Raw genomic sequence first — 56,286 nt, forward strand, 5'->3', positions numbered from 1 at the left:
GCCGGGCGCGCCGGGCAGCTCGGCCGGGCCGCCGATCGGCAGGCCCTGACGGCGCTGCACCTCGGCGAAGTTGACGCCGATCGCTTCGACCCGGATGAGGACGTCACGCGGGCCGGGCGCCGGCTTCGGCGCCTCCTCGACGCGCAGCACGGACGGGTCGCCGTGGTTGTAGTGACGAACGATTCGCATCAGTCTGCTCCAGATGGGAGTGAGATCGAGTCCAGAGCACACTCATGGACCCCGCCGGGGACGCCCCGGTTCCGAATACATGCACACTATCACACAACTGCGTGACTACAAGCATTTACGGTGCGGACCAGCTCACCGGGATCTCGGCATAGCCGCTCAGCAGCCGGTTCGGCAGCCACACCAGCTCGGTGGCGGGCACCGCGAGCCGCAGCTGCGGCAGCCGCCGGAGCAGCGTGCCCACCGCGATCTCCAGCTCCAGCCGGCCCAGTGACGCGCCCAGGCAGTAGTGCATGCCCTGCCCGAGCGTCAGGTGCGCGAGGTTCCTGCGCCGGATGTCGAGCGCCGCCGGGTCGGTGAACTCCCGCTCGTCCCGGTTGGCCGCCCCGATCGCGGCCAGCACCCCGCTGTTCGCCGGGATGACCGTGTCCCCGATCCGCACCTCCTCCAGGGTCACCCGGTACGCGGCGCCGTCGCCCGGGCCCTGGAAGCGCATCAGCTCCTCCATGGCCGGCCCGAGCAGGCTCTCGTCCCGGCGCAGCGCGGCCAACTGCTCCGGGTGCTCCAGGAGCATCACGACGCAGCTGCCGATCTGGTGGATGGTGGTCTCGTACCCGGCGATCAGCAGCAGCGTGGCCATCGAGACCAGCTCCGACTCGCTCAGCCGGTCACCGCCGTCGTGCGCCTGCACGAGGGCGCTGAGCAGGTCGTCACCCGGGTTCGCCCGCTTCGCCTTGGTCAGGTCGGTGAGGTAGCCGCGCAGCGACATGTAGGCCGCCACGATCGTGTCGACCGGCACCTCGGCCAGCGCCACCAGCGTGCCGGCCCAGCCGACGAAGGCGTCCCGGTCGGACAGCGGCACGCCGAGCAGCTCACAGATCACCGTGATCGGCAGCGGGTGCGCGAACGCCGCGTTCAGGTCGGCCGGCTCACCGGCCAGCACCATCCGGTCGATCAGCTCGTCGGCGAGCTGCTGGATCCGCGGCCGCATCTGCTCGACCCGGCGCGGGGTGAACCCGGCCGACACCAGCCGGCGCAGCCGGGTGTGCTCGGGCGCGTCGGTGTGGTGCATGCTGTCGTCCGGCGGGAACGGCGACGGCTGCGGCACGCCGGGCCGGTGCAGGTCGCTGCTGAACCGCGGGTCGGTGAGCACCATCCGGACGTCCTCGTAACGCCCCACCAGGTAGGCCGGTGCGCCGGTGGACATCCGGACCTGGACCACCCGGGCGTCCCGCAGCCGCTGGTAGTCGTCCGGTGGCTCGATCGGGGACTGCCGGATGAACGGGAACGCCACTGCCACGTCGTCGGTCATGCGATTTCCTTCTCAGGAGGTGCGGTCAGGGGTGGCGCCCCGGCCGCGACCCCCGTCGCGGCCGGGGCGGCGGCGATCAGCTCTTGCCGAACCAGGTGCGCAGCGCGGCGCCGAGCCCGTCCCGGACCCGCTGCGGCTCGGTGTCCCGGGCGGCCGCCCAGGCGACGTAACCGTCCGGGCGGACCAGCAGCCCGGCCAGGTCGGACTCGTCCTTGCCGGTGGCCGCGACCGAGGTGACCCGGGAGGCGTCGGCGACGCTCGCCGACCAGTCCCGGTGGGCTGCCGCGATCTCGGCGCTGCCACCCAGGTCGAGCAGCACGGCTGTGCCGCCGCGCAGCAGCTCGGCCAGCCGGGTCCCGCCGTCCGCGGTCTCCAGCGGCAGGTCCGGCGCGAACCTGCCGACCAGCGGGTGCACCTCGGCGCCGCCGGACAGGTCGTAGTGGACGTTGACACCGGAGAGCATCTCGGCGATGTGCCGGTTGGCCGCGTCGATCCGCATCAGCGACTCGAGCAGCTCGCGCAGCGGGGTGACGTCCGGGTCCGGGTTCATCAGGGCGATCTGCGCCCGGGTGTTCTCCAGCACCCGGCGGGCCGGCGGCTGCCGCTCGGCGTCGTAGGTGTCCAGCAGCCCGGCCGGGGCCCAGCCGTGGATCTGCGCGGCCAGCTTCCACCCGAGGTTCAGCGCGTCCTGCAGGCCCAGGTTGAGGCCCTGGCCGCCGACCGGGAAGTGGATGTGCGCGGCGTCGCCGGCCAGCAGGATCCGGCCGGACCGGTACCGGTCGGCCTGGCGGGCCGAGTCGGTGAACCAGGACAGCCACCGGGCGTCGTGCGCGCCGTGGTCGGTGCCCCAGATCTCGCGCATGCTGGCGGTCAGCTCGTCGAGGGTGAGGCTCTCCTCCGGGTTCTTCTTGTCCGGTCCGAAGTCGAAGGTCGCCACCCGGTGGTAGCGGTCGTCCAGCGGCACGCAGAAGAGCAGGCCGCGCTCGGTGCGCTCCATGCCCATCGGGGCGTTGTCCCGGTCGGCGAGCACCACGTCGCCGAGGCGGGCGGTCACCCGGCCGCCGGTGCCCGGGAAGCCGATGCCGGCCGCCTTGCGCACGATGCTGCGCGCGCCGTCGCAGCCGACCACGTACGCGGCGCGCAGCTCGTAGGCGCCGTCCGGCCCGGTGGCGGCGACCGTGACCCCGTCGGCGTCCTGGTCGATCGCGGTGACCGTGTGCCGGCGGCGGATGTCCGCGCCGGACTCGATCGCGTGCGCCTCCAGCAGTTCCTCGGTCCGCGCCTGCTCGCTGAGCAGCGCGTAGCCGTGGCTGCTGTCCAGCAGGCTGAAGTCGACCCAGACGTCCAGGCCGGCGAAGTGACCGTTGTTCCAGGAGCGGGCGCCGTCCCGGAAGCGGTCCACCAGGCCGCGCCGGTCCAGCGACTCCAGGGACCGGGCGTGCAGGCCGAACGCCTTGGAATGCGGCGATCGCTCCGGCAGCTGTTCGAGCAGTACCACGCTGGTGCCGGCGAGTCGCAGCTCGGCGGCGAGCAGCATGCCGACCGGGCCGCCCCCGACGATGACGACGTCCGTCCGGTTGTTCTGGGTCATCACTTGTGCCCTCTCGAAGCTGATTGCGTGTTCTCATGCAAGTACATGCGACCATACATATGATTGCGGCGAGGAAGCAACGCACTACCATGACCGGCATGACAACCACGGACGGCGACGCGATGCTCGACGCGGTGGGCGCGGCGTTCTCCCGGCTGCGCCGCGGCGCGCTGCTCCGGGTGGAGAACCCGGTGCCGCGCAAGGACATGACCCGCACCCTGGTGCTCAACCTGATCGAGGAGGGCCCGGAGTCGCAGCGGCGGGAGGTCACCGTCGGCGTGGTGGCCGAGCGGCTCGGCGTCGACCCGTCGGTGGCCAGCCGGATGGTCTCCGACTGCATCGCCAGCGGGTACCTGGTCCGGGCCGCGTCCCAGCGGGACGGCCGGCGCACCGTCCTGGAGCTGACCGCGGCCGGCCGGGCCATGCTGGACCGGTTCCGCGCGCACCAGCGGCAGGCCTTCGAGTTCATCACCCGGGACTGGTCCCGGGGCGAGCGGATGGAGTTCGCCCGGCTGCTGCTCAAGTACGTGGACGCGCTCGCCGAGCTGCGGCCGGACGACGCGGACCCCGGTGACGACGCCCGGCCGGCCGGTGCCGGGCCGGGCGTCGCCGGCCGTCAGAGCGGGATGCCCGCGGCCGCGAAACTGGAGTAGTCCACCACCTCCCAGTGCTCGGCCACCTTGCCGTCGGCGCCGAAGCGGTACTGGTCCGAGGTGTGCATCACGAGCAGCTGGCCGGTCGGCGGGACACCGTGGAAGTCGCCGGTGAAGTGACCGCTCCAGGTGGCCGAGACGGAGACCCGGTCGCCCTGGGCGAGCACGTGGTCGATGCGTACCGAAAGATCGGGGAAGGTGACGAAGTTGCTCGCGAAGAACTGCCGGAACGCCTCCAGCCCGCCGTCCACCGCCGGGCGCTGGAAGTTGTGGTGCTGGTAATCCTGCTGGTAATAGCGGTCGGCCAGGTCCAGCCGGTGCTGGGTCATCACCACGTCGGCGGCCTCGATGATCCGCGCGGCGTTGGCCTTCTCCGTGTCGGTGTGACAGCCGCTCAGCTCCGGCTCACGCGGCTGGGTCTCCAGCTGCGGCGCCACACCGAACGGCTTGAGCACCGAGTAGTCCACCGTGTCCCAGTGCTCGGCGACCTTCTGCCCGCGGAACTCGAACAGCTCGCTGGTGACCAGCGTCAGCTCCTTGCCGCTGGCCGGCTGACCGGCGAACGGCCCGGTCTGGTGCCCGTGCCAGGACACGAAGACCATCGCCCGGTCGTTGTCGACGTGCGACACCAGCACCGTCGCGGTCAGGTCCGGGAAGCCGGTGAACAGATCCCGCAGGTAGCCGCGCAGGCCGGTCAGCCCGGGCGCGATCCGCGCGTCGTGCTCGACGTAGTCCGCGGTGAAGTAGCTCGCCACCCGGTTCACCCGGTGCTCGTTGTAGACGTCTTCGAGCAGGCCGTCCAGGGCCCGCTCGATGCCCGCGGCGGCGGGCTGGGCCGCTGCCGGGCTCGGGGCCGCGAGCGCGGCCAACCCCAGGATCAACGCCCCTACGGTACGGGCGAAGCGCTGCTTTCTCGACATGAACTGTCCCTCCGTGATGAGTGCGGTCCCCGGCTCAGACGTCGAACCGGTAGGTCAGCCACCGCTGGTCGACGGTGAAGCCGATCCGGCGGTTGAGCGCGACGACGGCGGCGTTGCGCTCGTCGTTCCACGCCTGCAGTGCGCTCAGGTGCGGGTGCTCGGCGGCGGTCCAGCCGATCAGCTCCGTCTTGAGCAGCAGCCCGATCCCCTGGCGGCGGCGCTCCGGCAGCACCAGGGTCTCGCCGGTGTCGGCCATCGGGCTGTTCCGGACAAACAGCGTGCTGTACCCGACCACCTCGCCGTCGCCGGCCCGGACCGCGGCGACGGCCGCCTGACGGTTCCCGCTGCGCGCCGCCTCCGCCTCGCGCAACCGGACCCCGCGGACCCCGCCGCCACCCGGGCGGGCCTGCCCGTTCACCGCGACGTCCAGCCGGTCCCAGGCCCGGGCATACGACTCCACCAGGTCGTCCGGGCACGCGTCGGTCCACCGCACCAGGCGCAGCCCGGCCCGCCGGCCGGTCACCGCGGGCGCGGTCCAGGCGCGCAGGTCGAGGCGGTGCCGCAGGTTCGCCCCGGACCGGCGGCCGCCGAGCGCCGCGCCGAACGCCGCCGCCCCCGCCGACTCCGGCGCGTCCAGCAGCAGCGTCTCGTGCCCGGTGCCGCGCAGCTCGTCGCGGGCCGCGGCGAGCAGGGCCCGGCCGGCGCCGCGCCGGCGCTCGGCCGGGAAGACCCACAGCGAGCCGTGCGCCACCGCCGGATCGGTCCGCACGTCGGTGCCGAGCTTGGCGAAGCCCAGCGGCCGTTCGCCGTCGAAGGCGGCCAGCACCAGCCGCTCGGTGCCCCACCGGCGTTGCAGCAGCCGGGCCAGCAGGGCGGCCGGCGCCGGTGGGTCGGCGGGTGCGGCCGCCGCCATCGTGGCGCGGAATCCGGGGAGCAGAAGGTCGACCGTGGCTTCGTCATCGCCGTCCAGACTGCGAATCTGCATGGCAGCCATTGAGGCACAGGGCGCTGACCGGGGCACCGTCCGTTCAGCGGTCCTCCAGGCCGCCTCCAGCGCCCGGGAGCCCGGGCCGGCGGTCACCGCGGGACCGGCTGCCGGACCGGCACGCCGACATCCTCCAGGCCGCTGTAGTCGACCACCTCCCAGTGCTCCGCCACCCGCCCGTCGACCAGCCGGAACAGGTCCGAGGTGCGCAGCGTCAGCGCCCGCCCGGTCGGCTTGCGGCCGCGCGACTCACCGGTGAACCGGCCCCGCCAGGTGGCGAAGACCATCACCCGGTCGCGGTCCGCGACCAGGTGATCGACCGTCGCGGTGAGGTCCGGGTACGCCGCGAAGTTCCCGGCGAAGTACGCCTTGAACGCCTCCACGCCGTTCGGCACGGCCGGCATCTGCATGTTGTGGTGCACGTAGTCGCGCTCGTAGTAGACCTCGGCGCGGTCCAGGCGATGCTCGGTCAGCACCTCCCGGTACGACCCGAGCACCGCCTCGGCGTTGGCCCGCTCGGCCGCCGTGTGCACCCCGACCAGGTCCGGGCGGCGCAGGTCGGTGCGCTGCCGGGGCAGGAAGCCGAGCGGCCGCAGCACGGAGTAGTCGACCACCGCCCAGTGCTCGGCGATCTGCCCGTCGGCCACCTCGAAGATCTCGCTGGTGTGCAGCTCGAAGTCGCGTTCGCCCGGGGTGCCCGGCCGGAACGTGCCCCGCCAGCGCAGGAACATCATCATCCGGTCGCCGTCGGCGAGCGCGACGCCCGGCTCGACCCGCAGATCCGGTACGGCGTCCAGCAGCTCGGCCCAGAACGCCTCGAGCCCGGCCACACCCGAGCCGGGCGCCACCCGTGGGTCGTACTCCAGGTGGTCGGGCGCGTAGTGGGCGCGCAGGCGTTCCGGCCGGTGGCCGTTGTGCACCTCGGCCAGCAGCCGGCGGACGATCAGCTCGCAGGGGGAGATAGACATGGCGCAGTCATCTCATCCCCCGCTGGAGAACCTCTGCAGCGGCGGTGGAGGCGCCGGGCGGTCAGTCCCAGGCGACCGTCTCCACCCCGGGCAGCTCGGGCACAGCACTGCGGTCCTCCCGGGCCAGCAGCTCCAGCAGGGAGCTGGCCTCCTGCACGGTGACCAGGCGGCCCAGCGAGCGCTGGGTGGCCGGGTCCGGGGTCTCCAGCCAGAGCCCACCGTCCTCGGTGCACTCCACCTGGATCACCGCGTCCGAGCGGGAGGTGAAGACCGCCCAGTTGCCCGGCGTCCGCAGGATCTGGTGGTCCAGGCGGGCCACGCAGCTATCCAGCGTGTCCATCCGGGGCAGCGACGCCCAGCCGTGGTCCTCGGTCTGGTAGCGCATCTCCAGCACGTCCACCTCCGGCGTCCCCGGGGCGACGGTGACCAGGCCGGTCCGGTCGTCGCCGCCGTCACCCAGGAAGATCGGGCCGAGCCGGGCCCACAGCTCGTGCCGCGGCAGGTCGACCGGTGTCGCGGTGCCGTCCGGGAAGGTCAGGGTGCCGACGCCGCGGTCCCACTCGCGGCGCAGGACCACGACGTGACCGGCCATGCTGCGGACCTCGACGCGGACCCCGGACGGGCCGTCCGGGGCGACCCGGGTCAGCATCCGCTCGGCGTGCCACGGGTGGAACCGCTCCGAACGGCGCATCACGCCGCCCGGCCAGTCGTCGAGCAGGCGGGCGTCGGCGCGGGGCACCGGCTGGCGGTTCCAGTCGTCGAGGTGATGGGCCAGGCCGGTGCCGCGGGACGAGCTGGCCGTCGCGAAGGCCTCCGGGGACTCGCCGGGGAGGATCTCGCTGTGGTGCACGGCCACCACGGTGACGGCCCGCGCCTCCCACTCGTCGTTGCGACCCCGTTCCTGCCCGCCCTTGTCCTGGCCGTCCTTCTCCCTGTCCTTGTCCCGCCCGCCCTCGTCCTGCCCGCCCTCGTCCTGCTCGCCGACGGGTCCCAGCACGAGCGCCCGGTCGAGGCGCAGGCCAGGGACGTCGATGGGAACCGGCTGCACCGTCGCGGCCGGGACCGCGGGCACATCCAGCAGGGCCCGAGCCACGTCCTCGCGGAACGAGCCGGCCCCCGCCTGCAGCACCGTGACCTGCCCGTCGCGCACCCGGTGCACCGTCGTCAGCACCCCGCCCGGCAGCCGCACCGTGTCGACGAGCACGGTGTGCTCCCCGATCCGCTCCTGCCGCGGCTCGCGCCGCCGCGCCTTCCGGATCCGCTCGACGATCTCCTCATCGGTCATCCGCCTATTTGATCAACTCGCTCCACCCGGCCCGGCACAAGCCCCGCCATGTCCTGCTGCCGCCCCGCCGTGTCCTACTGCTGCACCGCCGCGTCCTACTGCTGCGCCGCGAGCCGGAGACCCAGCGCGATCAGCAGGCCGCCGGTCGCGGTGTCGATCCGCCGCCGCAGGTTCCGCCGGTGCCGCAGCCATCCGCCGAGGCGACCGGCGAACACGCCCACTCCCCCGTCGATCAGGAACTCCAGCACGATCAGGATCGCGCCGAGCGCGACGAATTGCACCCACACGGCGCCCAGCGCCGGATCGACGAACTGCGGCAGGAACGCCACCGAGAAGGCGATCATCTTCGGGTTCGACAGATTGGTCAGGACCCCATTGAGGTACGCCCGGCGCCCGTCTCCCCCGCCCGCCATGATCAGGTCGCCGCGCCGCCGGATCATCTGCACGCCCAGGAAGGCGAGGTAGACCGCACCCGCCTGCCGCAGCGCGGTGAACGCCCCGGGCACCGCGGTGAACAGCGCGCTCAGCCCGGCCGCGGCGACCAGCACGTGGATCGCCTCGCTGGTGGCGATCCCGGCGGTGGCGAGCAGACCGGCGCGCGGGCCGCCGCGCATCCCGCAACCGAGGACGAACAGCATGTCCGGCCCGGGCGCGAGAGTCGCGACGATCGTGGTGACGGTGAAGGCGGCGAGCAGATGCGGATCGAGAGGCACCCGGCCAACCTGCCACGCCCGGGAGCCCTGGCGGAATGCATGCTCGCATCGCTCAGCATAGGGTTCCCTTATGCTCGACCCCCGCCGTCTCAGCCTGCTGCGTGACGTCGCCGCCACCGGGACCATCGCCGGCGCCGCCACCCGGGCCGGCTGCACCGCGGCGGCCGCCTCCCAGCAGCTGTCCGCTCTGGAGCGCGACGTCGGCGTCCCGCTGCTGGAGCGCTCGGCGCGCAGCGTCCGGCTCACCGAGGCCGGCCGGGTCCTCGCCGAGCAGGCCGAGCCGGTGCTGGCCTCGCTCGCCGAGGCGGAGCGGGCGGTGCGCCAGGTGGCCGGCCTGCGCGGCGGCACGATCCGGGTGGCCGCGTTCGCCACCGCGGCGATCAGCTTCACCGTCCCGGCACTGACCGCGTTCCGCCGGTGCCACCCGGAGGTCGAAGTGCGATTCACCGAACTGGAGTCGGACGAGGCGCTGCCGCGGGTCCGCTCCGGCGACATCGACCTGGCAGTCACCCACGACTACGCCCCGCTGACCCGTCCCGACCTGCGCGGGCTCAGCCAGCGCCCCCTCTACCGCGAGCCGATGCTGCTCGCCGTCCCCCGCACCTCGCTACCCGCCACATCCCAGGCCGGCCCAACCGCCGAGCCCCGCACCCCGCTGGCCGCCGAACCGCAGGCCGGGCTGCGCGCTGGGCCGCCGCCGGTGTCGCTGGCCGACTTCGCCGGCGCCGACTGGGTGGCCGCGCTGACCAGCACCGGTTTCCAGGCCGCCACCGAGATGGCCTGCCGGGCCGCCGGGTTCGAGCCGCGGATCAACGTGCGGGTGCACAGCTATCCGATGGTGCTGGCCATGGTCGCCGCCGGATTCGGCGTCTCGCTGGTGCCCCAGCTCGCCGCCACACCCCAGCGCGGCGTCATCTACCTGCCGATCAGCCACCCGGAGGGCCTGGCCCGGCAGATCCACGCCACCACCCGGACCGGCGGCCGCTCCGCCGCCGTCCAGCACCTCCTGCGCTGCCTGACCGAGGCCCTCGGCAAACGAGCCGGCCGATAGCAGCCCTATTCGCTCCGCACGCGGAAGTCCCCGCCGCGCATCGAGCCCGGTCAGCGCGGCTGTTCGGGCGGGCGCAGGTCGAGTGACATGCGCAGGCCCGTGCCGAGTGCGGTGCGGGTTCGAGCGACCTCGACGAAGCCGGCGGCGTGGTAGAACGCCAGGGCGTGCGAGTTGCCGGTCACCCACATGCGCCGGTGACCGGTTTCGCGGGCGGTGCCGGCGAGCCGCTCGACCAGGAGGCGGGCGATGCCGCGGCGACGCTGGTCCGGATCGACGAACAGATCCTCCAACTCCGGGCCGTCGTCCTCGCCGGGCGCGACGGTGGCGAACCCGACCACCTTGCCGTCGAGCACCGCGACCAGCGTGCGTCCGTCGGCGACGCCGTCACCGGCGAAGACCAGGAACTCCGGGCGGGCCAGCAGCAACGGGGCGTCGCCGGCGTTGGACAGCGACGCCGCGCGGTACACCTCCCGCAGCGCCGGAAGGTCAGCCGCCACCGCGGTGCGAATCGCCGGAACCACCTTGCCGGGGTCGCTCATCCGCCCACTCCAACAGCACCCGTGGTGACCGTCAAACCTTTTTGCTCCACCTGTCGCTGCCGTTGAGCCGCCTCCTGGCCGTCTCCACACTGGGACCGTGAGCGTCAGAGAGGTCTACCTGGAGTCGGCCGCGATCACCGCGACCCTGCTGGCCCATCCGACCGTGGTGGCGCGATGGGAAGCGCCGAGTTCGCTGGCCAGACTCCGGGTCGGCGGCCTCACCGCCCACCTGGCCGGCCAGATCACCCAGGTGCCACCGGTCCTCGACGCGCCGGCCGTCGACGAACGGCTCTCGCTGACGGAGCACTTCGCCAGGTCGACGTGGCTCGATGGCGACCTGGACAGCGAGGTCAACAACTACATCCGCCGGGCCGCCGAGGAACAGGCGGCCGCCGGTGCCGCTCCCCTGCTCGACGCGGTTGCCGTCGCCCTCGCCGACCTGCGCAAGCGGCTACCCGCCGAACCGCCCGACCGGGTGATCCAACTCCCTTGGGGCCCGTGGTCCCTGTCGCTGGACGACTACCTGGTCACCCGTTTGCTGGAGTTGGCCGTGCACTGCGACGACCTGGCCACCAGTCTCGGAGTCCCCACCCCGGCCTTTCCCCGGACCTGGTTCGACACGGTGATCAGCGTGCTCTGCGGGCTGGCCACCGAACGGCACGGCCAGACCGCCCTCCTCCGCGCCCTCAGCCGAGCGGAACGAGCCCCGCGAACCATCACCGCTCTCTGAGCGACTGCGCATCCCTCTCCCGCCGTGGCTCACCCGGGACGACTTCGGCCGTCGGCGGGCGGTAGGCCCGGGTCTGCCGAAATGGTCATCCGGGCGCGCTCGTCGGCGGGCAGTAGCATCGCGGCCATGACGAACGAGAAAGGCGCTCGGCGCCTGAACCGGTGAGCGCGCGGCTACCCGGGGAGTGGGCCTGGCTGGACGCTGCGCTCACCTCCGGGACGGCGGGCGTCCCGGGTGACCCGGTTCGGTCACGGATCTTCGACGAGGTCCGGGCCGAGCGGGACGGGGCGACGGCGGGGCGGGTGCTGTGGTGGACGGGCACGGGGCTTCCCGGCGTACGCGAAACTGTTTTTGATCTTCTTGATGGGCTGGTGTCGGCGCATCGTGAGTGGCCGGCCGCAGCGGAGGTTGCCGAGCGGGCGCTGACCGGAAGCGATCAGCGCGTGGCGTGGACTGCGGCGCGCATCCTGGCCGCTGCGGGCGGGCGTCAGCGGGTGGTGCGGGTGCTGAGCGCCGCGACCGATCCGGTGGTTCGGGCGGCGCTGGTGGATCGGTTGCGGGACGACGTCGATCCGCGGTTCCGGTCGGATCCGGAGCCGGCGGTCCGGCTGCTGGCCAACGTCGCCGCGCTGCACCACGCCGAACCGGCCGAGTGGGCGGCGCTGGACGCGGCGGTCCTCGCCGACCTGGAGGCGGCCGATCGCGTGCTGCGCGGGAGCTGGTGGACCGCCGGGGAGCGGTGGGCGGCGGCGCTGGTCGCCCGCGACCGGGAGGACGACTGCGCCGCGTGGGCCGCTCGGTTGTCCGGGCTGAACAGGGTGTACTTCGCCCGCGAGGCGCTGCGGGAGTGGAGGGCCGCGCCCGGCCGGATAGCGCCCTTGCTGGCCGGAATGCTCGCCGGGAAGCCCTCGACAGCCGCGCGGAAGCCAGGCGACGAGTCGTCAGCGGCACAGACGGAGGCGGCGCGGACGGCGGCGGCGCGGACGGCGGCGGCGCGGACGGCGGCGGCACAGACGGCGGCGGCACAGACGGCGGCGGCGCGGACGGCGGCGGCGCGGACGCTGATGACGTCGCTGGCGGCGACTCGACTGGCGGCCGAGGCGCTGCTGGCGATCGTTGATGACCCGGAACTCGGGGCGGCGGCCACGGTCGCTCTGGGCACAGCCGGTGATCTGCGGGTGGTCAGCCGACTGGTCCGGATGATGGAGTCCGGGCCGGACGAGCCCGGCCTGCTCGGGGCGCTCCTGGCGGTGGTTCGGGCGGGAGCCGATCCGGCGGAGTTGGTGGACGCAGCCCGGCGAATGCTCGCGACCGATAGTGATCGGTACACGGTGCTGCGGGTGCTGGCCGCGTTCGGTCCGGCGGCAGCGGCCGCGGTGCCCGACCTGATCGCTCATCTCCCGGAGTCAGCATTCGCCCTGGAGCGGATCGGGCCGGCCGCCGCGGCGGCGGCACCGGCACTCCGGGAGCATGCGGCGCACCAGAATGCCGCGGTGGCCCGTGCGCTGCTGGTGATCACCGGCGATCGGGTGGCGGCGGACGACTATCTCGCCGGGCGGGCCGAGTCGCCGGGCCGGGGCCGGACCGAGGCCGCCGTGCTGAGCTGCCTCGCCGAGCACGGTCCCGGCGGGCTCACCGAGCGCCAGCACCGGCAACTGCGGAACCTCTTCGAACGGCCCGGCCGCACCCAGTTGGAGACGGCCGGCGCGATCTGGCGGCACGAGGGCCCGGCCGCGGCCGCCGAACTGCTGGCGGCGCTGCCCCACTATCTCGGCGACGACTTCTACGCCGTCCCGGCGCTGCGGGTCCTCGGGGCGATGGGCGCGCACGCCCGGCCGATCCTGCCGCTGCTCGACAGCATCGCGACCGGCCGGCACCGGGTGCACATGAACAACGGTGGCCCGGACGACGAGTTGCGCGGGGACGAGGTGCTGCTCGCGGCGGTGCTGGCGGCTTGTGAACACATCATCAACGCCAAGTAACTCATCGCAAGGTGTCGATTACTGATCGCCATGCGGCTAACATCCACAAGGGTCGAATCGATGCCTGTCTTTGGGGGGCTGTGGCATTGAACAGATCCAGCAGACCTACTCTCCGGCGTTCGGTGACGGTGCTCGCGATCGGAGCCACCGTCACCGCCCTCGCCACTCCGGCCGCCAACGCTCAGGCGCCGGCCGACCCGGAAGCCACCGGCTGGGCGCAGATCGCCGCGCTCCAGCAGGTCAAGAAGTCGCTGACCGAGCCGGAACGCAAACTCGACAGCCGGCTCGCCATCGAGCTGCGCAAACGTGACAACAAGGTGTCCGCGTCCGCGCTGCCGAAGGTGGCCACCGGCGTGGAGGTCAGCAAGTCCGGGACCACCAAGGTGGAGATCCACGCCGGCGCCGTCGACGACGGCCTGCTCGCCCGGCTGCGCAAGGCCGGCGCCACCGTCCGGTTCCCGTCGGCGAAGACCGGGACCGTGCTGGTCGAGGCGCCGCTGAGCGCGCTGCCGGAGATCGCCGGGTGGAAGGACGTGACCGCGATCGACCTGGCGCACGGGGCGATCACCGGGCACCAGACCGACCCGGCCAAGCGGACCCAGTCGAAGCAGGAGAAGGCGAAGGAGCAGGAGGCCAAGGCCGCCGCGATCGCCGCGGTCGGCGAGGTGGTCTCCGAGGGCGACCGCACCCACGCCGCCGACACCGCCCGCAAGAAGTACAAGGTGACCGGCACCGGCGTGAAGGTCTGCGCGCTCTCCGACGGCATCGACTCGCTCGCCGCCTCGCAGGCCTCCGGTGACCTGCCGGCCGACCTCGACGTGCTGCCCGGTCAGGAGGGCGAGGGCGACGAGGGCACCGCGATGCTGGAGATCATCCACGACCTGGTGCCGAACGCGCAGCTCGGCTTCGCGACCGCGTTCACCAGCGAGGCGAGCTTCGCGGAGAACATCCGGGCACTGCGCTTCACCGCGCACTGCGACATCATCGTCGACGACGTCGTGTACTACCACGAGAGCCCGTTCCAGGACGGCCTGCCGGCCCAGGCGGTGAACGCGGTGACCGCCGACGGGGCGTACTACTTCAGCTCGGCCGGCAACGAGGGCAACAAGCTGGACGGCACCTCCGGCAACTGGGAGGGCGACTTCGTCGACTCCGGCCGGGGCATCGGCAAGTTCGTCGGCCAGGCGCACGACTTCGACCCGGGCGCGGGCGTGCAGGTGCTGAACCCGTTGTCGCGCAACAGCAACGGCGTGGTCACCACCCTGTGGTGGGCGGACCCGCTGGGCGGCTCGGCCAACGACTACGACCTCTACCTGCTCGACTCGGCCGGCAACGTCACCGACTTCTCGCAGGACACCCAGGACGGCAACGACGACCCGTTCGAGATCCTGGCGACCAGCCAGTTCACCGTCAACCAGCGGCTGGCCGTGGTGAAGTACTCCGGCGAGGTCCGCTACCTGCAGCTCAGCGCGTTCCGCGGCCGGTTCACCGACTCGCCGGACGGATCCCTCAAGGGCTTCTCGACGTCCGGGGTGCTGCGCGGGCACGCCGCCGCCGAGCAGGCGTTCGCGGTGGCCGCGGCGCCGGCCGCCGCCCCGCTGCCGTTCGACCTGGAGGACGGCGACCCGCCGAACCCGGCCGGGCCGTACCCGAACGTGTTCACCAAGCAGACCAAGCCGGAACGGTTCACCTCGGACGGCCCGCGCCGGATCTTCTACCAGGCGGACGGCACGCCGATCACCCCCGGCGACTACACCGCGACCGGCGGCGTGGTCCGCAACAAGCCGCAGATCACCGCGGCCGACGGCGTGGTCACCTCGGTGCCGGACTTCTCGCCGTTCTTCGGCACCTCGGCGGCCGCGCCGCACGCCGCCGCGATCGCCGCGCTGGCCCTCTCCGGCAACCCGGGGCTGACCAACGCGGAGATCCGCGCCGCCCTCACCGAGACCGCGCTGGACCTGTCCCCGACCGGCTACGACGTGCGCACCGGCTACGGCGTGATCCGCGCCGACCTGCTGCTGCGCAACACCGGCGCGACGCCGCAGCCGCTGGTCAAGGCCGGTACGCCGACGGTCACCGAGACCACCGGTGACGGCGACGGCTATCTGGAGCCGGGTGAGCAGGGCACCCTGGCGCTGCCCGCGGTGAACGTCGGCGACGGCACCGCGACCGGCGTCAACCAGGTGGTCGACCCGGACGACGCGCGGGCGACGGTGACGCCGCACGCCGCGTCGTACGGAAACCTCGCCGCGGGCGCGACGAAGTCGAAGAACTTCAAGATCAAGCTGGCCGCGGACTACCCGCTCGGCCGGCCGGTCACGCTGCGGGTGAAGACCACCTTCGCCGGCGTGCTCTCGCCCACCACCAGCACCCCGGCGGTGGCGACCGGGCACCCGACGCCGGTGCGCGACTTCGCCTACAGCGGCGCGCCGGTGCCGATCCCGGACAACAACCCGGCCGGCGCCACCGCCACCGTGGACGTCAGCGGCGTCGGCACCGCCTCCTCGCTGACCTTCTCGATCGACGGCACCACCTGCACGATCGACAACGCCGCCACCACCGTCGGCATCGACCACACCTGGGTCGGTGACCTGACCGGCACGCTGACCGCGCCGGACGGCCGGACCGCGACGCTGTTCAGCCGCCGCGGCACCAGCGGCAACAACCTCTGCCAGGTGGTCTTCGACGACGCCGCGAGCACCCCGTTCGCGACCGTGCTGTCCGATGCCGCGCCGTTCACCGGCACCTGGAAACCGAACGAACCGCTCTCCGCCCTGCGGACCTCGCCGGTGGACGGGACCTGGACGTTCAAGGTCACCGACAGCGCCAGCGGCGACGTCGGCTCGATCCGCGCCTTCTCACTGCACATCGCCGGCTTCGAACCGGCCTGACCGATCCGGTCCGGGCGCGCTCACCGGCGCGCCCGGACCGCCCGGTCAGCGCTCCCGGCCCAGGCCCGGATGGGCGGGGCCGCCGAGCTGGGCGGAGATCCGGTCGAGCACCGTCCAGTGCGCGGCACCGTCCCGCTCGATCTGCGGATCCTCGTCGTGCGCGTCATCCCAGGCGCCGGCCAGGCCGGCCAGTTCGCTCGCCGCTGTGGCCCACTCGTCGCCGGTCAGGGTCACGGTCGCTTCCCGACCGGAAAGCTGTTCGCGTACGTCCGCAGCGATCCGTCGCAGCCGGTCACTCGCCTCCCCCGGCCCGCCGTCGAAGTCGTCGGGACCCTCGTCCGGTTCGTCGAAGATCTCCAGGAACAACCGCCACTGCCGAGCCGGCAACGTCACCGGATAGCGGCGGGCGGGATCGACCCCGAGCTCCAGCACCGCGTCCAGGTCGGTGGCGTCCCGCAGATCCAGCAGCCCGGCCGCGACGGTGAACTCGCACCACGGCGACCAGCCCAGCTCCGGCACGTCGAGGCCGGTGCCACGGACCCGCCACCGGTACGACTCCCCCGGCCCCAGCTGGTCCAGCTCGGCCACCGCGGTCCGGTCCGGCTCCACCGGCACGCCGATCATCTCCGGCTCGGTGGCGCCGTCCAGCGGCACCAGCTCGAAGGTCACCTCACCGGGCATCCGGTCGAACGCCGCCGACAACCTCGGCGTGGTGGTGCGGACGACCGGGCGCCCCGGCCCACCGACACATCCCGGCACCCCGTCGACGGCCAGCCGGGTGGCGACCGGCTGGAACGCCAGCCCGGCCACCGAGGGCGGCGGCGCGTCGGTGTCGATCACCAGGACCGAGCAGAACGCGGCCTGCTCGGCGCGGCAGAACGCTTCCGGATCGAGGCGGGGCGGGTCGCCGTACGACGGCCCGGGCAGCAACGCCGCCGCGACCGCGACCGATGCGGCGACCGCGACCGCCCGCCGCATCGATCTCCTGCTCATCAGCCCTCGCGGTCCGCTCCGTCGTCCAGGTGCCGCGGCCACGCCGCGACCAGGGCGGCGGCGACCGCGACGAGCCCGGCAACCGTCCAGGTCACAACCGGGATCTCCTCGCCCGGACTGTAGACGATGTAGGGATAGGGCGAACCGTGCGCGTAGACCATCACCTGGTAGGCGTCCCGCAGATGCGCGTAGGCCGGGACGGCCGCCAGCGCCGCGGCCACCACGCCCGCCCCGGTCGCCACCCGCCGGCGGCGCGGCCCGCTGGCCCGCACCCAGGCGGCGAAGGCGGCCGCGGCCAGCCATCCGGCGAGCGCGCCGGCGACCAGCCCGGCGACAGTCAGCGGGCGGATCACCGCCGTCTCGCGCGGCCACACCTCGGTGGCCCAGGAGACCGGCCCGGCCCGGCCCTGATCGGCACCCTCGCCCATCATCGAGCCGGTGCCCTGCAGCTTCAGCCCACCCTTGACGGCCGTGTAGTAGAGATCTCGGGTCGGCGTCGTCGTGGCGCCCCAGTCCGTACCGAAACTGGTGATCGCCTTGCCGTCCCGGATCTGGAACGACGTGATCCGCCAGCCGGCCGCGGTCAGCGCGGCCCGCAGCCGGTCGGCCGACAGCTCGGCGGTCCCCTCCGCCCGGACCAGTGCGTCCGGGCCCTGCATGGCCGACCCCTCCCGGTAGACGGCGGCCGGCGCCGGCATCCCGGAGATTGCCGCGTTGAGCTCGCGCAACTCGCTGTCCGACGGGACCGGGGCGGCCGTCTGCCAGCCCAGCCAGGTCCCGGCCGTCGCGCCGAACGCGCCCAGCACCACCGCGGCGACCAGCGCGCCGGCCCAGGCCAGCGGCCGCCGGGCGGGCAGCCGGAAGCGCTGGCGCAGGCCGCTGAGCACCAGGTGCAACGCCTGGCCGCGGGTCGGCGCGCCACGGCCGGCCGCGGCCATGTCCATCAGCGTGGTGATCATTTCGGCGCCGCGGTGGGCGCGGTAGGCCTTCGGGTACGCCCGGAGCAGCCGCTGGTAGCGCAGTTCCATCCGGTCGCTCATCGGATACCGCCTTCGCTCTTCGGCGCGATGCCGTCGTCTGTCGTGGTGCCTTCGCCCATCGGGACGCCTTCGCTCATCCGGGCGCCGCCCTCGCCCGCCGGGGCGACGCCTTCGCTCATCGGGCACCGCCGAAGGCCAGCCGCAAACGGGAAGCGGCCGCGTCCGCGTTGCGCCGCAGCCGTTTCACCTCGGTCGCGAGCGCCGTCGTGCCGGCGTCGGTGAGCCGGTAGTAGCGGCGCAGCCGGCCGTCGACCGCCTCCTCCCGATCGACCTCGATCAGGCCCTTCTCGGTCAGCCGGTCGAGGGCTCCGTAGAGCGTGCCGGGCCGCAGCACGACCTCGCCCTGCGACATCTGCTCGACCGCGTGGATCACGCCATACCCGTGTGCGGGCTCCGCCGCCAGGGCGGTGAGGATCAAGAACGTCGGTTCCTGCATGGACCGGAACACTACGTCTGCCGATATATAACGTCAACCGTAGTATCAGCCGGCGACGAGATGCCTCCGGACCGCGGTCACATCCTCGGCGGCCAGCCCGGCCGCTCGCAGCCGCGCCTCCACGTCCAGATCGGCCAGCAGGTCATCCAGCACGGCGGCGATCGTCGTACCCCGCCGGGCCAGACTCGCCGCGACCGGATCCGCGCCGGCGTCATGCTCGAAATAGTGGCGCAGCCGTTCCTCGCTCACCGCGTAGTCGGCCACGATCGCCTCCGCGGTCACCCCGGCCAGCGCGAGCAGCAGCAGCGAGATCAGGCCGGTGCGGTCCCGCCCGATCCCGCAGTGCACCACCACCCCACCGGTCGGCGCGGCCCGGGCCACCGCCGCGACCGCCGCCGCGCACCGGTCCGCCTTGTGCTCCAGGAACGGCCGGTAATAGAGCGGCGTGCCATCCATCTCGGAGTCGACGCACCGATACCAGAAGTCCGCGTCCCCGTTGTCGTCCAACGGCACGGTCACCACGGCGATCCCGTCCGGCCGGGACACCGCGCCCGCCCGCTCGCCGTCCTCCCTCTCGTCGTCCTCCCTCAGGTCGACAACGGTCCGCACGCCATAGTCCCGCAGCGCCGCCCACCCACCCGCACTCAGCCGATCCAGGTTGTCCCCCCGGACCACCGCCCGCCACCTGGTCCGCCGCCCGTCTCGGGTCGGCAGCCCACCGAGGTCACGGATGTTGAAACAGCCCTCCCAGTCCAGATGCCGATCGATCTCCATCGTCGGAAGGTATCAATTCGCGGCCGGACCGGGCGCCGGCTCACGCACCCGATGCAGCGTCCGGCCCGGTAACGACGCCGAGCAGCGCACGGATGCCATCTGCCCGGATGTCGCCCAACCGGTCGAAGATCGCAAGAGCCTCTCGCCACATGGCCGCGGCTTCTTCGCGGAGCCCGGTTCCCGCCACCACCGTTCCCAGACGTTCCAGGGTCTCTGCCTGTCCGACCGCATGACCGATCCGCATCCGGCAATCCAGTGCCCGGCGGTAGGCGTCGATCGCGCCAGCGGTGTCCCCGAGTTCCTCGGTGATCGACGCGACGAGATGGAGGGCATGCCCTTGCCCGAAGAGGTAGCCGATCTCAGTGTGGATCTCCAAAGCCTGGCGGTATCGACGCAATGCTTCGCGACGCCGGCCGTTTCGCTGCAGATACTCACCCATGCTGATCAACGTCGCGCCTTCGCAGTAACGGTTTCCCGCGGCGCGATGGAACCGCATGGAGGCTCGGTAGACCTCCTCGGCCTCCTCGGAGCGGTCGAGCTTCTCCAACACTCCGGCCATGTGATGCAACGATTGACCCTCGCCGTAGGCATCACCCAACCGACGGCGAATCACCAACGCCTGCTCGAGGTAGCCCAAGGCGACCTCGTATTGTCCGGTCTCCTTCGCTCCGATCCCGAGATTGCTCGCGAGCCATCCTTCGGCGAAGGCGTCACCGATGATCTGCGCCGACCGCAGACCGAGGTCGAATGTGGTCATGTAGTCGTTCCAGTGACTACGGAGACGGAAGTAGGTGAAGGCGAATAGAGGCAACCGCCACGCGATGGTGTGCAGCCCCCTCTCCCCAGCGGCCCTGGTTGTCTCCACCAGATTGACCCGCTCGAGCTCGAACCAGTCCAAAGCCTCAATGGGCGCACCGAAGACTCTCTGCTGACGTGGCCGCTCGGCTGGATCGATGCTCGGCCGGCGCCGGTGCTTGTTCAAGATGGTGTCCGCCTGCTCGGCAGTACACAGATACCACTCGGCGAGCCGTCGCTGCGCCGCGCCTCGGTCGGACCGGCTGGACTCCTTGGCCACGAGTTCCTGCGCGTAGAGCTTCAACAAGTCGTGCATCCGGAACCGCCCCGGTCGCGGCTCTTCCAGAAGACTGACATCACGCAGGATCCGAAGGGCCTTCTGTGCCGCACGTCGTGGCCGCGACAGTAAGGCAGCGGTGGCCCAGGCATCGATCGCGGGTCCCGGATGCAAGCCGAGCAAGCGGAAGACTTGCTGGAGGTCCGCCTTGAGGGCCTGATACGACCATGAGAAGACCGCGCGGATCCGCGCTTGGTCATAGTCCGTGTCACTCAACTCGTCCAGGCAATGTGCTTGGAGTTCCCGAACCGCATCGGCGAGGCAGTCGTAGGAGCCGTTCGACACCCTCTCGGCAGCGATCTTGATGGCCAGTGGCAGGAAAGCGCATTTCTCGACCAGCGCTTGAGCCTGAGCAGCCTCCGCGTCGACCCGCTCCGGTCCGACGATGCGCCCGAACAACTCGAGTGCCTCGTTCGAATCCAGGACGTCCAGGAAGACGCGGGGCACATTCTCGAGCGCCGCGATGCCGGACAAGGTGCTGCGGCTGGTGATCAGAACGAGGCTTGAGGAGGTGCCCGGAAGCAGCCCGGCAATCTGGTCGCTGCGTCCGACGTTGTCCAGGACGATCAGCAGGCGCTGACCCGCCACCAGGGAACGGAAGAGCGCCCCCTGCTCCTCAGCGGTTCTCGGGATCTGCAGGGGCGCCACACCGAGCGCTCGGAGGAGCTGCCCGAGCGCCTCGGACTCGGTCATGGGAGAACGCGCGTCGTAGCCACGCAGGTTCAGATAGAGCTGACCATCCGGGAATCGATCCGCCATGGCATGCGCCCAGTGCAGCGCGAGCGCCGTCTTGCCGACGCCCGCGGTTCCGGCCACGGCGGTGATGACGACCGGGCCGGGCTCGGCGAGTGGCGGCGCATCGAGCAGGCCGTCCAGCAGCGCCACCTCAGTCGCACGGCCAGTGAAGTGGGCAGGAGCCCGGGGAAGTTGCCGGGGCAGCGGTGGCGCCGGCAACGACGGCGGGTGTAGATGCACGATGGCCGCTTGCACCACCGAGCCCTCCACCGCAGAGTTGATCTGGTTGATGACTGTCAGACTCCCGCCGTCGGGCGGGTCGAGGGCCGCTACAGCACCGGGGTCGCTGCCCTCCACCGATCCAGCACTCCCCGCGGGCTCACCGGGATCGTCACGGGGAGTGATGGCATCCGACGGCATACTCATGACTCACTCCGAGATGGTCAGCTTCGATGCCCAGCTGGCTGACATATCGTAAGGTTCTGATTACTGAAAGTCGATACTTGGTTACTCCGACCCTAGTGGTGAACAAGCAGCCGGGAGACGAACATGGATCCGATCAGTCTGGCGATCGCCGGGGCGGTAGCCGCCAAGGGTGCCGAAATGGCCGTCCAGCAGACTCCCGATGCGTGGCGGCGCTTCGTCGCCTTCGTCCGCGACCGGCTTTCCCGAGAGGACCGCGGGGCTGAGCTGCTGACCGCAGCGGAGGCCGACCAGAAACCGGTGGTCGTGGAGGCTCTCGCTGAGGAGATCACCCGGCTTCGGCAGGCTGACCCGACATTCGATCGCGCTCTTCAGCAGCAGTGGACCGCCATCACCGTCGCACCGCAGACCAGGTCGAACCAGGCGACCAACATCGTGACCGGGAGCGTCGGCGGGCATCTCGTGCAGGCCACGGAGATCTCCGGCGGTGTTTCCTTCGGGCCCGCCGAGCGGACCGGAACGCCGTCGGCGCAGGAGCCTCCGCGATGACCGGTGGCACCTTGCCCTTCGATGAGGTGTGGGTCTACGAGATACCCATGCGCACCCGCTTTCGTGGGCTCACCACACGCCAAGGAGTCGTGGTCCGGGCGGGCGACCGATGGGGCGAGTTCTGCCCCTTCCTGGAGTACGACGACGAGGAGTCGCAGTCCTGGCTCGACGCCACGATCGAGGCGTGCAGCGGATCCTGGCCGGCGCCGGTGCGCGAGACCGTCCCGGTGAACTGCATCATTCCGGCCGTGGATCCGGCGCAGGCACACCACCTGACCCGGTCTTCTGAATGCCGGACCGCCAAGGTGAAGGTGGGCAGCCATCCCGCCTCCCTGAACGAGGACCTGGCCCGCGTCGAGGCCGTTCGTGACGCCTTGGGCCCGACGGGTGCACTGCGCATCGACGTGAACGGCGCCTGGGACGTCACGGAGGCGGTTCGCAACATCGGTTTGCTCGATCGGAGTGCCGGGGGTCTCCAATACGTCGAACAGCCGTGTCAGACGATTGACGAGTTGGCTTCTGTCCGTCGCCGGGTGGATGTCCGGATCGCAGCCGATGAGTCGATCCGCCGGGCCGCCGATCCCCTTCGCGTTTCACTGGCGGGAGCGGCCGACGTAGCTGTCGTCAAGTGCGCGCCGCTCGGCGGAGTACGACGAGCGCTGGAGATCATCGAGCAGACCGGCCTGCCCTGCGTCGTGTCTTCGGCCCTGGAAACGAGCATCGGGCTGGTCTCGGAGCTCTTTCTTGCCGCGGCCCTCCCCGAACTTGACTTCGCTTGCGGCCTCGACACGCTCGCCCTGTTCGAGGGCGACCTCACGACAGCGGAGGGGGCGATCCGTCCGCGAGCGGGTGTCCTACGTGTGCCGGACCGGCCACCCGCCCCGGATCCCGGCTTGCTGGCCCGATATCGCGTCGCTGACCCCGTTCAGGAGAAGCATTGGCTGTCCAGGCTGTCACGGTTGGGTGCGGGGTCAGCGACAGTCAAGCCATGAGAACCGGGACGGCGTCACACGGCACCGTCACGGTGTGCCACGCAGGCTGAGTTGGACGGCCAGGGACCGCAGCGCCGGAAGGATGTCGTCGGTGGCCGGCTGGACCTGGACGCACACGTGGTCGGCGCCGGCGTCCAGGTGGGCCCGGACGGCGGCAGCCAGCCTGGGCGCGTCGCCGTGGGCGACGATCCGGTCGACCAGTTCGTCGCTGCCGTCGCCGGCCAGGTCCGCGTCGGTGAAACCGGCCCGGCGCATGGTGCCGGCGTAGTTCGCCAAGGTCAGATAGCGGGTGAGGAACACGCGGGCGCTGCGCCGGGCGGACACCGGATCCGGGTCGAGGACCACGGTCTGCTCCGGGGCGATCAGCGCGTCCGGGCCGAGCACAGCCCGCGCCTCCGCGGTCTGCGACGGCACCGTCAGGTACGGATGGGTACCGGCGCTGCGCTCGGCCGCCAGCGCCAGCATCCGCGGGCCGAGCGCCGACAGCACCCGCGCCGTGGCTGGCACACCCCGCTCGTCGAGCACGTCGAGATAGCGGGCCATCGCGTCGACTGGACGGACCCGCTCCGGCGTGGCCTCCCGGTGCCCAGACCCGATCCCGAGCAGCAGCCGCCCCGGATGGCGGGCCTCGATCCGGTGGAACGAGCCGGCCAGCTCGGCCGCGTCGGACATCCAGATGTTCACGATCCCGGTCGCGACGACAAGCGACGACGTCGCGTCCAGCAGTTCCTCGGCCACCCGCAGGTCAGCGCCCGGCGAGCTGCCCAGCCAGACCGCGCCGTACCCCAGCCCCTCGATGGCCGCGGCCATCTGCCGGTCGACGGCCTGCACGCCGCGCCACACCCCGACCCTGCCCAGCCGCCCACTCCCGATCACGCTTCGGACCTTACGCCCGCCCGTAGGCGGTCCGCACTGACCATGAAGGGGTCTTGCCCATGCATCGCTGTCGGGGCGAGACCGTCCGCAGGTCCGGCGATCTCTAAGTCCACATCACCGGGTTGCCGGTGGTCAGGGAGGCGGCGCACAACCGGCGCAGAGCGCCCACGATGAAGCTGTAGTCGGCCGCCGTGCGCGGACGGGACTCGACCGCGAAGTGCTGCGGCGGCTCTGGGAGGAAGCTGCCGATCGGCGACATCTCCAGGCGCAGGAGCTGCCCGTCCGCCGCCAGTTCCAGGTACCCGCCCGGCAGCACCCGCTGCGAGAAGCGCATCGCGCGGAACCGGACCGTCGGCGAAGATGCCGTCTTGTCCACCACGAAGAAGCCGTGCGGATCCACGCCGACCTCCTGGTCCGGGCCCAGGATGAACACGCCGCCGTAGCTCTCGATGTAGCTGTACAGCGGCCGCCCGCTCCCCTCGTCGACCAGCACCGTCTGATCGGTGAGGCGCGCCGCCCGCTCGAAGTGGTCCAGTTCGGCGACGACCCGCGGCACCGCAGCGACCGGGATCTGCCCGCCGTTGCTCCGCGGCATGACGCCGAGCAGCGTGCCGAACGAGCCCGCCTCCCGCAGCGCCTGCTCGAACGAGCGCACCCCGGACCACGCGCCCAGATGCTCGTCGGCCAGCTCCATGCCCTCGTGCGCGCAGCCGTGCCGCACCCACTCGTCGACCGCGTCGTGCGCGTCCGCGGTCTCCCGGCTCCACGGTGCCAGCAGGCCGATCCGGCCGTCCTCGTCGAACCCGACCGGTCCGACCGGCGGCGGGACTGCCAGGCCGTCCTGCCAGCAGCGGCAGTACACGAACGCGTCGAGTGTCACGGGCGACAGTATGGAGGGATCGACGGCGGTCCACTCCGGGGGGATGGTCCACGGCGGTCTTCGCCTGTTGCGCCTGCTGCCGGCCGTCGCGGCGGCGCTGGCCTGCTGCCGCTGGTCGCGCTGGATTTGTTGCAGGAGCGCGGCTACCGCTGACCCTCTCCGCTCTGTTCGAGTTCGAGTTCGTCCAGGGTCACACCGTTCACGACGCGCTCCAGATTCGCCTTGTAATCATCAGACACGAGTTTTCGCGCCAGCGCGCCCAGGCCGGCGACATCCCCGAACCGCACTTGCAGCGCAACCACCATGGCCCGCACCAGGCCCTCTTCGCGTCCTTCTTGAAGTCCTAGTCTCCGGCCGCTCTCGTGGCCCTCCAGGCGGCCCTGACTCAAACCTTTCTCGTGACCTTCTTGGCGGCCTAAGCTCAGAGCTTCGTCCTGGCTTTCTTGACGGCCTAGCTTCATACCTTCCTGCTGACCTTGCTGGCGGCCCAGTTCCCGGTATTTCTCAGCAATCTCGCGCCCGGCTTCTGTCTTCTCAAGATCAAATCCCATACCCATCACTCCTCAACGCCTCAATAACTTGCTCGGCGAGGTCGTCCTCGGCGAGCATGCTGAGATCGAGCAGAACCAACCGCTCCTCCGGATTGGTCAGTGCGGCGATCCGCTCGGCCACCCGATCGGCGACGTCGGGTGGCCGCCTGCTGGACCAGAGCGCGAGCGGAGCCAGCGGACTCGCCAGCAGCGCACCGGTTTCGACGGACCCCCACTCAGTTGGCACTCCGCAACTGTACGCGGGACCAGTGACGGACGACAAGGGTCAGGACACCGTTTGAGGTACGCCTGACCCGTCCGCTGTGGACACCAACGCCGCCACCGACAGCAGTTCGCGCGTCCGGCAGTAGGCGGCGTAATCCTCGTCATACAGGCCGCCCGCCAGCCGTTCCCCGAGTTCCCGCACCACCCCGGCCAGCCGCTCCCGCTCAGCGTCGCCGAGCGGCCCACCCGCCGCCAAGCACGCACCCACGCAGGAATCCACCGCCTCCACGGCCGGATCTTCCGACCTCCGCAACTCCTCCAGCCGCTTGCGCCGCCAATACGTCAGCGCGTGCAGCGCCCCGTCCCGCGGCGCGCCGTACCAAACCGCCGGCTTGTGGTTCGGGTTCCGCTCCCCCGGCCGGGGGCTGCGCTGCCCGTGCCGCTTGGCCTCCGCGCGCGCCGCCGCGTACTCCCGCAGGTCCGCATGCCATCCGGCCCGGCTGGCCCGCAGCGCGTCCAGCGCCCGCAGCAGCGCCGCCTCGTCCCGGTCGAACCTGCCGGCCCGCTCCCGCAGATAGTCCAGCGTGGCGTGATACCCGAGCGGCCGGTACAACTGCACGCACGACCGCAGGGCCGAGACCCGCCACCGGAACGGCACCGCCGGATCCCGCACCCGCCGCGCATAAGCGCTGAAACTCACCCGGCCAGATTAGGGCGTGCCTCGTAGCCCGGCCGGGGGCGCGGCGTGGCCAGGAGCGCGCCCGGCAGCGTCCGCCGCGCAGGTTCGGAAAATGATTTGACGCCACCGATATTCTGATCCTCCGTGCTCGGGAGGGGTCCTGTCCCTCTCGACCAAGGACCGCACATGCGCCGGGCCAACGCCCTCACCTTCCTCCTCGTCACCGTCTTCGTCGACATGCTCGGCCTGGGCCTGATCGTGCCGATCGTGCCCGCCCTGCTCACCGAGCTGACCGCCGGTCCGGCCCGGGCCGTGCTCTGGTCCGGCCTGCTCGGCACGGTGTTCGGCCTGTTCCAGTTCGCCGCGTCGCCGCTGCTCGGCCGGCTGTCCGACCGCTACGGCCGGCGGCCGGTGCTGCTGCTCTCGCTGGGTTGTCTCGGCGTCGACTGGCTGGCGCACGCGATCGCCGGCAGCCCGTGGGCGCTGCTCGCCGTGCACGCCCTGGCTGGTGCCTGCGCCGGCACGAACACGGTGGTCAACGCGTACATCGCGGATGTCACCCCGCCCGAGCGGCGGGCCCGGGCCTTCGGCCTGATCGGCGCCGCCTTCGGTCTGGGCTTCGTCGCCGGGCCGACGATCGGCGGGCTGCTCGGCGCGGTCGACGTGCGGTTGCCGTTCTTCGCCGCGGCCGCGCTGTCTTTCGCGAACCTCGCCTACGGCCGGTTCGTGCTGCCCGAGTCGCGGCCCGGTGACCGCACCACGCCGCTCACCCTGCGCACCACGAACCCGGTGAGCGCGATCGCCGCGGTGCTGCGCCGCCCGGTTCTGGGCCGGCTCGCCCGGGCCCGGCTGTGCGCCGACATCGCCCGGATGATCCAGCAGGCGACCTGGGCGTTCTTCCTCACCTTCCGGTTCGGCTGGGGCACCGCGCACGTCGGCCTGGTGATCGCCGGGACCGCGCTGGCCGGCGCGCTCTTCCAGGCGCGGGCCGTCGGCCCGGTGGTCCGCCGGTTCGGCGAGAAGCGGACCGCGATCGGCGGCGGCCTGCTCACCGTCACCACCTTTGCCGGTACGGCCTTCGCGTCCACTCCGGCGCAGCTCTACCTCCTGCTGTCGGTCGGCGTGCTGTCCGCGGCCGGCGGCGCGGCAGCCCAGTCCTGGATCTCGGCCACGGCCGGCGCGGACGAGCAGGGCACGGTGCAGGGCGCGCTGTCCGCGATCGGGGCGGTGGCCGAGACCGCGGTGCCGCTGACGGCAAGCGCTGCGTTCGGGGCGCTCCTCGCGTACGGAAAACCGGGGTTGATCTTCGTGGTGGCCGCGATCTTCGCAGCGGCCTCGACCACCTTCTTGGCCCGCACGCCGATCGACGCGAAGCGAGAAGCGCGGCCCTGAGGTCACGGTCCGCCCGGGTGCGGATCGACGATTTCCGGTACGCCCGGAGCCGTGGCGCCGAAAGGGGTCCGTCGTGGTCTCCGGCATGTCCGCAAGCACGGCGCCGGGCGGGGTGGATCCGGTGGTGAAGGATGGGCGGCATGACGGAGAACGCCGCCACGGTCCCGCTCACCCTGGACGAGCTGCGCGCCGTCACCGGCTTCGCGGTGGCGTGCGCGCGGCCGGCGCTGGAGATCTACGAGCACGCGTGCCCGGGCGATCCCCGGCCGCGTGCCGCGATCGAGGCGGCGGAGCAGTTCGCCGGGGGCGCCAAGCGGACCCGGCTGCTGCGGGACTGCGCCTTCGCCGCGCACCGGGCGGCGCAGGAGGCGCGGGACGCCGGCCGGGCCGCCGCCCACGACGCGGCCCGGGCGGCCGGTCACACGTGTGGCGCCGCCTTCCTGCACCCGCTGGCCAAGCCCACCCAGGTGATCCACATCCTGGGTGCGGCGGCCAGCGCGGCCCGGGCGATCGAGCTCACCTCGGGCGACCCGGCCGCCGCCCTCGCCGAGGCCGGGAAGCTCGCCTCGCCGGTCGTGATCGACGTGTTGCGACGCTATCCCGCCGCCCCGGAGGGCGGCGGGCGCGTCGGCGAGCTGGTCCGCAGCCTGGACACCGCGCTGCGGACCAGTCAGTCACGCACGTAGTAGTGACCGTTGGTGTCGTCGAATCTGCCGCCGGCCCGGCAGCACCGGCGGAAACCGCCGCCCGGAGCCGCAGGGGCACGGGTCTTTGCCGCCGAGTTTCTCGATCAGTTCTTTGTCCTGCCCGACCACCCGGTCGCCTCGCTTGACCTGGGTCTCACTAGAGGGAACCCCCGGCGGCGTTTGCTGGTCGGCTCAAAAGGACGTCTCGTCGTGGTACATGATGGCCTCCTCGTTTGGCGGGTCGCCGCACGCTATTGGATGCCCGCCGGGCCCCGCGACCGATATTCCGATCAGTCGACGACCAGGGCCACCTTGCCGCGCACGTGGCCGGATTCGACCAGGCGGTGGGCGTCCGCGGCGCGGCTCAGCGGGATGCTGTCGGCGACCTCGATCCGGAGCCGGCCCTCGGACCAGAGCCGGGTCAGGTCGTCGAGTTTGGCCACCGTGCGCTCGCTGCTGATCCGGCGGATGCCGAGCTTCGCGGAGCGGGCCCAGTCGGCGATCGTGACGATCCGGTCCGGGACGCCGAGCAGTTCCAGCGACACGTCCAGGGCTTCGCCGCCGATCGCGTCGAGCGCGCAGGTGATGCCCTGCGGCGCGGCGGCCCGCACCCGGTCGGCCAGGCCGGGTCCGTAGCTGACCGGGGTGGCGCCGAGCGAGCGCAGGTAGTCGTGGTTGCGCTCGCTGGCGGTGCCGATCACCCGGGCGCCGCGGACCGCGGCGAGCTGGACGGCGTAGGAGCCGACCCCGCCGGCCGCGGCGTGGACCAGCAGGGTGTCGGCCGGGCCGACCCGCAGCTCGTCGAGCGCGGTGCAGGCAGTTTGTCCGGAAGCGGTCAGCACGCCGGCCTCCGCCCAGGACATCTTCTCCGGTTTCCGGGCGACCTGGCCGGCCGGCACCACCACCGCCTCGGCATAGCCTTGCAGGCTGAGGAAGGCGATCACCTCGTCGCCGGCGGCGAAGCCGGTGACCCCCTCGCCGACCCGGTCCACGACGCCGGCCACCTCGTTGCCGAGCCGGATCGGGAAGGGCAACGGCCGATAGGTGGCGAGATCTCCCCGCCGGGTGGCGCAGTCGATCGGCTGGACCCCGGCCGCCCGGACCCGGATCCGCACCTGGGCGGCGCCCGGTTCCGGGTCCGGGATCTCCGCGAGACGCAGTACCTCCGGGCCCCCGTACTCGTCGAATACCACGATCTTCGCCATCTGCCCTCCGTCGGCGCAGCTTTCCGGTCACGGTCGTCAGCACCGTAAAACCTCAACGTCGGTTGAGCTCAAGCCCTGATTCTCGGACGGGGTCGCCCGTCCGCAGGATCACGCAGGGCATCCGCGTGGCTACGCTTCTGCCCCATGCTGACCTGCGTCGCCGCCGCGGTGGTGGCCCTGCTGGCCACCGTCCTGCGGGGCCGCCGGGTCCGGTTGTCCGCCACCGGTCTGCTGCGCGACCTGGTGCTCGGGGTGGTCGTGGCGGTCGCGGCCACGGTGGCCCTGCTGCCGGTCCTGGACCGGATCCCGGCCGGCACCACGGCGCTGCGGCTCGGCATGACGCTGCCGGCCGTCCTGCTCGGACTGACCGGCGCCGTGACGATGGCGACCGCCGGGTCGCTGACCGCCTGGGTTCTCGCCCCGGACGCACCGGCCGGGCAGTACTTCTTCCTGCCGCTCGGCGCCGCCGTGCTGGCCCGGTTCGTGCTGCTCGGACCGGCCCGGATGGCCGCCGTCCGGGACCTGCTGCGGGACGGCCGGCCGCGGATCCGGCAGGCGCTGCTGTGGACGGTGGCCGCCGCGCTGGCCGTCGCCGCGGTCGTCACCACGACCTGGGTCCTGCTCGCGGTCGCCGCCGGTTACGCGCTCTGGTTGCGCCGGATCGCCGGGCTCCCGGCGCCCTGGCTGCGGCAGCAGGCCCGGTTCGAGGCAGGCCGGGTGGCCGCGATCGCGGTGGTCGCGTTCGGACCGTTCGGGGCGGCGCTGGTGGCGACGCTGGACGCGGCGCCGGCCTGGCAGGTGATGCTCTGCGCGCCGCCGCTGGCCCTGGCTCTCCGCTTCGTGGCCGGGATCCGCGGCCGGGCCGGCACCCGCTCGCTGGTGGCGGCGGTGCTGGTGCAGGGTGGGCTGCTGGCCGCCCTGCTGGCGATGCGGCACCCGGGTGCGCCCGCCCTGACCGGCACCGCCCTGGTGATCCTCGCGGCCGATCTCCACCTGCACTACCGGTACGGCGCCGCGCCGCTCTACGCCCGGGTCGTCACCGACCTGATCGGCCTGAACCCGGTCTCCCGTGCCGGGCTCCTCGACGAGTGGGCCGGCCGCCGCGGCCGGGACGGCAGCCTGATCGTGCACCTGATCGGGGCCGCCAACCAGGGTCTGGCCGATCCGCAGCGGGCCGGCGCGGCCCGGGACGCCGCCACGCTCGGCGGCGCGCTGCGCGGCAACGACGACGACACCGGCTGGGCGGACATCGCCGACGAGGCGATCGAGGCGGTGGCCGGGACCGGCCGGGACGTCCGGGTGTTCCGCTACCACCGGGCGCAGCACGACGTGCTGGCCGCCCGGCGGGACAGCGACCCGGCGGGCGCGGTCGAGGCGTGGCGGGAGGCGGTCGCCGCGCTCGGCGGGACCGGCCTGGCCGGGCTGCGGCAGGCCGCCGAGACGCAGCTGGCCCGGGCGCTGTTCGCCGCCCGGCGGGACGACGAGGCCATCGCGCTGCTGGACGCGATGCTGGCCCGGCCGGACCTGGTCCCGTACGCGAGAATCGACGCCTGCCTGGTCCGCGCCCTGGCCGCGGTGATCGACGACGATCCGCGGTCCGCGGAGCGGCTGCGGGCGCAGGCCGCCGCGGTCCGGATCCGGCCCCGCGACCGGTGGCGGTGCCGGGCCGAGGCGCGGACGCTGCTGGCCGGCAGCTCCGGGCGGTGGCTGCGCGCCCCGCGGGAGATCGAGGGTCAGTTGCGCTGGTTCCGGCGGCTGTTCACGCTGCCGGACTTCGATCCGGGGCGGGTGCTGCAGATCTGGGAGATGTCCGGCAGCACCAGCGCGGAGCCACGGTGACTGCCCCGGACCCGGAGCGGATCATCCGGATGCTGCAGTCGTTCGGCAACGACGACCCGGCGGTCGGGCCGATGGCCGACCTGGCCGAGGCGATGCGCTGCCGGATGAACGACGATCTGACCGGCGCCCGGCGCGCCGCCGACCGCGCCCTGTCCCGGATGGAGGGACGGCCGCTGACCACCCCCGGATACGCCGAGACGCTGCGCGCGCTGGCCAGCATCCAGCGGCAGCTCGGCCGGTACGCCGAGACCAAGCGTCTGCTGGAACTCTGTCACCAGGCGCTGGCCGCCACCGACGGCCCGGAGGCGGCCACCACCGAGACCGCGCTGCGCGCCCTCGCCGACGCGCACTGCCTGCTCGGCGAGTACGACGAGGCGATGACCCGGTGCCGCCAGGCCCTGGCGATCACCGAGCCGGAGCAGGGTCTCGCGCACGGCTTCGGGTTGCAGTTGCTGGCCCGGATCCACTCCGCGCTCGGCGACGTGGCGGCCGCCGACCGGGCGAACCGGGCCGCCGCCGTCCTGCTGCGCCGGCACGGCCTGGCCGGGCACGTCGCGGCGAACCTCAGCCAGGCCGGCATCTACCAGGCCAAACAGGGCAACGCCAAGCGGGCTGTCCGGCTCAACCGGCGGGCGCTGCGGATGCGCATCCGGGAGTACGGGCGGCAGCACTCGGCGACGGCGGAGAGCCTGGTCACGCTGGCCATGGCGTACGGGCACGCGGGCCGGACCCGGCGGGCGCTGCGGCTGACCCGGCGGGCGATCCGGGTCTACCGGGCGGCGGGCGCCGACACCGACGCGTTCCGGCTCGCCTCGGCGCTGATCGACGCCGGTCAGCTCGGTTTCGACCTGCGCCGCCGGACCGCGGCCGCGGACACCGAGGCAGGGCTGGAGCTGGCCGTGCGTACCGCCGGCGACCACGATCCGCTGGTGGTCCGCGGGCTGGTGCTGCGCGGCCGGCTGCGCGCCCGGGCCGGCGACCGGGCGGCCGCCCTCACCGACCTGCTCACCGCTGCCGACCGGCAGAACCGGCTGTTCGGCCCGGTCTTCGGCGCCACCCCGGAGCCGGGCCGGCTGCGGTTCCTCGCCGAGGCGCGGAGCGGGGTGCGGGACTGGCTGCTGGAGGCGCTGCTCGACGGCGGCGCGGAGCGGGGCCCCGAGGTGCGGGCCACGCTGCGCCTGGTGATCCAGCGGACCGGCCTGACCTTCGAGGCGGCCGCCCGGGAACGGGCCGCGGTGCTCGCCGGCGGCTACCCGGAACTGGCCGACGACCTGGCCCGGCTGGCCACCCTGGACCAGCAGCTGGCCGGCGCGCTGGTCGGCGCGGGCAGCGTCCCGGCGGCCACCACCCGGGACCGGCTGCGCGCCCGGGCGGCGATCGAGGAGCGGATCGCCACCACGGTCCGCGAGGCCCGGCCGTCGGCGGCGCTCACCGGGCTGGCCCTGGCGGACCTCGCGGCCGCGCTGCCGTCCGGGTCGTGCCTGGTGCAGTTCGTCCGCTACGCGCACCGGGGACTGGCCGGGATCGATCATGCAGCGGCTCGCTATGCGGCCTTCTGCCTGCCGGCCGGGGACGCGGCGGGAACCCGGGTGGTCGACCTCGGCGACGCACGGCCGATCGAGGTGGCGATCGAGGCCTATCGTACGGTCGTCGTCCCGGGCGACGACCGGCCCGACCGGGAACGGTGGCGCGTCACGGGCGACGAGGTGTACCGGGCGCTGATCGCCCCGCTGCCGACCGACGCCACCCGCCTGGTGATCGTCCCGGACGGGCTGATCCACCGGGTGCCACCGGCGACCCTGCCCGGCCCGGACGGCCGCCCGCTGGTGGCCACCCACACGATCAGCCACCTGACCAGTCCCCGGGACCTCCTGGCCGGCCCAGTGCCACCCCCGGCTGAGGCCGGGGCCGCGGTGATCCTGGCCGATCCGGACTTCGGCCCGACGATCCGCATCTGCGCCGCGCCGCCCTCCAGCGGGTCTTCACCCCGCTGCCCGGCACCGCCCGCGAAGCCCGCCTGATCGCCGGCCTCCTCGGCGTCACCCCGCTGACCGGACCCGCCGCCACCAAGTCCGCCCTGCGCCGCGATCCCCCGCCGACGATCCTGCACCTGGCCACCCACGGTTTCGTCCGGGCCGAGTCCGACGGCCCCACCCAGCGGGTCACCGCCGGCCTCGGCCTGGCCGGCGCCAACACCCCGGACGCCGACGGCATCCTCTCCGCCGAGGAGATCACCCACCTCGACCTGCGCGGCACCCGCCTGGTGGTCGCCTCCGCCTGCGAGACCGCCCTCGGCCGCATCCACGACGCCGAGGGCGCCTTCGGCCTGCACCGCTCCTTCGCCATAGCCGGAGCCGCCGCCGTGGTCGCCTCCCTGTGGAACGTCCCGGACCGCCCCACCGCCCGCTTGATGACCCGCTTCTACCGGGCCTATCTGCGTTCCGGCTCCGCCCCCGAAGCCCTGGCCGAAGCCCAGCGCGAAGCCGCCGCCCAGAATCGACCCGCCACCGAATGGGGCGCCTTCATCTGCCACGGAACCCCATGACGGCGGTGCGCCCGGTCACCAGAACCGGTGTGCGTAGAAGAGCGTCAGCAGCACGCCGCCGGCGATCACCACGGCTCGGACGGCGGTCGCCGGGATGCGGCCGCTGATCCGGCCGCCGAGCCAGCCGCCGGCCACCGCGCCGGCCAGCACCGTCACCGTGGCCGGCCAGGCGACCAGCCCTTTCGCCACGAAGACGGCGACCGCGGCCAGGGTGGCGGCGGAGGCGAGGATGTTCTTGCGGGCGTTGACGCGCCGGGCATCGCGGTCCGGGCCGAGGGCGAGCAGCGCGGACAGGATCACGCCGAGCGCCGCCCCGAAGAACCCGCCGTAGGCCGAGGCCAGCAGCAGCCCCGGCGCGGTCGCCACCCGGACACCGCGCAGCCGCGGCGCCACCGCGAACAGGGCGGTCGCCACCCCGATCAGTACCGGCACCACGGCCGGGAACCGGCCCGTGGGCAGCACCAGCAGCAGCCCCGACCCGCAGATCCCACCCAGGATCGACAAGCCGATTTGGGTACGCAGCAACCGGTCCACCGGCGGCCGGTGGACGTGATCGGCCACCGCGGCGAGCAGGTGGCTGGGCGCGAGCGCGACAGCGTTCGACGCGTTGGCGACCACCGGGGTCAGCCCGGTCGCCATCAGCGCCGGAAAGGTCAGCAGCGTCGCGCCACCGGCCAGCGCGTTGACCATCCCGCCGAGCAGCCCGGCGGCCAGGAGAGCGAGCATTCCCACCCGCCGGATGCTGCCCGCCCGCACCCCGGCCCGTCTGGAACGAAAGTGCGCTACCGGCCGGGAACGGCGGTGACCCGATAGTCCCCGGGCGTGGCCCCGAAGGCCGCGCGGAACTGCCGTCCCAGGTGGCTCTGGTCGGCGAACCCGGCCAGCACCGCCGCCTCCGCCGGCGCCACCCCGTCGCGCAACAGGCGCCGCGCGACGTTGAGCCGGGCGACCACCCGGAAGGCGTGCGGCGTCATCCCGGTCTCCCGGGCGAAGCGCCGGATCACCGTCTCCCGCGAGATCCCGAAGCGTGCCGCGAGCTGCCGCAGGTCCACCCGGCCGGCCGTGACCGCCGCGACCAGCTCGGACGGTGCGACGGGCGGCCGGGACCGCACCGGGTCGGGCGAGGGCTCCCCGGTCGGCACCACCAGCGGCACGTCGCCCAGGCTGTCGCCGAACAACTCCGGCGGCAGGTAGACGTTGACGCTGTCGTCGCCGGGCGCCATCGGCAGCGTGGCGTGCGGCAGCAGCGCCGGGATCACGATGGTCCGCCCGGCGGCCGCCCGCACGACGCCGGTCCGGGTGCGGAACGCGCGTTCCCCCGCCGTCACCACCGTCAGCTGCACCGACTCGTGGAAGTGCGGACCCACCGTCAGCGCACCGGACCCGACCGTCCGGGCGATCTCGACGTCGCCGGCCAGGGTGTACCGCCACCGCCGCATCCGGTCACCCTAACGACTTCCAGAGCCCGCAGTGGTGCTCCCGGCCCAGGTCGACGTCACCGTCCACTCCGGCGGCGATGGCCCGTACCGAAGCATCGCTCTTGAATCGGGACCAATCGGTCCGTCCGGTGGCGGCGAACCGCGACCAGATGTCGATCATGCGGTCCGCCAGCTCCGGCTGCGGGGTCCCGGCCAGCCACCAGGTGTCGAAGAGGAAGGCCAGCTCGGCGCCATGGAACGCGCCCCACGGGTAGCCGGTCGAGGGGGCCGGTCCGTGCCGCTCGGCGAACTCGTAGGCGTAGGTCGGCGTCCGCCGGGCGAGCAGCTGGTCACCGGCCAGCGTCGGGCAGGCCCAGATCCGGTCGGTGGCCACCGCGGCCCAGGCCAGCGCGGGCGTCGGATAGCTCGACACCGGGTAGGCCGCCGCCACCTGCCCGGCCCGCTCGCCGAACGCCGTCCGGAGCATCCCGGCGTACTGGTCCGGCGTCACCTGCAGGCCGGCCAGGAAGCCGCGGTGCTCGTCGAGGTTGCTGCCGGACAGCACCGGCACCCGCGAGAAGGCGCCCCGGCGCAGCGCCTCCGCCGGATGGTGCGGCAACACCCCGGTCCCGTAGGCCGGGGTCGCGAACGCCTTCAGCCCGACACCCGGGGTCGCGTCCAGCAGCGCCGCCACCGGCTGACCGCGCAGGCACCCGATCGCGTCCGCGCCACAGCCGAAACCGGCCGCCAGCCGCTCGCCGGCCGACCGCACAGCGGCTACCGGCGACCACTGTGAACCGGCGCCGACGTTCGGGTAGAACAGCTCGGCCGGCCAGTCCACCAGGCACGATCCGGATTGGATGATCGCCCGCTGGAACAGTCCGGCGGCGCCGGGCGAGGTGAGCTGGGCGCAGACGCTCATCCCGCCGGCCGACTGCCCGGCGAGCGTGATGTTGCCCGGATCGCCGCCGAACGCCGCGGCGTTGCGCCGTACCCAGCGCAGCGCGGCCTGCTGGTCCTGCAGCCCGAACGTGCCGGAGCCGGCCAGCCCGGGCAGGCCGAGGTAGCCGAGGACGCCGAGCCGGTAGTTGACGGTGACCACCACGGCGCCGCCCCGGACGGCCAGCCGGTGCGCGTCGTACATGCCGCCGGACCCGGTCTGGAAGCTGCCGCCGTGCAGCCAGACCACGACCGGCCGGCGGGTCCGGCCGTCCCGGGGCGCGGTCACGTTGAGGTAGAGGCAGTCCTCACCGCTGGGGCTCTCCGGGTCGGCCGGGAGCTGCGCGCAGGCCGGGCCCGCGGAGGTAGCCGGCCGGACGCCCGGCCAGGGGGTCACCGGCTGCGGCGCCCGCCAGCGGAGGTCGCCGGTCGGCGGGGCGGCGTAGGGGATGCCCTCGAAGGTCCGGTAGCCGTCGTGGTCCACGCCGCGGATCACCCCGGCGTCGGTGCGGACGACGTCCGCGCTGCTGGCGGCCGTCGGCGTCGCGGGGGCGAGCAGCGCGGCCGCCAGGACCGCAATGCACATTCTCATGCGTCGAGCCTGGCCATGACGCCGCGGCGCCGGATCAACCCATCGATAATCTGTTGGTGGATGTCCGCTCCACCAGTCGGCGGAGCGGATTTCTCGATTCAGCTCACGCTGAATACAGGTCCTGCTGTACTGTCGGCCGGGTGGAGACCGTGACCCATGCCGCGGTGCTGGCCAGATTCGGTCATGCGCTGTCCGATGCGACCCGCACCCGCCTGCTGCTGGCGCTGCGCGACGCGCCCGGCTACCCGGCGGAGCTCGCCGACCTGCTCGGCGTGACCCGGCAGAACCTGTCGAACCATCTGGCCTGCCTGCGCGGCTGCGGCCTGGTGGTGGCCGTCCCGCAGGGCCGCCGGACCCGGTACGAGCTGGCCGACGCGCGGATCCGGCACGCCCTCGACGACCTGCTCGGGCTGGCACTCGCGGTCGACCCGGCCGCCTGCGCGGACCCCGAGGACGTTCGCTGATGTGCACACCACGGCGGCGGACCGCTCCGGCGGCGCACGGGAGGGAGATCGAGCCGATGGGCGGCCACGACCACGACACGCCCGCGCACGGGCATGGGCCCGAGCACGGGCAGGGACAGGTCCACGGGCATGGGCAGGGCCACGGGCATGGGCAGGGCCACGGGCACGGGCATTCTCATGGCGTCAGCGCCGACGCCGACCGGCGCTGGCTGGTCGCCGCGCTCAGCCTGATCACCGTCTTCATGGCCGGCGAGGTGGTGGTCGGGCTGATCGCCCGGTCGCTGGCGCTGCTCTCCGACGCCGCGCACATGCTCACCGACGCCGCCGCGATCGTCCTGGCGCTGATCGCGATGCGACTCGCGGCCCGTCCGCCGAGGGGCGGTTTCACGTACGGGCTGAAGCGCGCCGAAATCCTCTCCGCCCAGGCCAACGGCCTCACCCTGCTGCTGCTCGGTGGCTGGCTCGGCTACGAGGCGGTGCACCGCCTGCTCGACCCGCCGGAGGTGGCCGGCGGCCTGGTCGTGGCGACCGCCGCGGTCGGTGTGCTGGTCAATGTCGGTGCCGCCTGGTGTCTGTCCCGCGCCAACCGGAGCAGCCTCAACGTCGAGGGCGCCTTCCAGCACATCCTCAACGACCTGTTCGCCTTCATCGCCACCCTGATCGCCGGCCTGATCATGGTGTTCACCGGCTTCGTCCAGGCCGACGCGATCGCCTCGCTGATCGTGGTCGCCCTGATGGCGGTGGCCGGCGTCCGCCTGCTCCGCGACTCCGGCCGGATCCTGCTGGAAGCCGCCCCGCCCGGCGTCGACGTGGACGCCATCGGCGCCGAGCTCGCCGCCGTCCCGGCCGTCACCGAGATCCACGACCTGCACCTGTGGCAGATCACCTCCGGCCAGACCGCCCTGTCCGCCCACGTCCTGGTCGCTGACCACGCCGACTGCCACAACATCCGCCGAGCCCTGGAGCACCATCTCCAGTCCGTCCACGACATCCGCCACACGACGTTGCAGGTCGACCACGCAGCCGACGCCGAACCCCACCCCGAACCCCACTGCGACGAGTCCCACGGCCCCACCCACCGCAGCGTCCCCACCTGATCCCCGCCCCGCACCCGCCGCCCAACCCGCGCCCCCGCCGGCCCTTCGCGCCCAGCCCGACCGCTGCGCGAGGCGGGCAGTGATCTCGGACCGCAGCGCGCCTCACGACCGTCGGCTGGCTCCCACGGGTGTCTCAACCCCTCCCGAGACACCCCTCACGCCCAGCCCAACCACCCCGACACGAACGACAACGCGCCTCACGACCGCCGGCCGGCTCCCACGGGTCTCTCAACCCTCCCGAGACACCCCTCACACCCAGCCCAACCACCCCGACACGAACGACAACGGGCCTCACGACCGCCGGCCGGCTCCCACAGGTGTCTCAACCCTCCCGAGACACCCCTCACACCCAGCCCAACCACCCCGACACGACCAACAACGCAGCCCACGACCGCCGGCCGGCTCCCGCGGGTCTCTCAACCCCTCCCGAGACACCCCTCACGCCCAGCCCAACCACCCCGCCACGACCGGCAGCGCACCCCGCGACCGCCGGCTGGCTCCCATGGGTGTCTCAAGCCGCCCGAGACACCCCTCACGCCCAGCCGGACCACCACGCCACGAACGACAGCGCGCCTCGCGACGGTCGGCTGGGGTCGCAGCGCGCTCCGAGCGATATGCACACCAGCGCCTCGTCCACAGGCGCATCGGCACACGGTTGCGTTTCGCGCGACACTGTCTTCGGGCGGCGCCCCCTGGGTGGGCGGGGACTGGGAAGTGGGGCGGAGGGGTGGCAGGCGCACCGATGTCGCCAGGGCAGTGCCGCCCGTGACCCCGATCAATAGGAGCGCGGCAGGCCGAGGGAGAACTGGGCCACGAAATTCAGGGCCATCTCGCGGCTGACCGGGGCCAGCCGGGTGAGGCGCGACGTGGCAAGGGCCTGGACCAGGCCGTACTCGGTGGCGAGGCCGTTGCCGCCGTGCGTCTGGATGGCCTGGTCGACGGCGGCGCAGACGGCCTCGCCGGCCGCGTACTTCGCCATGTTGGCGGCCTCGCCGGCGGCTTTCAGGTCGCCGGCGGCGTGCAGGGCGGCGGCCTTCTGGGTGAGCAGGCGAGCGGCTTCGATCTCCACGTGCAGCTTGGCGAGGGGGTGGGAGATCGCCTGGTGGGCGCCGATCGGTACGCCCCACACCTGGCGGTCGCCGGCGTAGCCGACCGCCTTGCGCAGCGCCCAGCGGGCCATTCCGGTGGCGGACGAGGCGGCCATGATGCGTTCCGGGTTCAGGCCGGCGAAGAGCTGGTCGAAGCCGGCTTCCTCGCTGCCGATCAGCGCGTCGGCGGGCAGCCGGACGTCGTCGAAGAAGAGGGTGAACTGGTCCTCCGGGGCGACCAGGCCCATGTCGATCTTCCGGTAGGTGAAACCGGGGGCGTCGACCGGGACCATGAACAGCGACGGGCGTGTGCCGACCCGGGCCACCACCAGGACGTAGGAGGCCTCGTCGACGCCGCTGATGTAGGTCTTGCCGCCGGTCAGCACCCACTCGTCGCCGTCCCGGCGGGCCTGGGTGGCGATCTGGTGGGTGTTCGAGCCGGCGTCCGGTTCGGTGATCCCGAAGACGTAGGTGGCCGAGCCGTCGGCGATGCCCGGGAGCCAGCGCTGTTTCTGCGCCTCGGTGCCGAACTGGGCGATCACCGTGCCGACGATGGCTGGTGACACCACCATGAGCAGGAGCGGACATCCGGCGGTGGCCAGTTCCTCCAGGACGGCGGCCAGGTCGCCGATCTCGCCGCCGCCTCCGCCGTACTGTTCCGGAATGGACACCCCGAGGTAGCCGTGGGCGGCCGCCTCCTGCCACAGCTCGGTGGTCTTCCGGCCGTCCCGGGCGGCAGCGTAGAAGTAGGACTCGCCGTATTTCTGGCCCAGGCGGGCGACCGCCTCGCGCAGCTCCCGGCGTTCCGCGGACTCGACAAAAGCGGTCATCTCAGCTCCTGGACGACGAGGGATCGGCAGGCGGCACAGTAGAAGCAGACGGCACAGTAGAAGCAGGCGGAACACTAGAAGTGGATGGCACAGCGGAAGCGGCGGAGTCGATCACCGCGAGAACGTCACCGGCAGCGACTTGACGACCCACTTCGACACTCAGCGACGCCACCATCCCATCAGCCGGCGCGGTCAGCGTCTGCTGCATCTTCATGGCTTCCAGCACCATCACCGGATCCCCCGCCGCAACCCGCTGACCGCTCTCGACGTGCACCGCCACGACCAGCCCGGGCATCGACGCGAGCAGCGACCCCGCGGCCAGGTTCGCCGCCGGGTCGGTGAAGACCGGCACGGTGCGCAGATCGTACGACCCGTCCGGCCCGTCCACGTCCACCCCGCCGTCGACCACCGTCACCCGGTAGCTCTCCCGCACCCCGTGATCGTCGAGGACCACCCGGTCGCCGTCGATCCCGAGCACGCTCACGCCGGGCAGCCAGGACGACTCCAGCCGCCCGCCACGGGACGTGTAGGTGACCGGGTATTCGGCGTCCCCGCATCGATAGGTACGCACCCGCTCCTGGCTCGGCACGTTCCGCCAGGCGGCCGGGATCCGGGACTGAACCCTGCCGGACACCGCGGTCCGGACCGCCGATCCCACGGCGGCGGCCAGCGCGGCCTTGCGGACCGGATGGTCCCGGTCGGCGCTGGTCCAGGCGGCCAGCCGGCGGTCCAGCAGAGCGGTGTCGACCCGCCCGGCCAGGAAGTCGTCGTCGCGCAGGATGGCGCGCAGCAGGCCCAGGTTGGTGGTGAGCCCGTGAATCTCGGCGCGTCGCAGGGCGTCGCCGAGCAGCCGGATCGCCGCGTTCCGGTCCGGCCCGTGCGCGATGATCTTGGCGAGCATCGCGTCGTAGCGGATGCCGACCTGACTTCCGGCTGCCACGCCGGCATCCACCCGTACGCAAGAAGTGTCGATCGTGAAGGCGCGGATCCGGCCGGTCTGCGGTGCGAAGTCGCGCGCCGGGTCCTCGGCGTAGAGGCGCACCTCGACGGCGTGGCCGGACGGCTCGGGCGGCGCGTCGCCCAGCTCGCGGCCCTCGGCGATGGCGAGCTGCCAGGCGACGAGATCAAGACCGGTCACCGCTTCGGTCACCGGGTGTTCGACCTGCAGCCGGGTGTTCATCTCCAGGAAGAAGATCCGGTCGCCGTCGACCAGGAACTCGACCGTGCCGGCGCCCCGGTAGCGCACCGCCTCGGCGGCGTTCCGGGCGTGCCGGTGCAGGGCCGCCCGGGTCTCGCCGGACAGCCCGGGGGCCGGTGCCTCCTCGACGATCTTCTGGTGCCGGCGCTGGACCGAGCAGTCCCGGTCGCCGACCACCCAGATCCGGCCGGCCGCGTCGCCGAGCACCTGGACCTCGATGTGCCGGGCCAGCGGCAGGTAGGGCTCGGTGAACACGGTGCCGTCGCCGAACGCCGACCGGGCTTCGGCCTCGGCGGCGGCCAGCGCCGGCTCCAGTTCCTCAGCCTCGGTGACCACCCGCATGCCGCGACCGCCGCCTCCGGCCGCCGCCTTGATCAGCAACGGGAAGGAGCCGCCCTCGAGGACCGGGACGCCGGCCGCGGCGACCAGTTTCTTGGCGCGGATCTTGTCGCCCATCGCCTCGATCGCGTCCGGGTCGGGACCGATCCAGATCAGTCCGGCGGCGAGCACGTCGCGGGCGAAGGCGGCGTTCTCGGAGAGGAAGCCGTAGCCGGGGTGGATGGCGTCGGCGCCGGTGCGGATCGCCGCCTCGATGATCTTCGCACCGTGCAGGAAGGACTCGACCTCGACCGCGACGTCCGCCTCGGCCACGTGCAGGTCCGAGATTTCGGCATAGACGCCGACGGTTGAAATGCCCGATTGGCGACAGGTCCGAAAGATTCGAACGGCGATCTCGCCCCGATTGGCGACAAGCAGCTTACCGATCACAGCCGGAACACCCCATATCCCCGGGCGCCCCGCACCGGCGCGTTGTGGATCACGGAAAGGCAGATTCCCAGTACGGTCCGGGTGTCCCGCGGATCGATCACCCCGTCGTCGTAGAGCATCCCGGACGTGAAGTACGCCAGCGACTCCCGCTCGATCTGCGCCTCGATCGCCGCCCGGGTCCGCGCGTCCGCCTCCTCGTCGAACGGCCGCCCGGCCGCCGCGGCCGCCTGCCGCGACACGATCGACACCACCCCGGCGAGCTGGGCCGGTCCCATCACCGCCGACTTCGCCCCGGCCCAGCTGAACATGAACCGCGGGTCGTAGGCCCGCCCGCTCATCCCGTAGTTCCCGGCGCCGTAGGACGCGCCCATCACGATCGACAGGTGCGGCACCGCCGAGTTCGACACCGCGTTGATCATCTGGGCGCCGTGCTTGATGATCCCGCCCTGCTCGTAGTCCTTGCCGACCATGTAGCCGGTGGTGTTGTGCAGGAACAGCAGCGGCGTGTCGTTCTGGTTGGCCAGCTGGATGAACTGGCCGGCCTTCTGCGCCTCCTCGCTGAACAGCACGCCCTGCGCGTTCGCCAGGATCCCGATCGGGTAGCCGTGCAGCCGTGCCCACCCGGTCACCAGGCTGGTGCCGTAGAGCGGCTTGAACTCGTCGAACTCGCTCCCGTCGACGATCCGCGCGATCACCGCCCGCGGATCGAACGGGATCTTGAGATCGGTCGGCACGATTCCGAGCAGCTCCTGCGGATCCTCGATCGGCTCGGCATAGTCGTCAGCGGCCGCCGGCCCCAGCTTGCGCCAGTTCAACCGCCGCACGATCTGACGTCCGATGCGGATCGCGTCGTGCTCGTCCACCGCGAGATAGTCGGCCAGCCCGGAGATCCGCGCGTGCATCTCCGCCCCGCCCAGCGACTCGTCGTCGGACTCCTCGCCGGTCGCCATCTTGACCAGCGGCGGCCCGCCGAGGAAGACCTTCGCGCCGCCGGCCACCATCACCACGTAGTCGCTCATCCCCGGCACGTAGGCGCCACCGGCCGTCGAGTTGCCGAAGACCAGCGCGATCGTCGGCCGCCGGTCCGCGCTCGCCTCGGTCAGCCCGCGGAAGTGCTGTCCGCCCGGGATGAAGATGTCCTTCTGGGTGGGCAGGTCGGCCCCGCCCGACTCGACCAAGTTGATCGTCGGCAGCCGGTTCTCCGCGGCGATCTGCGCGGCCCGGAAGCTCTTCTTCAGCGTCACCGGGTTGCTCGCGCCGCCGCGGACCGTCGGGTCGTTCGCGATGATCATGCATTCGACGCCCTCGACCACGCCGAGCCCGGTCACCACCGACCCGCCGACCGCGAAGTCGGTGCCCCAGCCCGCGAGGGGACTCAGCTCCAGGAACGCCGAGTCCGGATCGACCAGCAGCTCGATCCGCTCGCGCGCGGTCAGCTTGCCGCGCCGGTGGTGCCGGTCGACGGCCTTCGGCCCGCCTCCGGCGAGGGCTTGGGCATGCTGCCGGTCCAGGTCCGCGACCCGCTCCAGCATCGCTTCCCGATTCCTGTCGTACGCCGGGGGCAGGCTCACAGCAGCTCCGAGGGTATGTCGGCGTTCCGGGCACGCAGCCACTCCCCGACCGCCTTGGCCTGGGGGTCGGAACGGGTGGACGCGGCCACTCCGTCCCCGAGCAGCCGCTCGATGACGATGTTGAGGGCGGCCAGGTGGGGCAGCCGGTGCACGGTCACGCCGAGTTCCGCGGCCTCGGGCAGCAGCTGCCGCACCCGGTCGGCGTCGAGCCAGCCGGCCAGCCACGCGTAGGCGTCCGCCCGCCGCGGATGTCCGGCCGGCACCCACACCCCGACGTTCGCCGTCCCGCCCTTGTCCCCCGACCGCGCGTGCACCAGCCGCCCCAGCGGCGCCCGGGTGGTCGCCGGCTCACGGTCCCGGCTGGCTCTGCGGGGTGTCTCGACGTCGTCGAGACACCCCGCAGAGCCAGCCGGAGTCGGGGGGCGCGCTGCGGACCCGGTGGCGGGATCGGGTGGCGCGATGTCGACGCGGGTGCCGTCCGGGAGGACGGCGACGTGCGGGACCTCGGACTGCGGGAGGTAGGCCGCCTCGAAGACGCCGAACGGGGTGGCGTCGGCAGGCGGGGCGGTCACGTGGAAGCCCGGGTAGGAGGCCAGGGCCAGCTCGACGGCGGCGCTGCTGAACCGGCGGCCGACCACGTCCGGATCCGGGTCCTTCACGTGGCAGCGCAGGATCGCGGACGCCTCGGCCTGGGTGGCCGGGTCGGGGCGGTCGGTGCGGGCCAGCTCCCAGACGATCTCGGCGGGGCGGGTGGTCAGGGCGGCTTCCAGCTGGGCCCGGGTCCAGGCGGCCTTCTGCTCGATGTCCAGGCCGGTCAGGACGAACGAGACCGAGTTGCGGTGGCCGCCCAGCCGGTTGATCCCCACTTTGGTGGTGCCGGGTGGGGCCGCACCGCGTACGCCGAAGATCTTGACCTGGTCCGTGTCCTGCTGGACGAGGTGGAGGGTGTCGAGCCGGGTGACGACGTCCGGGTTGAGATAGCGGGGCGTGTCGATCTCGTAGACCAGCTGGGCGGTGACCGTGTCGACGGTGACCGCGCCGCCGTGGGCCGGGTGCTTGGTGATCAGAACCGTGCCGTCCGCGCTGATCTCGGCGATCGGGAAGCCGAGCGGGCGGCTGAGATCCAAGCCGGTGAAGCCGCTGAAGTTGCCCCCGGTGGCCTGGGTGCCGCACTCCAGGACATGCCCGGCGACCACACCGGCGGCGAGTTTGTCGAGGTCATCGCGGGTCCAGCCGAACTCGGCGATGGCCGGGCCGAGGGTGAGCGCGGCGTCGGTGACCCGGCCGGTGACGACGATGTCGGCGCCGGAGCGGAGGGCTTCGGCGATCCCGAAGGCGCCGAGGTAGGCGTTCGCGGTGATCGCTTTCGGCCAGGTGAGCTGGTCGCCCTCGACGTGGGCGACGGCGAGATCCGGGTCGAGCGCGCGGATCGCGTCGGCCAGACCGGCCGGGTTGAGTCCGCCGGCGTTGCTGACGATCCGGACATTCGCCGACTTGATGATTTTCAGGCAGTCGGTGAGCTGGCGGAGGAACGTCTTGGCATAACCCAGCTCCGGGTTCTTCCGGCGGTCCCGGCCGAGGATCAGCATGGTCAGCTCGGCCAGGTAGTCGCCGGTCAGGTAGTCCAGCGGGCCGCCGTCGAGCATCTCGCGCATGGCGGAGAGCCGGTCGCCATAGAAACCGGAGCAGTTGCCGACCCGGATCGTTCGCACGCCGCTCCCCTCGCCCACCGCGTGGTGATGGGGGCCACGTTAGGCAATCTGACAAAATTGTCAAGGACGCTCGCGGAGCCCGATCGCCGCGGCCCACAGCTTCGACATGTGGTTGACCACCGCATCCTCGTCGAGCGGCTCGCGCAGCGAATAGATGACGTGCGCCATCTGCTCGACCATGGCGCCCAGCACGATCGCGGTCAGCCGCGGCTCCAGCTCCCGATCGGCCAGACCGGCCTCCTGCAAGCGGCGCAGCCCCTCGGCGCCGCGCTGCACGTAGAGCTCGCGGACCTCGAGCAGCAGCTGCCGCAGCGTGTCGTCGGAGTCGGCGCCCTGCTCGACCAGGCGCAGCACCCGGGAGGCGTTCCGCCAGGCCCGCAGGTAGCCGCGGTTCGACTCGACGATCCGGGTGTACGGGTCGTCGGCGGTCTCCGGCCCGACCAGGCTCGCCGTGAACATCTCCTCGGCCACCGCCCGGACGATGGTGCGCAGCAGGTCGTCCTTGGACTCGAAGTAGGTGTAGAAGGTGCCGTAGGAGACCCCGGCCGCCTGCGCCACCTGCTCCGGGGTGAAGGCCGGCCAGCCCCGGGTCTCCAGCAGCCGGCGCCCGGCCGCCACCAGCGCGTCCCGAGTCCGCCGCCCGCGCGCGGTGACCGGCGCGCCCGGCGCGGGGTTGGTTCGTGATCGGCCCATGCCGACCATCATCGCTCCCCATCGAGGGATGGCGTCCCGACCCCGTCACGGGTACAGTTGCCCCATGACTAGTACTGACCACCCCGAACGCCCTGCTGAGCGCCCCTCGGAGCGCCTCTTCCGCAAGCTGGGCCTGCCCGCCCTCCCGCCGAGGACCGCGGAGGACGAGGCCCGCATCGACGAGATGCTCGCCCGCGTCAAACGCGAGCAGGCAGCACTGGACGCCCGACGCCAGTCGGACGTCGCGTGATCACCCTCGACTCCACGCTCGTCCTCGACGCCAGCGCCCTGGTCGAACTCATGCAGGGCCACCCCACGCTGACCGAGCTGCTCGACCGGGGCTACGAGGGCGACGTCATCATGGCGGTGCCACCACTGGCGGTGCTGGAAGCACAGGTGGCCATCCAGACGGATCCAGCGCTCTGGGACCACGTCCTGCGATTCCCGGGCCTGCAGGAGCTGGATCTCTCCGCGCGGTGTGCCGCGCTGATCGGCGATCTGGCAGCACCTCGGCTCGAGCGCAACCCGCTGCACACCACGCTGATGGCTGAACAGATGGCAGCCGAGGTCGTCTACGAGGCGATCCGGATGCGCGCCGCCGTGCTCACCCGTTTCCCGAACCTCTATCGGGGTTATGCGGTCACCGTGGCGGCGGTCTGAACGGGCCGAAGATCACCGGGACACCCGGGGAGTAAAGGACGCTGACCGGCGGCTTGTCGAGGCCTGGCAGGCCGCCGGCGGCGAGCAGGGTGTCGTCCAGGTCGAGCAGCTCGGCGCGGTGCAGCGGCCAGCGCGGATGGTCGTTGGCCAGGTGGCGGGTGCGGCCCCACGCCCGGGTGTGCAGGCCCCAGCGCGCGGTGAGGAAATGCTCCAGCGGGCTCGGTTCGGCGATCGGCTCGCCGACCCGGATCCGGATGCTGGTGGTCGCGCCGCGCGGGCCGGGCCAGCGGCGCCGGGAGACGTAGGCCAGCTCGTCGCCCTTCCGGGTCAGCCGCATCCGCGCCCACATGTAGGGCAGGCGCAGGCTCAGCCTCGCGACCAGCACCGGGACCAGTCGTTCCGCCTCCAGCGAGCGGAAGACGACCGCCCGCCGGCCCTGGGCGTCGACGCTGTAGAGCCGCACGTTCGTCTCGGCGAACGTGCCCAGATACGGAACGCCGGGTCCGCCCAGGAAGCCGACCCGCTCCATCCGGAAGCCGATCAGCCCGGCATAGGTCACCCCGTCGAAGACGTCCGGCACCGTGCCGGGCGGCAGCAGCGGCGCCACCCGCTCCGGCTCCACCGGCCAGTGCAGGAAGGCCAGGTCGGTCCAGCGCTGCCCGAGCACGGCCCGGGCCACCGGCCGCACCGTCTCCGTGGTGATCTCCTCGACGCTCACCCTTCCAGGGTCACACCCGACCGCTCGCCACGGCACGATTCCGGCTGTGCCGCGTCCCAGCGGGCCGGCACGCCGGCGTTCGCCGGGCCGCGATGACCGCGCCGGCGAACGCGATCCATGCTCCCCGCCACTGGTGATCCATTGTGGCGACTCTACGGGTGGCCGCCGGAATCGCGAGGAACGGGCCTTTCGGCCCCTGGATGTCGGGCTGTAGTGGGCGGACGATGGCAATGGGGCGGATTCGTACCGCTTCCATCGGTCGAGGAACCGTGGGGTGATCACAGTGCGTAGCACGATCTCCGGTAATCAGCTCGACTGTCTTGCCGCGGCGGTCAGCCTCCGGCTGCCGCCGGGGGCGAGACGGGCGATGCGGACGGACGCCTTTCATGGCGCGGTCGACATCATCGGTACGACGGATCGCGGCGGTCACGTCGTCGCCGCCGCCATCGCGGACGACGACGCCCGGCACACCGTGCTGGAGTACGCCGCCGAGCGGGCCCGCGAGCTGGGCCTGCCGCTGCGGGTCGTGCACGTCTGGGACGGTCACCGGCGGTACCCGGACCTGCTGCTGGAGGCCGCCCTCTACGACGACCTGGACGCGGCCACGGCGGCCGACGCCGAGCGGGAGATCTGCCACGACCGGCATCCCGCGCACGCCCTGTCCGCGGTGAGCCGGGACGCCGCGCTGATGGTGGTGGCCGCCACCGGTGACCCGGCCGCGTCGCATCCGCTGGGGGCGACGGCCGCCGGATTGATCGGGCACACCGCGTGCCCGTTGACGATTGTGCTGCCTTCCTGATCGACGGGCGCTGCGGCCGTACCGGAAATCGGGCGGACCTCACCGCAGCGGACCGGAAGTGATCAGCGATGCCGGACCGGTCCGCCCTCCCCGAGGAGAGCGGACCGGAACCGTTCGCGGCGGGGTCAGCCGATCCAGTCCGGGGCGTCCGGGCTGATCTCGGCCTGCTCGGCGATCTTGACGAGGTCCTCCCGGGTGATCCCGGCGCCCTCGCCGACCAGCGTCATCAGCCGCCCGTGGCCGAGGTCGACGACCAGGTAGAGCATGCTCTTGGCGAACGACTCGCTGCGCACCGGCTGCCGGGCCGGGTGGCCGCCGACGGTCAGTTCCCTGCCACCGGCCGGGGCCTCGGTGCTGCTGCCGACCACGACCGACATCTGTCCGGTTGCCTGCGACAACGCCTCCTTGTCCTTGATCCCCTCGACCGCCGGCTTCTCCACCAGCAGCCCGGCTCGCCAGGTGTCCTTGTGGTCGCCGCTGACGATGGCCGTGTTGACCGACCAGCCGTCCGGGAGCCAGCGCAGCCGCACCGGAACCGTGGTGACGCCCGGGTCCGGCCGCACCGAGCGGGCCATCTTCAGCATGTCCGCCTTGCTCATGACGTAGTGGGTGGTGGCGAGGGACAGCACGGTGTGCTCGTCGACCCCCCAGTCCAGGTAGGACTTGCCGCCGCCCTCGTGGTAGTAGCCCGGCGCGCCGTTGATGTCGACCTTCTTGCCGCCGTTGGCCGTCAGCCGCCCCTCCCCGGACACCTCGGTGCGCACGTAGAGCTGCACCTGCGGGCCGGCGTCGCTCATCGGATCGCCGGTGCCGACCTGCTTGGTCCAGTACCGCATCACCGTCGGGCCGAACGGATCCCCGGGTGCGGCGGTGCCGGTCTGCCGGATCCGCTCGCTGAACCCGGGTGGCGCCCAGGTCGGCCGATAGCCGAGCTTGGTGGGAAGCTCCTGCGTCGTCGCGCTCGGTGACGGTTTCGCCGAGGCCGGCGCGGCCGCCTGGGTCGGGGGCGCCACCGGCTCGGAGCCGCGCAGTGCCAGGGCCGGCACGGTCACCGCGGCCGCTACCGCCGCCGCCGCGACACCGGCGCTGAGCAGCCCGAACCGCTGGCGGCGCCGGACCGTGGCGGCCCGCTTCGGCAGGTTCGCGCGGATCCGGTCGGCCGGCAGCGCACGGTCGGCCTGGGCCTCCTGGGTGGCCCGGATGAGATCTTCGATGTTCCTGGTCACGGTTACTCCCCGGTGGTCACGAGCGCGGCCGGCAGGGCACCCTGCAGGGTGGCGAGCGCGCGCATCAGGTGGGTGCGGACAGTGACCGTTCGACAGCCGAGCATCTCGGCGATCTGCTCGACGGCCAGATCCTCGTAGAAACGCAAGGCGATCACCGCCCGCTGCCGGGGTGGCAGCGTGCCGATCAGCCGCAGCATCAGGTCCCGGTCGTCCCGCAGCGCCGCCTGATCCGGCGTGGCCGGCAGGAACCCGGCGAGCGTCTCCGTGGCGACCGGGATCGACTGCGCGGCCCGGCGCCGCCGCCAGGACAGGAACTCGTTGACGACCATGCGCTTCACATAGAGTTCCGGCGCGTCCATCCGACCGATCCGCGACCAGCGGGACTGCGCCCGGACCAGGACATTCTGGGTGATGTCCTCGGCCAGATGCGGATCCCAGGTGACCACGGTCGCATACCGCACCAGGGTGCCGAGGCGGGCTGAAACGAACTCTTCGAACGTCACGGAAGAGAAACGCCCCCATCCCCGCCGTTTGATGACACCCCAGCACAACAATTTCCGGTACGCGGTGAGCGCCGATCCTCGCTCCCGGCCGAGAGGTGCACCCGCCGCGGCACGGGTCACCCCTCGAAGACATCGGCCGGGTCGCGAGGCAGCAGGCGCGACAGCCGCAGGAGGAAGCGAACCAAGCCGAGATCCGGTTCGCCGAGCCGGTCGTCGAGGGTCCGGGCGTCGGCGGCGGACAGCAGCTCCCCCGAGTTCAGCGTCAGCACCCAGCGGCGCAGCCGGTTGATCCGGCGGTCGCGGAGCAGGGCTCCGAAGGCCGCTTCGGCAGCCTGGCGGTCGACGTGGTCCAGTTGCTCGATCGCCGCCAGCCGGGTCCGCCGGTCCGGGTCGCCGGTCGCGATCGGCCCGACCACGGCCCGGAAACGCTCCTCGGGCAGCAGGGGCGCCGCGGCCAGCCGTACCGGCATCGGGGTGTCGCCGGTGAGCGCCAGCTCGCCCAGGCGGAGACGCAAGTCCGGCGCCAGGCGCAGCCGGGTGAGGGTGGTCAGGGCGGCCGCCCGGGACCTGTCCGGAGCCTGGTCGTCGAGCGCGATGCCGGCCAGCGGTTCCACGGCCGGGGGCTCGACGGTGAGCGCCGCCTTCGCCGCCGCGAGCCGGAGCCGCGGCTCGACCCCCGGGCCGGTCAGGGCGTGCAGCACGGGCCGGCCCCGGACCGGGTCGAGCCAGGTCAGGCCGACCGCGGCCCGCACCCGCGCGGGCCGGTACCAGCGCGGGTCCCCGGCCACCCGGCGCAGCCAGGAGGCGCCGCGCTCGTCGCCGATGGCGGCGAGGGCGATCGCCGCGTCGGTCTGCTGCCACCAGCGGGAGCCGCGCAGCATCCGGCGGTGCAGGCGTTCCCGGGACGCTTCGTCGCCGTTCGCGGCGAGCAGGAATTCCCGCTCCCGCTCCCGGTCGCCGGACAGGTGACGGGTGCGCAGGGCCCGCATCCGGGGCATCTGCTCGGCCTGGCCGGCTTCCAGGAGGCCGGCCAGGGCCAGGGCTTCCAGCTCCGGACTCAGCCGGTCCTCCAGCAGCCAGCCCAGGGCCCGGCGGTCGCCGAGCGCGGCCAGCCGGCGTGCCGCGGCCAGCCGCACGTGCACCTGGCCCGGCTGCCGGGCCAGGGCGAGCAGCGGCTCCCGGTCACCGAGGTCGGCGCAGCGGGCGGCGGCCGCGAACGCCATCGGGTAGCCCGGATGGGCCCGGGCCACCTCGGCCAGCGCGGCCACCGCGGCCGGGTCGTCGCGGTCGGCCAGGGCGACCGCCGCGGCGTACCGGGCCGGAGCGGTGTCCGCAGCGCCGGCGCCCAGCTCGCGGAGCAGCTCGGGCTCGCCCGTGTCGGCCAGCGAGACGGCCAGCTCGACCCGCTGGAACGGACCGACGTCCGCGGCGGCGGCCATGGCGCGCAAAGCGGTCCGGTCCCCGGCCCGGGCGAGCTGGCGGGCCGCCGCCGCGCGCTGGTGCTCGGTGGCCCGGGAGTCGGCGATCCGCCTGGTCAGCGCGTGCCGGGCGAGCGCGCCCAGGGCCTGGGGACGTTCGGTGTGGTGGGTGACCGGCGGCTCGGGCAGGCCGCGCTCCTGGAGCACGTCGGCGATCCAGTCCTGCACCACGTCGTCCGCGGTCGCCGCCACCTCCTCCAGCAACTTCACGCCGGTGGCCGGGTCGACGTCGGCGATCCGGTCGGCGACCATGGCCCGCACCCAGGCCGAGACGTCCGGGCGCTGGTAGAGCGCCAGCATCTCGCCCAAGACCTGCGCGTCCAGGCTGAGTTCGCCGAGGATCCGCAACGCCTCCGGCGCCTGCGGCGTCTCCGCGGCCACCTCCTGGACCAGCCGGTCGACCGTCCGGGAGCGGGTCCGCGGGGAGACCGGCACGCCATCCGCGATCAGGTCTCCGGCGGCGATCGGATCGAGGGTCGCGACGAGGTCGTCCGAGTCCGGCCGGCGGGCCACCACGAAGGCGGCCAGGCTGCGGGTCACCGGGTCGGCCGCCTGCGCCAGCCAGGTGTCCCGGTCGAACGGGATCCCGGACGCCGCGGCGAGGTATTCGGCGAAGCTCTGGTGCAGGAAGACCACCCGGTCGCCGCGCAGCGCGCACACGCCGGTGGCCAGCAGCAACTCGCGCAGCAGCCGGTCCGCGTCCGGGGTGATCCGGGCCAGGTCCGCCGGTCCGTTCGCCCGGAACCAGGTGGCGGCCACCTCGGTGAGCCGGGCGTCCCGGTCGGCCAGCCAGGCCGCGCCGCAGGCCCGGAGCAGCCCGCCGACGTGCTGGTGCAGGTCGGCGAAGAGCCACTCGGCGGCGGCGAGCCCGGCCCTCCCCCGGTCCAGCAGCTGCGGTTCGATCGCCGCGCGGAACCGGGCCATCGACCCGCGCCCGTCCAGCAGGTGCTGCACGAACCGCTCGTAGAGCTCGGCCCGGCTGGACGGCAGCGCCCGGTCGTCGGCCTGCTCGTAGACCAGCGCCGCGATGGTGGCCAGCAACGGCACCCGCGCCACCGGGCCGAGCCGCGCCCCGGCCAGCCGGGCCAGGAACCGTCCCGCGGTCGAGTCCGCCCGGCGGCGGTCACTCGGGAACCGTGCCGCGAACCACCGGTGGGCGAACTCGTTCAGCTCCTGCCGGTCGAACGGCCGCAGCTCGTAGACGCCGGTGCCGGCCACGTCCAGCTCGGCCAGCTCCGCGCCGGCCAGCGGCCGGCTGGTGATCAGCAACCGGTACGGCCCGGTCCCGCCGAGCAGCTCCCGGATCCGCCACAACGCGTCCGACCGGTCCTGCCCGTCGACCACCTCGTCCAGGCCGTCGATCAGCACCCGCCACACCCCGCCCCGGGCCGGCGCCCGCTCGAACACCTCGGCCGGCACCTCGACCCGCAGGTCCCGGCGCACCGCCTCGGCGATCGCCCGGGGCAGCGGCTGCCCGACCAGGTCGGCGGCCGGCAGGATCACCGCCACCTCGCGGCCACCGCGCCGGGCCAGGTCCCCGGCGACCGCGGCCAGGAAGGTGGACTTGCCGGCGCCGGCGTCACCGAGCAGCACCGCGTGCCGGTGCGCGGAGAGCAGCTGCGTGGCCTGGACGGTCCGGGCTTTCTCCCGGCCGGAGGCGGCCCGCCGCCGCACGTAGAGCTCGGTCAGCGCGGGCACGTGCTCGCCGAAGAACCGGTACCGGTGCTGGGCCGCGTCGGCCCGCTGCGCGGCGCGCACCGCGTCGATCCGCGGATCCCGCCCGCGCCGGCGGCGCCGGCCGCCGCGGACCGCGACCCAGAGCCCGGCCAGGGCGAGGACAGCGCCCACCATGGACGCGATCTTGTCGCCGGTATCCAGGAACGCCATCGACGAGAAGCTTAAGGCCGATCGAACAGCGCCATCGTCTCGTCCAGGCGCTCCCGGGCCCAGTCGTAGTTCTCGGTGCCGGGGAAGTTCCGGTACGCCGTCTCGATCGTCATGATCAGCACCAGGTAGAGGCAGTACAGCCGGCGCCGGGTGCGCTCGGCCGCCGTGGCCGGCCCGTGGCCGTAGCCGCGGATGAAGGCGCTGGAGTCCCCGTACGCCGGCACCTCGCTGCCGGTGAACCCGGCCTCGATCAGCGGGTCGCCGAAGAACGCCCGCTCGTGATCGATGATCGCGACGATCCGCCCGTCCCGGACCATCACGTTGTTGTCCCACATGTCCCACTCGACGAACCGCGGCTCGGTCACCTCGTCGAGGCTGTCCGCGTGGCCGGCGATCACCTCGCGGATCTTGGCGTAGTCGTGCCCGAGGTCGACGCCGCGGCGCTCGCCGTCGTCCAGCACCCCGCCGATCATCCGCAGGAAGGCGGCCCGCCAGGTCGGGTCGCCGGGCCCGGTGAGCGGCCCGAAGTGGTCGCCGCGGATGCCGTTGAGTTCCCGGTTGAGCGCGCCGAGCGCCTCGTTGAAAGCGGTCCGCTCGGCCGGGGTCTGCACGTCCCGGAGCATGCCGAGGTTGTCCGCGTCGATGTACTCCATGAAGAAGTAGTCGGCGTCGCACAGCTCCCGGCTGGTGTCGGCGAAGTGCACCTCCGGCACCGGCACGCCGGTCCGGGCGCGGATCAGCTCCAGGGCGGCCAGCTCGGTCGCCATCGCCCCGCGCTCATAGGTCATCACCTCGACCGCCGGCGGCGGCGCGATCTTCAGGACCACCTCCCGGCCGGAGCGCAGCCGGATCCGGTACGCCACGTTGAACCACCCGTGCGCCAGCTCGCTGACCGCGTCCTCGCCGGCCGGCGCCTCGCCCGGCCCGTAGGCACGCTCAGCCATCGCCCGCAACACACCGAACGACTGACGGTTCTTGGTGATGCTCTCCATTGCAGATCCCCCGCTCAACCGTGTGGGAGCGCTCTCCGCGCGAGCCAAGGTAACACCTGATCCTCATTGGAGCTCGGCCGGAAGCCGGGCGGTTCCGCTTCCTGACCGGCGACGTGGCCGACCTGCCCCTGCCCGACAACAGCGTCGACCTGGTGGTGTCGACGCTGAGCGCCCACGAGTGGCCGGACCCGGAGGCGGCCGCCGCGTCCCTGCGCCGGGTCGGCGCCCACATCCTGATCTACGACTTCCGCACCGCGGGCCTGCGCCGGCTGACCGGGGCGCTGGGCGGCAGCCGGGAGCCACGCTGGTGGCTGTTCACCCGAATCTCGGCGAGGTGAGAGATCGCCGGCCCGACGGCTGACGATCGAGGGCGACAACCATCCCCGCTGCCGCGATGCCGCTCATTGCGGTCACGGATCCTTCTCGGGTACGACTGGAAGCCCCGTGGCAGCCGGCCCGCGATGCCCGCGCCACCCAAGACCGCAACGCGTGTCATGCGGGCCCGCTCGCCGAATGACCGCAACGCGCGTCGCGCCGACCCGCCAACCGCGACGCCGCAGACGACCCACGAGCGCAACGCGCGTCGTGTGGGCGCACCGGCCGGCCGCAAGGCCGCAGCCCGCCCACGACCGCAACGTGCGTCGCGACGCGCGGCCGCAGCTGGCAGCCAGGAGTGACTCTGCTGAACAATTCACGGCGGTCACTGCCGCTTCGCGGCGCGTCATCCACATCAGCGCGTCATCCACAATCCAATCCGCCGCGAACCCAATCCGACGCCACACTGTCTTCGGGGAGGCTCCCCCTTGGGTGGGCGGGGACTGGGAAGTGGCAGGCCACGGGCGCTTTTGCGTATGGGCGGAGACCGGGCGTAAGGCTGCCACGGGCGGGCTCTGTCGTACCGGAACCGGGCTGCTTGCGGAAGCGGCCTGAGATGCGGGCGGACCGGGAGGATGCAAGCGGTCCCGGAGGGCGCGGGCACACCCGGAGGGCGCGGCGGACCAGGAGGGCGCGGACGGATCAGGAAAGCGCTCGCGGACCGGCGAGGCACTGGACCAGGAAGGCGCGGGCCAACTGGGAGGGGACTAGCCGCCCGAAAGCGCTCGGGCGAAACGGAATGAACTGTCGGAACACGGAGTATCAGTTCGGAAATTTATTAATCCGACATAACGGAATGCATCCGATTCGAAGGAGAGGGCCCGAGCGAAACAGGAGGGTGCGGGCGGACCGGGGGGTGCGGGCCCGGAGAGTGCCGGCGGCCCGGAGAGTCCGCAGCGGAACCGAGAGTGCGCGACGGATTCGGAGGGTGCGCGACGGGCCCGGAGGGTGCGCGACGGATTCGGAGGGTGCGCGACGGGCCCGGAGGGTGCTGGCCGACCGGGAGGATTGGGCGGGTCGGGTCAGCGGCGGTGGTGGGACATCCACTGCCAGATGTGCTTGCCTCGGGTGGCTGGGTCGTTGCGGGCGACGTAGATCCAGGACCAGTGCCCCGGGAACTGGTGACCGTTCCAGATCACGTGGTCGTAGAGCGTCATCAACGAGCGCGGGATGAGGTCGTGGGCGTGGACGGTGTTGGCCTGGGGGTTGACGGTGTCGTCGTCGAGGGAGGTGACCAGCCAGGTCGGGGTGGTGATCCGGGACAGGGCGGCGTCGGGGATCAGGGACTGGACGACGCCGCAGATCGGGACCGAGGTGGCGAAGAGGGACGGGTAGACGGTGGTCAGCTTGAGGCTCATGTAGCCGCCGTTGCTGCAGCCCGCGACGTGGATCCGGTCGATGTCGACGTTCCGGTGGCGGATCACCTCGCGGATGATCTCCAGGATCAGCGGGGCGAAGCGGTCGCCGTCCTCCATCCAGTAGGACGTGCTCTGCGGGACGACGACGTGGGCGCCGGCGAAGACCCGCTGGGCTTCCGGGGT

At 72.8% G+C, this 56,286-nt stretch carries 54 protein-coding genes (2 of these 54 only partly in view); 18 read left to right on the forward strand and 36 right to left on the reverse strand.

Going from position 1 to position 56,286, the window contains the following annotated elements:
* From BJY16_RS33905 to BJY16_RS33915, 3 genes are all read right to left on the reverse strand, one after another.
* A protein-coding gene (locus tag BJY16_RS33905) for a quinone oxidoreductase family protein (protein ID WP_185043632.1) crosses the window boundary here: on the reverse strand, window positions 1–189 show its start. It extends 792 nt beyond the left edge of the window; only the first 189 of its 981 coding nucleotides appear in the window; it begins with the start codon at window positions 187–189; its stop codon lies off the left edge, out of view.
* A gap of 115 nt (window positions 190–304) precedes the next feature.
* Complete coding sequence (locus BJY16_RS33910) at window positions 305–1,498, reverse strand: cytochrome P450 family protein (RefSeq protein WP_185043633.1); 1,194 nt, start codon at window positions 1,496–1,498, stop codon at window positions 305–307.
* A gap of 76 nt (window positions 1,499–1,574) precedes the next feature.
* Window positions 1,575–3,089 carry an FAD-dependent monooxygenase gene (locus tag BJY16_RS33915; protein WP_185043634.1) on the reverse strand — a complete coding sequence of 505 codons (1,515 nt, stop codon included), beginning with the start codon at window positions 3,087–3,089 and terminating at the stop codon, window positions 1,575–1,577.
* Between the two features lie 98 nt (window positions 3,090–3,187).
* On the opposite strand from BJY16_RS33915, the gene BJY16_RS33920 reads away from it, so the two are divergent.
* Complete coding sequence (locus tag BJY16_RS33920) at window positions 3,188–3,742, forward strand: MarR family winged helix-turn-helix transcriptional regulator (RefSeq protein WP_239177873.1); 555 nt, start codon at window positions 3,188–3,190, stop codon at window positions 3,740–3,742.
* Here BJY16_RS33920 and BJY16_RS33925 read toward each other — a convergent pair.
* From BJY16_RS33925 to BJY16_RS33945, 5 genes are all read right to left on the reverse strand, one after another.
* Window positions 3,706–4,623 carry an ester cyclase family protein gene (locus BJY16_RS33925; RefSeq protein ID WP_185043636.1) on the reverse strand — a complete coding sequence of 306 codons (918 nt, stop codon included), beginning with the start codon at window positions 4,621–4,623 and terminating at the stop codon, window positions 3,706–3,708. The genes BJY16_RS33920 and BJY16_RS33925 overlap by 37 nt on opposite strands.
* Before the next feature lie 73 nt (window positions 4,624–4,696).
* Window positions 4,697–5,647 carry a GNAT family N-acetyltransferase gene (locus BJY16_RS33930; RefSeq protein WP_185043637.1) on the reverse strand — a complete coding sequence of 317 codons (951 nt, stop codon included), beginning with the start codon at window positions 5,645–5,647 and terminating at the stop codon, window positions 4,697–4,699.
* Between the two features lie 92 nt (window positions 5,648–5,739).
* Window positions 5,740–6,615 (reverse strand): ester cyclase family protein, encoded by an 876-nt coding sequence (locus tag BJY16_RS33935; RefSeq protein WP_185043638.1) that lies wholly within the window; start codon window positions 6,613–6,615, stop codon window positions 5,740–5,742.
* A gap of 61 nt (window positions 6,616–6,676) precedes the next feature.
* Window positions 6,677–7,900: a hypothetical protein gene (locus tag BJY16_RS33940; protein WP_185043639.1), complete on the reverse strand. Its 1,224-nt coding sequence runs from the start codon at window positions 7,898–7,900 to the stop codon at window positions 6,677–6,679.
* Window positions 7,901–7,995: 95 nt separating this feature from the next.
* The gene (locus tag BJY16_RS33945; RefSeq protein ID WP_185043640.1) at window positions 7,996–8,613 is read right to left on the reverse strand and encodes a LysE family translocator; all 618 of its coding nucleotides are present in this window, start codon (window positions 8,611–8,613) and stop codon (window positions 7,996–7,998) included.
* Window positions 8,614–8,683: 70 nt separating this feature from the next.
* Between BJY16_RS33945 and BJY16_RS33950 the strand changes: the two genes are divergently transcribed.
* On the forward strand, window positions 8,684–9,664 hold the full coding sequence (locus tag BJY16_RS33950; RefSeq protein ID WP_185043641.1) for a LysR family transcriptional regulator: 981 nt from the start codon (window positions 8,684–8,686) through the stop codon (window positions 9,662–9,664).
* Window positions 9,665–9,714: 50 nt separating this feature from the next.
* On the opposite strand, the gene BJY16_RS33955 is transcribed toward BJY16_RS33950, so the two are convergent.
* On the reverse strand, window positions 9,715–10,203 hold the full coding sequence (locus BJY16_RS33955; protein WP_185043642.1) for a GNAT family N-acetyltransferase: 489 nt from the start codon (window positions 10,201–10,203) through the stop codon (window positions 9,715–9,717).
* 97 nt (window positions 10,204–10,300) lie between these two features.
* Here BJY16_RS33955 and BJY16_RS33960 point away from each other — a divergent pair, with 97 nt between their 5' ends.
* From BJY16_RS33960 to BJY16_RS33970, 3 genes are all read left to right on the forward strand, one after another.
* Complete coding sequence (locus tag BJY16_RS33960) at window positions 10,301–10,933, forward strand: maleylpyruvate isomerase N-terminal domain-containing protein (protein WP_203759191.1); 633 nt, start codon at window positions 10,301–10,303, stop codon at window positions 10,931–10,933.
* A 161-nt stretch (window positions 10,934–11,094) separates the two neighbouring features.
* On the forward strand, window positions 11,095–12,915 hold the full coding sequence (locus tag BJY16_RS33965; RefSeq protein WP_185043643.1) for a hypothetical protein: 1,821 nt from the start codon (window positions 11,095–11,097) through the stop codon (window positions 12,913–12,915).
* A gap of 122 nt (window positions 12,916–13,037) precedes the next feature.
* Window positions 13,038–15,806, forward strand: coding sequence for a S8 family serine peptidase (locus tag BJY16_RS33970; RefSeq protein ID WP_185043644.1), 2,769 nt, complete (start codon window positions 13,038–13,040; stop codon window positions 15,804–15,806).
* Window positions 15,807–15,851: 45 nt separating this feature from the next.
* Here BJY16_RS33970 and BJY16_RS33975 read toward each other — a convergent pair whose 3' ends face one another.
* From BJY16_RS33975 to BJY16_RS33995, 6 genes are read right to left on the reverse strand one after another with little or no spacing between them, the layout of a single operon-like run.
* A complete protein-coding gene (locus tag BJY16_RS33975; protein WP_185043645.1) occupies window positions 15,852–16,799 on the reverse strand; it encodes a hypothetical protein in 948 nt (315 codons plus the stop codon).
* Complete coding sequence (locus BJY16_RS33980; RefSeq protein ID WP_185043646.1) at window positions 16,799–17,839, reverse strand: hypothetical protein; 1,041 nt, start codon at window positions 17,837–17,839, stop codon at window positions 16,799–16,801. The genes BJY16_RS33975 and BJY16_RS33980 overlap by 1 nt, the downstream gene beginning before the upstream one ends.
* Window positions 17,836–17,958, reverse strand: coding sequence for a hypothetical protein (locus BJY16_RS47785; protein WP_260418345.1), 123 nt, complete (start codon window positions 17,956–17,958; stop codon window positions 17,836–17,838). Before BJY16_RS47785 ends, BJY16_RS33980 begins: the two co-directional genes overlap by 4 nt.
* A complete protein-coding gene (locus BJY16_RS33985; RefSeq protein ID WP_185043647.1) occupies window positions 17,955–18,275 on the reverse strand; it encodes a PadR family transcriptional regulator in 321 nt (106 codons plus the stop codon). The genes BJY16_RS47785 and BJY16_RS33985 overlap by 4 nt, the downstream gene beginning before the upstream one ends.
* Window positions 18,276–18,320: 45 nt before the next feature.
* Window positions 18,321–19,049: a tyrosine-protein phosphatase gene (locus BJY16_RS33990; RefSeq protein ID WP_185043648.1), complete on the reverse strand. Its 729-nt coding sequence runs from the start codon at window positions 19,047–19,049 to the stop codon at window positions 18,321–18,323.
* A 40-nt stretch (window positions 19,050–19,089) separates the two neighbouring features.
* Window positions 19,090–21,342 carry an ATP-binding protein gene (locus BJY16_RS33995; RefSeq protein WP_185043649.1) on the reverse strand — a complete coding sequence of 751 codons (2,253 nt, stop codon included), beginning with the start codon at window positions 21,340–21,342 and terminating at the stop codon, window positions 19,090–19,092.
* Between the two features lie 123 nt (window positions 21,343–21,465).
* Between BJY16_RS33995 and BJY16_RS34000 the strand changes: the two genes are divergently transcribed.
* Both BJY16_RS34000 and BJY16_RS34005 read left to right on the forward strand, forming a co-directional pair.
* A complete protein-coding gene (locus tag BJY16_RS34000; protein WP_185043650.1) occupies window positions 21,466–21,888 on the forward strand; it encodes a hypothetical protein in 423 nt (140 codons plus the stop codon).
* Complete coding sequence (locus BJY16_RS34005; RefSeq protein ID WP_185043651.1) at window positions 21,885–22,880, forward strand: o-succinylbenzoate synthase; 996 nt, start codon at window positions 21,885–21,887, stop codon at window positions 22,878–22,880. The genes BJY16_RS34000 and BJY16_RS34005 overlap by 4 nt, the downstream gene beginning before the upstream one ends.
* Before the next feature lie 27 nt (window positions 22,881–22,907).
* Here the strand turns inward: BJY16_RS34005 and BJY16_RS34010 are convergent, their stop codons facing one another.
* The 5 genes from BJY16_RS34010 to BJY16_RS34030 form a co-directional block, all read right to left on the reverse strand.
* Complete coding sequence (locus tag BJY16_RS34010) at window positions 22,908–23,756, reverse strand: LLM class F420-dependent oxidoreductase (RefSeq protein WP_185043652.1); 849 nt, start codon at window positions 23,754–23,756, stop codon at window positions 22,908–22,910.
* 103 nt (window positions 23,757–23,859) lie between these two features.
* On the reverse strand, window positions 23,860–24,636 hold the full coding sequence (locus tag BJY16_RS34015; RefSeq protein WP_185043653.1) for a hypothetical protein: 777 nt from the start codon (window positions 24,634–24,636) through the stop codon (window positions 23,860–23,862).
* Between the two features lie 143 nt (window positions 24,637–24,779).
* Complete coding sequence (locus tag BJY16_RS34020) at window positions 24,780–25,187, reverse strand: FliH/SctL family protein (protein ID WP_185043654.1); 408 nt, start codon at window positions 25,185–25,187, stop codon at window positions 24,780–24,782.
* Window positions 25,177–25,413 carry a hypothetical protein gene (locus tag BJY16_RS34025; protein WP_185043655.1) on the reverse strand — a complete coding sequence of 79 codons (237 nt, stop codon included), beginning with the start codon at window positions 25,411–25,413 and terminating at the stop codon, window positions 25,177–25,179. Before BJY16_RS34025 ends, BJY16_RS34020 begins: the two co-directional genes overlap by 11 nt.
* 39 nt (window positions 25,414–25,452) lie before the next feature.
* The gene (locus BJY16_RS34030) at window positions 25,453–26,091 is read right to left on the reverse strand and encodes a hypothetical protein (RefSeq protein WP_185043656.1); all 639 of its coding nucleotides are present in this window, start codon (window positions 26,089–26,091) and stop codon (window positions 25,453–25,455) included.
* A 165-nt stretch (window positions 26,092–26,256) separates the two neighbouring features.
* On the opposite strand from BJY16_RS34030, the gene BJY16_RS34035 reads away from it, so the two are divergent.
* Together BJY16_RS34035 and BJY16_RS34040 are read left to right on the forward strand one after the other, a co-directional pair.
* Entirely contained in the window at window positions 26,257–27,462 is a 1,206-nt protein-coding gene (locus BJY16_RS34035; protein ID WP_185043657.1) for an MFS transporter, read from the forward strand.
* 140 nt (window positions 27,463–27,602) lie between these two features.
* Entirely contained in the window at window positions 27,603–28,148 is a 546-nt protein-coding gene (locus BJY16_RS34040; RefSeq protein ID WP_185043658.1) for a putative immunity protein, read from the forward strand.
* Here BJY16_RS34040 and BJY16_RS49030 read toward each other — a convergent pair.
* On the reverse strand, window positions 28,137–28,277 hold the full coding sequence (locus tag BJY16_RS49030; protein ID WP_203759192.1) for an SEC-C metal-binding domain-containing protein: 141 nt from the start codon (window positions 28,275–28,277) through the stop codon (window positions 28,137–28,139). The genes BJY16_RS34040 and BJY16_RS49030 overlap by 12 nt on opposite strands.
* A 161-nt stretch (window positions 28,278–28,438) precedes the next feature.
* A complete protein-coding gene (locus tag BJY16_RS34050) occupies window positions 28,439–29,353 on the reverse strand; it encodes an NADP-dependent oxidoreductase (protein WP_185043659.1) in 915 nt (304 codons plus the stop codon).
* Between the two features lie 144 nt (window positions 29,354–29,497).
* Here BJY16_RS34050 and BJY16_RS34055 point away from each other — a divergent pair, with 144 nt between their 5' ends.
* From BJY16_RS34055 to BJY16_RS34065, 3 genes are read left to right on the forward strand one after another with little or no spacing between them, the layout of a single operon-like run.
* Entirely contained in the window at window positions 29,498–31,192 is a 1,695-nt protein-coding gene (locus BJY16_RS34055; RefSeq protein ID WP_185043660.1) for a hypothetical protein, read from the forward strand.
* Window positions 31,189–33,213: a tetratricopeptide repeat protein gene (locus BJY16_RS34060; RefSeq protein WP_185043661.1), complete on the forward strand. Its 2,025-nt coding sequence runs from the start codon at window positions 31,189–31,191 to the stop codon at window positions 33,211–33,213. The genes BJY16_RS34055 and BJY16_RS34060 overlap by 4 nt, the downstream gene beginning before the upstream one ends.
* Complete coding sequence (locus tag BJY16_RS34065) at window positions 33,213–33,737, forward strand: CHAT domain-containing protein (protein WP_275408096.1); 525 nt, start codon at window positions 33,213–33,215, stop codon at window positions 33,735–33,737. The genes BJY16_RS34060 and BJY16_RS34065 overlap by 1 nt, the downstream gene beginning before the upstream one ends.
* A gap of 15 nt (window positions 33,738–33,752) precedes the next feature.
* On the opposite strand, the gene BJY16_RS34070 is transcribed toward BJY16_RS34065, so the two are convergent.
* From BJY16_RS34070 to BJY16_RS34080, 3 genes are read right to left on the reverse strand one after another with little or no spacing between them, the layout of a single operon-like run.
* Window positions 33,753–34,463, reverse strand: a complete 711-nt coding sequence (locus tag BJY16_RS34070; RefSeq protein WP_185046803.1) for a sulfite exporter TauE/SafE family protein — start codon at window positions 34,461–34,463, stop codon at window positions 33,753–33,755.
* A 56-nt stretch (window positions 34,464–34,519) separates the two neighbouring features.
* Window positions 34,520–35,176, reverse strand: coding sequence for a helix-turn-helix domain-containing protein (locus BJY16_RS46675; RefSeq protein ID WP_203759194.1), 657 nt, complete (start codon window positions 35,174–35,176; stop codon window positions 34,520–34,522).
* 4 nt (window positions 35,177–35,180) lie between these two features.
* A complete protein-coding gene (locus BJY16_RS34080; protein ID WP_203759195.1) occupies window positions 35,181–36,686 on the reverse strand; it encodes a carboxylesterase/lipase family protein in 1,506 nt (501 codons plus the stop codon).
* 140 nt (window positions 36,687–36,826) lie between these two features.
* Here BJY16_RS34080 and BJY16_RS34085 point away from each other — a divergent pair, with 140 nt between their 5' ends.
* Complete coding sequence (locus tag BJY16_RS34085) at window positions 36,827–37,150, forward strand: ArsR/SmtB family transcription factor (protein ID WP_185043662.1); 324 nt, start codon at window positions 36,827–36,829, stop codon at window positions 37,148–37,150.
* A gap of 56 nt (window positions 37,151–37,206) precedes the next feature.
* Entirely contained in the window at window positions 37,207–38,247 is a 1,041-nt protein-coding gene (locus BJY16_RS34090) for a cation diffusion facilitator family transporter (RefSeq protein ID WP_185046806.1), read from the forward strand.
* A gap of 775 nt (window positions 38,248–39,022) precedes the next feature.
* On the opposite strand, the gene BJY16_RS34095 is transcribed toward BJY16_RS34090, so the two are convergent.
* The 5 genes from BJY16_RS34095 to BJY16_RS34115 all read right to left on the reverse strand — a co-directional run bounded on the left by BJY16_RS34095 (window position 39,023) and on the right by BJY16_RS34115 (window position 46,107).
* The gene (locus BJY16_RS34095) at window positions 39,023–40,165 is read right to left on the reverse strand and encodes an acyl-CoA dehydrogenase family protein (RefSeq protein WP_185043663.1); all 1,143 of its coding nucleotides are present in this window, start codon (window positions 40,163–40,165) and stop codon (window positions 39,023–39,025) included.
* A gap of 1 nt (window position 40,166) precedes the next feature.
* The gene (locus tag BJY16_RS34100; RefSeq protein WP_185043664.1) at window positions 40,167–42,131 is read right to left on the reverse strand and encodes an acetyl/propionyl/methylcrotonyl-CoA carboxylase subunit alpha; all 1,965 of its coding nucleotides are present in this window, start codon (window positions 42,129–42,131) and stop codon (window positions 40,167–40,169) included.
* The gene (locus BJY16_RS34105; protein WP_239177877.1) at window positions 42,128–43,663 is read right to left on the reverse strand and encodes an acyl-CoA carboxylase subunit beta; all 1,536 of its coding nucleotides are present in this window, start codon (window positions 43,661–43,663) and stop codon (window positions 42,128–42,130) included. The genes BJY16_RS34100 and BJY16_RS34105 overlap by 4 nt, the downstream gene beginning before the upstream one ends.
* A 35-nt stretch (window positions 43,664–43,698) precedes the next feature.
* Entirely contained in the window at window positions 43,699–45,357 is a 1,659-nt protein-coding gene (locus BJY16_RS34110) for an acyclic terpene utilization AtuA family protein (RefSeq protein WP_221503177.1), read from the reverse strand.
* 117 nt (window positions 45,358–45,474) lie between these two features.
* A complete protein-coding gene (locus BJY16_RS34115) occupies window positions 45,475–46,107 on the reverse strand; it encodes a TetR/AcrR family transcriptional regulator (protein WP_185043667.1) in 633 nt (210 codons plus the stop codon).
* A gap of 64 nt (window positions 46,108–46,171) precedes the next feature.
* On the opposite strand from BJY16_RS34115, the gene BJY16_RS34120 reads away from it, so the two are divergent.
* On the forward strand, window positions 46,172–46,357 hold the full coding sequence (locus tag BJY16_RS34120) for a hypothetical protein (protein ID WP_185043668.1): 186 nt from the start codon (window positions 46,172–46,174) through the stop codon (window positions 46,355–46,357).
* Window positions 46,354–46,767, forward strand: a complete 414-nt coding sequence (locus tag BJY16_RS34125; RefSeq protein ID WP_185043669.1) for a hypothetical protein — start codon at window positions 46,354–46,356, stop codon at window positions 46,765–46,767. Before BJY16_RS34120 ends, BJY16_RS34125 begins: the two co-directional genes overlap by 4 nt.
* On the opposite strand, the gene BJY16_RS34130 is transcribed toward BJY16_RS34125, so the two are convergent.
* Entirely contained in the window at window positions 46,748–47,485 is a 738-nt protein-coding gene (locus BJY16_RS34130; protein WP_185043670.1) for a YqjF family protein, read from the reverse strand. The two genes, BJY16_RS34125 and BJY16_RS34130, sit on opposite strands and share 20 nt — an antisense overlap.
* Before the next feature lie 274 nt (window positions 47,486–47,759).
* On the opposite strand from BJY16_RS34130, the gene BJY16_RS34135 reads away from it, so the two are divergent.
* On the forward strand, window positions 47,760–48,284 hold the full coding sequence (locus tag BJY16_RS34135) for a universal stress protein (RefSeq protein WP_185043671.1): 525 nt from the start codon (window positions 47,760–47,762) through the stop codon (window positions 48,282–48,284).
* A gap of 125 nt (window positions 48,285–48,409) precedes the next feature.
* Here the strand turns inward: BJY16_RS34135 and BJY16_RS34140 are convergent, their stop codons facing one another.
* From BJY16_RS34140 to BJY16_RS34155, 4 genes are all read right to left on the reverse strand, one after another.
* Complete coding sequence (locus BJY16_RS34140) at window positions 48,410–49,510, reverse strand: hypothetical protein (RefSeq protein WP_185043672.1); 1,101 nt, start codon at window positions 49,508–49,510, stop codon at window positions 48,410–48,412.
* Between the two features lie 2 nt (window positions 49,511–49,512).
* Window positions 49,513–50,013: a SigE family RNA polymerase sigma factor gene (locus BJY16_RS34145; protein WP_185043673.1), complete on the reverse strand. Its 501-nt coding sequence runs from the start codon at window positions 50,011–50,013 to the stop codon at window positions 49,513–49,515.
* A 116-nt stretch (window positions 50,014–50,129) separates the two neighbouring features.
* On the reverse strand, window positions 50,130–53,378 hold the full coding sequence (locus tag BJY16_RS34150) for an NACHT domain-containing protein (protein ID WP_185043674.1): 3,249 nt from the start codon (window positions 53,376–53,378) through the stop codon (window positions 50,130–50,132).
* Between the two features lie 11 nt (window positions 53,379–53,389).
* Entirely contained in the window at window positions 53,390–54,370 is a 981-nt protein-coding gene (locus tag BJY16_RS34155; protein WP_185043675.1) for a phosphotransferase family protein, read from the reverse strand.
* 101 nt (window positions 54,371–54,471) lie between these two features.
* Between BJY16_RS34155 and BJY16_RS34160 the strand changes: the two genes are divergently transcribed.
* Window positions 54,472–54,708, forward strand: coding sequence for a class I SAM-dependent methyltransferase (locus BJY16_RS34160; RefSeq protein ID WP_345492827.1), 237 nt, complete (start codon window positions 54,472–54,474; stop codon window positions 54,706–54,708).
* 1,059 nt (window positions 54,709–55,767) lie between these two features.
* Here BJY16_RS34160 and BJY16_RS34165 read toward each other — a convergent pair.
* Window positions 55,768–56,286 carry the end of a prolyl oligopeptidase family serine peptidase gene (locus BJY16_RS34165; protein ID WP_185043676.1) on the reverse strand. Its footprint extends 687 nt past the window's final position, so the window shows 519 of its 1,206 coding nt (coding positions 688–1,206); the start codon falls outside the window, past its right edge; it ends in the stop codon at window positions 55,768–55,770.

Source organism: Actinoplanes octamycinicus, from assembly GCF_014205225.1.
In the GTDB taxonomy this organism is placed as follows: Bacteria; Actinomycetota; Actinomycetes; order Mycobacteriales; family Micromonosporaceae; genus Actinoplanes; species Actinoplanes octamycinicus.

Excerpts from the sequence above, each read along its gene's own strand:
- BJY16_RS33910 (WP_185043633.1), bottom strand. The coding sequence starts at position 1,498 with ATGACCGACGACGTGGCAGTGGCGTTCCCGTTCATCCGGCAGTCCCCG.
- BJY16_RS33915 (WP_185043634.1), bottom strand. The coding sequence starts at position 3,089 with ATGACCCAGAACAACCGGACGGACGTCGTCATCGTCGGGGGCGGCCCG.
- BJY16_RS33920 (WP_239177873.1), top strand. The coding sequence starts at position 3,188 with ATGACAACCACGGACGGCGACGCGATGCTCGACGCGGTGGGCGCGGCG.
- BJY16_RS33930 (WP_185043637.1), bottom strand. The coding sequence starts at position 5,647 with ATGCAGATTCGCAGTCTGGACGGCGATGACGAAGCCACGGTCGACCTT.
- BJY16_RS33935 (WP_185043638.1), bottom strand. The coding sequence starts at position 6,615 with ATGTCTATCTCCCCCTGCGAGCTGATCGTCCGCCGGCTGCTGGCCGAG.
- BJY16_RS33940 (WP_185043639.1), bottom strand. The coding sequence starts at position 7,900 with ATGACCGATGAGGAGATCGTCGAGCGGATCCGGAAGGCGCGGCGGCGC.
- BJY16_RS33950 (WP_185043641.1), top strand. The coding sequence starts at position 8,684 with ATGCTCGACCCCCGCCGTCTCAGCCTGCTGCGTGACGTCGCCGCCACC.
- BJY16_RS33955 (WP_185043642.1), bottom strand. The coding sequence starts at position 10,203 with ATGAGCGACCCCGGCAAGGTGGTTCCGGCGATTCGCACCGCGGTGGCG.
- BJY16_RS33975 (WP_185043645.1), bottom strand. The coding sequence starts at position 16,799 with ATGAGCAGGAGATCGATGCGGCGGGCGGTCGCGGTCGCCGCATCGGTC.
- BJY16_RS33980 (WP_185043646.1), bottom strand. The coding sequence starts at position 17,839 with ATGAGCGACCGGATGGAACTGCGCTACCAGCGGCTGCTCCGGGCGTAC.
- BJY16_RS47785 (WP_260418345.1), bottom strand. The coding sequence starts at position 17,958 with ATGAGCGAAGGCGTCGCCCCGGCGGGCGAGGGCGGCGCCCGGATGAGC.
- BJY16_RS33985 (WP_185043647.1), bottom strand. The coding sequence starts at position 18,275 with ATGCAGGAACCGACGTTCTTGATCCTCACCGCCCTGGCGGCGGAGCCC.
- BJY16_RS33990 (WP_185043648.1), bottom strand. The coding sequence starts at position 19,049 with ATGGAGATCGATCGGCATCTGGACTGGGAGGGCTGTTTCAACATCCGT.
- BJY16_RS33995 (WP_185043649.1), bottom strand. The coding sequence starts at position 21,342 with ATGAGTATGCCGTCGGATGCCATCACTCCCCGTGACGATCCCGGTGAG.
- BJY16_RS34000 (WP_185043650.1), top strand. The coding sequence starts at position 21,466 with ATGGATCCGATCAGTCTGGCGATCGCCGGGGCGGTAGCCGCCAAGGGT.
- BJY16_RS34005 (WP_185043651.1), top strand. The coding sequence starts at position 21,885 with ATGACCGGTGGCACCTTGCCCTTCGATGAGGTGTGGGTCTACGAGATA.
- BJY16_RS34020 (WP_185043654.1), bottom strand. The coding sequence starts at position 25,187 with ATGGGATTTGATCTTGAGAAGACAGAAGCCGGGCGCGAGATTGCTGAG.
- BJY16_RS34035 (WP_185043657.1), top strand. The coding sequence starts at position 26,257 with ATGCGCCGGGCCAACGCCCTCACCTTCCTCCTCGTCACCGTCTTCGTC.
- BJY16_RS34040 (WP_185043658.1), top strand. The coding sequence starts at position 27,603 with ATGACGGAGAACGCCGCCACGGTCCCGCTCACCCTGGACGAGCTGCGC.
- BJY16_RS34050 (WP_185043659.1), bottom strand. The coding sequence starts at position 29,353 with ATGGCGAAGATCGTGGTATTCGACGAGTACGGGGGCCCGGAGGTACTG.
- BJY16_RS34055 (WP_185043660.1), top strand. The coding sequence starts at position 29,498 with ATGCTGACCTGCGTCGCCGCCGCGGTGGTGGCCCTGCTGGCCACCGTC.
- BJY16_RS34070 (WP_185046803.1), bottom strand. The coding sequence starts at position 34,463 with ATGCTCGCTCTCCTGGCCGCCGGGCTGCTCGGCGGGATGGTCAACGCG.
- BJY16_RS46675 (WP_203759194.1), bottom strand. The coding sequence starts at position 35,176 with ATGCGGCGGTGGCGGTACACCCTGGCCGGCGACGTCGAGATCGCCCGG.
- BJY16_RS34080 (WP_203759195.1), bottom strand. The coding sequence starts at position 36,686 with ATGAGAATGTGCATTGCGGTCCTGGCGGCCGCGCTGCTCGCCCCCGCG.
- BJY16_RS34090 (WP_185046806.1), top strand. The coding sequence starts at position 37,207 with ATGGGCGGCCACGACCACGACACGCCCGCGCACGGGCATGGGCCCGAG.
- BJY16_RS34095 (WP_185043663.1), bottom strand. The coding sequence starts at position 40,165 with ATGACCGCTTTTGTCGAGTCCGCGGAACGCCGGGAGCTGCGCGAGGCG.
- BJY16_RS34105 (WP_239177877.1), bottom strand. The coding sequence starts at position 43,663 with ATGCTGGAGCGGGTCGCGGACCTGGACCGGCAGCATGCCCAAGCCCTC.
- BJY16_RS34110 (WP_221503177.1), bottom strand. The coding sequence starts at position 45,357 with ATGCGCGAGATGCTCGACGGCGGCCCGCTGGACTACCTGACCGGCGAC.
- BJY16_RS34115 (WP_185043667.1), bottom strand. The coding sequence starts at position 46,107 with ATGGGCCGATCACGAACCAACCCCGCGCCGGGCGCGCCGGTCACCGCG.
- BJY16_RS34120 (WP_185043668.1), top strand. The coding sequence starts at position 46,172 with ATGACTAGTACTGACCACCCCGAACGCCCTGCTGAGCGCCCCTCGGAG.
- BJY16_RS34150 (WP_185043674.1), bottom strand. The coding sequence starts at position 53,378 with ATGGCGTTCCTGGATACCGGCGACAAGATCGCGTCCATGGTGGGCGCT.
- BJY16_RS34155 (WP_185043675.1), bottom strand. The coding sequence starts at position 54,370 with ATGGAGAGCATCACCAAGAACCGTCAGTCGTTCGGTGTGTTGCGGGCG.